50 protein-coding genes, 1 tRNA gene and 1 pseudogene (2 of these 52 cut by a window edge) are annotated in these 56467 nt (G+C 63.8%); 21 read left to right on the top strand and 31 right to left on the bottom strand.

The window, feature by feature from the left end:
* From gyrB to rpsT, 9 genes are all read right to left on the bottom strand, one after another.
* Positions 1–1950 carry the 5' portion of a DNA topoisomerase (ATP-hydrolyzing) subunit B gene (gene gyrB, locus Q0687_RS17185; RefSeq protein ID WP_298878861.1) on the bottom strand. It extends 486 nt beyond the left edge of the window, so only the first 1950 of its 2436 coding nucleotides appear in the window; the start codon lies at positions 1948–1950; its stop codon lies beyond the left edge, outside the window.
* 264 nt (positions 1951–2214) lie between these two features.
* Positions 2215–2907 carry a hypothetical protein gene (locus tag Q0687_RS17190; RefSeq protein WP_298878863.1) on the bottom strand — a complete coding sequence of 231 codons (693 nt, stop codon included), beginning with the start codon at positions 2905–2907 and terminating at the stop codon, positions 2215–2217.
* 140 nt (positions 2908–3047) lie between these two features.
* Positions 3048–5216, bottom strand: coding sequence for a hypothetical protein (locus tag Q0687_RS17195; RefSeq protein ID WP_298878865.1), 2169 nt, complete (start codon positions 5214–5216; stop codon positions 3048–3050).
* Positions 5217–5309: 93 nt separating this feature from the next.
* Positions 5310–6068 (bottom strand): hypothetical protein, encoded by a 759-nt coding sequence (locus Q0687_RS17200; protein ID WP_298878867.1) that lies wholly within the window; start codon positions 6066–6068, stop codon positions 5310–5312.
* A 118-nt stretch (positions 6069–6186) separates the two neighbouring features.
* Positions 6187–7323 (bottom strand): DNA replication/repair protein RecF, encoded by a 1137-nt coding sequence (gene recF, locus Q0687_RS17205; RefSeq protein WP_298878868.1) that lies wholly within the window; start codon positions 7321–7323, stop codon positions 6187–6189.
* Between the two features lie 89 nt (positions 7324–7412).
* Entirely contained in the window at positions 7413–7778 is a 366-nt protein-coding gene (locus Q0687_RS17210; RefSeq protein ID WP_298878870.1) for a DUF559 domain-containing protein, read from the bottom strand.
* Positions 7779–7895: 117 nt separating this feature from the next.
* Positions 7896–9014, bottom strand: a complete 1119-nt coding sequence (dnaN, locus tag Q0687_RS17215) for a DNA polymerase III subunit beta (protein ID WP_128963055.1) — start codon at positions 9012–9014, stop codon at positions 7896–7898.
* 270 nt (positions 9015–9284) lie between these two features.
* Positions 9285–10697 carry a chromosomal replication initiator protein DnaA gene (gene dnaA / locus Q0687_RS17220; RefSeq protein ID WP_298878949.1) on the bottom strand — a complete coding sequence of 471 codons (1413 nt, stop codon included), beginning with the start codon at positions 10695–10697 and terminating at the stop codon, positions 9285–9287.
* Between the two features lie 1336 nt (positions 10698–12033).
* Positions 12034–12300: a 30S ribosomal protein S20 gene (gene rpsT / locus Q0687_RS17225; protein WP_298878873.1), complete on the bottom strand. Its 267-nt coding sequence runs from the start codon at positions 12298–12300 to the stop codon at positions 12034–12036.
* 389 nt (positions 12301–12689) lie between these two features.
* On the opposite strand from rpsT, the gene Q0687_RS17230 reads away from it, so the two are divergent.
* From Q0687_RS17230 to Q0687_RS17240, 3 genes are all read left to right on the top strand, one after another.
* Positions 12690–13007, top strand: a complete 318-nt coding sequence (locus tag Q0687_RS17230) for a hypothetical protein (protein WP_298878875.1) — start codon at positions 12690–12692, stop codon at positions 13005–13007.
* A gap of 146 nt (positions 13008–13153) precedes the next feature.
* Positions 13154–13810, top strand: a complete 657-nt coding sequence (gene msrA / locus Q0687_RS17235; protein ID WP_298878877.1) for a peptide-methionine (S)-S-oxide reductase MsrA — start codon at positions 13154–13156, stop codon at positions 13808–13810.
* Between the two features lie 263 nt (positions 13811–14073).
* On the top strand, positions 14074–14826 hold the full coding sequence (locus Q0687_RS17240; protein WP_298878879.1) for a polysaccharide biosynthesis/export family protein: 753 nt from the start codon (positions 14074–14076) through the stop codon (positions 14824–14826).
* 111 nt (positions 14827–14937) lie between these two features.
* Here Q0687_RS17240 and Q0687_RS17245 read toward each other — a convergent pair whose 3' ends face one another.
* The 4 genes from Q0687_RS17245 to Q0687_RS17260 form a co-directional block, all read right to left on the bottom strand.
* Positions 14938–15420: a hypothetical protein gene (locus tag Q0687_RS17245; protein WP_298878881.1), complete on the bottom strand. Its 483-nt coding sequence runs from the start codon at positions 15418–15420 to the stop codon at positions 14938–14940.
* A gap of 84 nt (positions 15421–15504) precedes the next feature.
* Positions 15505–16176: a dienelactone hydrolase family protein gene (locus tag Q0687_RS17250; protein ID WP_298878883.1), complete on the bottom strand. Its 672-nt coding sequence runs from the start codon at positions 16174–16176 to the stop codon at positions 15505–15507.
* A 166-nt stretch (positions 16177–16342) separates the two neighbouring features.
* Positions 16343–16684 carry a hypothetical protein gene (locus Q0687_RS17255; RefSeq protein WP_298878885.1) on the bottom strand — a complete coding sequence of 114 codons (342 nt, stop codon included), beginning with the start codon at positions 16682–16684 and terminating at the stop codon, positions 16343–16345.
* 24 nt (positions 16685–16708) lie between these two features.
* On the bottom strand, positions 16709–17473 hold the full coding sequence (locus tag Q0687_RS17260) for an alpha/beta fold hydrolase (RefSeq protein WP_298878887.1): 765 nt from the start codon (positions 17471–17473) through the stop codon (positions 16709–16711).
* Positions 17474–17944: 471 nt separating this feature from the next.
* Here Q0687_RS17260 and Q0687_RS17265 point away from each other — a divergent pair, with 471 nt between their 5' ends.
* The 3 genes from Q0687_RS17265 (at position 17945) to Q0687_RS17275 (ending at position 22203) form a co-directional block, all read left to right on the top strand.
* On the top strand, positions 17945–18436 hold the full coding sequence (locus Q0687_RS17265; protein ID WP_057754010.1) for a (2Fe-2S)-binding protein: 492 nt from the start codon (positions 17945–17947) through the stop codon (positions 18434–18436).
* A complete protein-coding gene (locus tag Q0687_RS17270) occupies positions 18433–20718 on the top strand; it encodes a molybdopterin cofactor-binding domain-containing protein (protein WP_298878893.1) in 2286 nt (761 codons plus the stop codon). The genes Q0687_RS17265 and Q0687_RS17270 overlap by 4 nt, the downstream gene beginning before the upstream one ends.
* Positions 20719–21108: 390 nt before the next feature.
* Positions 21109–22203, top strand: coding sequence for an HD domain-containing phosphohydrolase (locus Q0687_RS17275; protein ID WP_298878895.1), 1095 nt, complete (start codon positions 21109–21111; stop codon positions 22201–22203).
* A gap of 94 nt (positions 22204–22297) precedes the next feature.
* On the opposite strand, the gene Q0687_RS17280 is transcribed toward Q0687_RS17275, so the two are convergent.
* Positions 22298–23878: an ATP-dependent acyl-CoA ligase gene (locus Q0687_RS17280; RefSeq protein WP_298878896.1), complete on the bottom strand. Its 1581-nt coding sequence runs from the start codon at positions 23876–23878 to the stop codon at positions 22298–22300.
* A gap of 108 nt (positions 23879–23986) precedes the next feature.
* Positions 23987–24397, bottom strand: a complete 411-nt coding sequence (locus Q0687_RS17285) for a VOC family protein (protein ID WP_298878898.1) — start codon at positions 24395–24397, stop codon at positions 23987–23989.
* A gap of 142 nt (positions 24398–24539) precedes the next feature.
* Between Q0687_RS17285 and Q0687_RS17290 the strand changes: the two genes are divergently transcribed.
* The 4 genes from Q0687_RS17290 to Q0687_RS17305 all read left to right on the top strand — a co-directional run bounded on the left by Q0687_RS17290 (position 24540) and on the right by Q0687_RS17305 (position 27165).
* The gene (locus Q0687_RS17290) at positions 24540–25514 is read left to right on the top strand and encodes a tripartite tricarboxylate transporter substrate binding protein (RefSeq protein WP_298878900.1); all 975 of its coding nucleotides are present in this window, start codon (positions 24540–24542) and stop codon (positions 25512–25514) included.
* A 98-nt stretch (positions 25515–25612) separates the two neighbouring features.
* Entirely contained in the window at positions 25613–26065 is a 453-nt protein-coding gene (locus tag Q0687_RS17295) for a metalloregulator ArsR/SmtB family transcription factor (RefSeq protein ID WP_298878902.1), read from the top strand.
* Entirely contained in the window at positions 26038–26409 is a 372-nt protein-coding gene (locus tag Q0687_RS17300) for an SRPBCC domain-containing protein (protein WP_298878951.1), read from the top strand. Before Q0687_RS17295 ends, Q0687_RS17300 begins: the two co-directional genes overlap by 28 nt.
* Before the next feature lie 21 nt (positions 26410–26430).
* Positions 26431–27165, top strand: coding sequence for a thioredoxin family protein (locus tag Q0687_RS17305; protein WP_298878903.1), 735 nt, complete (start codon positions 26431–26433; stop codon positions 27163–27165).
* A 205-nt stretch (positions 27166–27370) separates the two neighbouring features.
* Here Q0687_RS17305 and Q0687_RS17310 read toward each other — a convergent pair whose 3' ends face one another.
* Positions 27371–28621, bottom strand: coding sequence for a S1C family serine protease (locus tag Q0687_RS17310; RefSeq protein ID WP_298878905.1), 1251 nt, complete (start codon positions 28619–28621; stop codon positions 27371–27373).
* A gap of 199 nt (positions 28622–28820) precedes the next feature.
* Between Q0687_RS17310 and Q0687_RS17315 the strand changes: the two genes are divergently transcribed.
* The 6 genes from Q0687_RS17315 (at position 28821) to Q0687_RS17340 (ending at position 32615) form a co-directional block, all read left to right on the top strand.
* Complete coding sequence (locus Q0687_RS17315; RefSeq protein WP_298878906.1) at positions 28821–29438, top strand: hypothetical protein; 618 nt, start codon at positions 28821–28823, stop codon at positions 29436–29438.
* Positions 29425–29799: a transcriptional regulator gene (locus Q0687_RS17320; protein WP_298878908.1), complete on the top strand. Its 375-nt coding sequence runs from the start codon at positions 29425–29427 to the stop codon at positions 29797–29799. Before Q0687_RS17315 ends, Q0687_RS17320 begins: the two co-directional genes overlap by 14 nt.
* Positions 29800–29829: 30 nt before the next feature.
* The gene (locus Q0687_RS17325) at positions 29830–30570 is read left to right on the top strand and encodes a di-trans,poly-cis-decaprenylcistransferase (protein ID WP_298878910.1); all 741 of its coding nucleotides are present in this window, start codon (positions 29830–29832) and stop codon (positions 30568–30570) included.
* Positions 30571–30798: 228 nt separating this feature from the next.
* On the top strand, positions 30799–31329 hold the full coding sequence (locus Q0687_RS17330; RefSeq protein ID WP_298878912.1) for a GNAT family N-acetyltransferase: 531 nt from the start codon (positions 30799–30801) through the stop codon (positions 31327–31329).
* Between the two features lie 88 nt (positions 31330–31417).
* A complete protein-coding gene (locus Q0687_RS17335; protein ID WP_298878914.1) occupies positions 31418–32107 on the top strand; it encodes a DNA-3-methyladenine glycosylase I in 690 nt (229 codons plus the stop codon).
* A 214-nt stretch (positions 32108–32321) separates the two neighbouring features.
* A complete protein-coding gene (locus Q0687_RS17340) occupies positions 32322–32615 on the top strand; it encodes a hypothetical protein (protein ID WP_194465094.1) in 294 nt (97 codons plus the stop codon).
* 48 nt (positions 32616–32663) lie between these two features.
* Here the strand turns inward: Q0687_RS17340 and Q0687_RS17345 are convergent, their stop codons facing one another.
* From Q0687_RS17345 to Q0687_RS17385, 9 genes and pseudogenes are all read right to left on the bottom strand, one after another.
* Positions 32664–33257, bottom strand: coding sequence for a TadE/TadG family type IV pilus assembly protein (locus tag Q0687_RS17345; protein WP_298878920.1), 594 nt, complete (start codon positions 33255–33257; stop codon positions 32664–32666).
* Complete coding sequence (locus Q0687_RS17350) at positions 33254–33814, bottom strand: TadE/TadG family type IV pilus assembly protein (RefSeq protein ID WP_298878922.1); 561 nt, start codon at positions 33812–33814, stop codon at positions 33254–33256. Before Q0687_RS17350 ends, Q0687_RS17345 begins: the two co-directional genes overlap by 4 nt.
* Positions 33815–33823: 9 nt before the next feature.
* Complete coding sequence (locus Q0687_RS17355; RefSeq protein ID WP_298878953.1) at positions 33824–35212, bottom strand: TadE/TadG family type IV pilus assembly protein; 1389 nt, start codon at positions 35210–35212, stop codon at positions 33824–33826.
* A gap of 546 nt (positions 35213–35758) precedes the next feature.
* A tRNA-Arg gene (locus Q0687_RS17360) sits at positions 35759–35835 on the bottom strand.
* 109 nt (positions 35836–35944) lie between these two features.
* On the bottom strand, positions 35945–37012 hold the full coding sequence (locus Q0687_RS17365) for a diguanylate cyclase (protein ID WP_298878924.1): 1068 nt from the start codon (positions 37010–37012) through the stop codon (positions 35945–35947).
* A 1-nt stretch (position 37013) separates the two neighbouring features.
* Positions 37014–40103, bottom strand: a complete 3090-nt coding sequence (locus Q0687_RS17370) for an EAL domain-containing protein (RefSeq protein WP_298878955.1) — start codon at positions 40101–40103, stop codon at positions 37014–37016.
* A 201-nt stretch (positions 40104–40304) separates the two neighbouring features.
* A pseudogene (locus tag Q0687_RS17375) lies at positions 40305–40632 on the bottom strand (branched-chain amino acid ABC transporter permease); the annotation flags it as partial.
* A gap of 92 nt (positions 40633–40724) precedes the next feature.
* On the bottom strand, positions 40725–42461 hold the full coding sequence (locus tag Q0687_RS17380; protein ID WP_298878925.1) for an EAL domain-containing protein: 1737 nt from the start codon (positions 42459–42461) through the stop codon (positions 40725–40727).
* Between the two features lie 469 nt (positions 42462–42930).
* Entirely contained in the window at positions 42931–43896 is a 966-nt protein-coding gene (locus tag Q0687_RS17385; protein WP_298878927.1) for a sensor histidine kinase, read from the bottom strand.
* A 45-nt stretch (positions 43897–43941) separates the two neighbouring features.
* Between Q0687_RS17385 and Q0687_RS17390 the strand changes: the two genes are divergently transcribed.
* Positions 43942–44181, top strand: a complete 240-nt coding sequence (locus tag Q0687_RS17390; protein WP_298878959.1) for a hypothetical protein — start codon at positions 43942–43944, stop codon at positions 44179–44181.
* A gap of 155 nt (positions 44182–44336) precedes the next feature.
* Here the strand turns inward: Q0687_RS17390 and Q0687_RS17395 are convergent, their stop codons facing one another.
* Both Q0687_RS17395 and Q0687_RS17400 read right to left on the bottom strand, forming a co-directional pair.
* Positions 44337–45713, bottom strand: a complete 1377-nt coding sequence (locus Q0687_RS17395) for a cytochrome P450 (RefSeq protein WP_298878929.1) — start codon at positions 45711–45713, stop codon at positions 44337–44339.
* A gap of 94 nt (positions 45714–45807) precedes the next feature.
* Positions 45808–47043: an LLM class flavin-dependent oxidoreductase gene (locus Q0687_RS17400; RefSeq protein ID WP_298878931.1), complete on the bottom strand. Its 1236-nt coding sequence runs from the start codon at positions 47041–47043 to the stop codon at positions 45808–45810.
* A gap of 275 nt (positions 47044–47318) precedes the next feature.
* Between Q0687_RS17400 and Q0687_RS17405 the strand changes: the two genes are divergently transcribed.
* Positions 47319–48728 (top strand): MFS transporter, encoded by a 1410-nt coding sequence (locus Q0687_RS17405; protein WP_298878933.1) that lies wholly within the window; start codon positions 47319–47321, stop codon positions 48726–48728.
* Positions 48729–48868: 140 nt separating this feature from the next.
* Positions 48869–50050 (top strand): PHB depolymerase family esterase, encoded by a 1182-nt coding sequence (locus Q0687_RS17410; protein WP_298878934.1) that lies wholly within the window; start codon positions 48869–48871, stop codon positions 50048–50050.
* A gap of 10 nt (positions 50051–50060) precedes the next feature.
* On the opposite strand, the gene Q0687_RS17415 is transcribed toward Q0687_RS17410, so the two are convergent.
* Complete coding sequence (locus tag Q0687_RS17415; RefSeq protein WP_298878936.1) at positions 50061–50747, bottom strand: MBL fold metallo-hydrolase; 687 nt, start codon at positions 50745–50747, stop codon at positions 50061–50063.
* Positions 50748–50916: 169 nt separating this feature from the next.
* Between Q0687_RS17415 and Q0687_RS17420 the strand changes: the two genes are divergently transcribed.
* Complete coding sequence (locus Q0687_RS17420) at positions 50917–52518, top strand: alpha-amylase family glycosyl hydrolase (RefSeq protein WP_298878938.1); 1602 nt, start codon at positions 50917–50919, stop codon at positions 52516–52518.
* A gap of 172 nt (positions 52519–52690) precedes the next feature.
* Here Q0687_RS17420 and Q0687_RS17425 read toward each other — a convergent pair whose 3' ends face one another.
* Positions 52691–54388: an alpha-amylase family protein gene (locus Q0687_RS17425; RefSeq protein WP_298878940.1), complete on the bottom strand. Its 1698-nt coding sequence runs from the start codon at positions 54386–54388 to the stop codon at positions 52691–52693.
* A 274-nt stretch (positions 54389–54662) separates the two neighbouring features.
* On the opposite strand from Q0687_RS17425, the gene Q0687_RS17430 reads away from it, so the two are divergent.
* Complete coding sequence (locus tag Q0687_RS17430; protein ID WP_298878957.1) at positions 54663–55154, top strand: MmcB family DNA repair protein; 492 nt, start codon at positions 54663–54665, stop codon at positions 55152–55154.
* A gap of 139 nt (positions 55155–55293) precedes the next feature.
* Here Q0687_RS17430 and Q0687_RS17435 read toward each other — a convergent pair whose 3' ends face one another.
* Both Q0687_RS17435 and Q0687_RS17440 read right to left on the bottom strand, forming a co-directional pair.
* On the bottom strand, positions 55294–55848 hold the full coding sequence (locus tag Q0687_RS17435; protein ID WP_271607750.1) for an ActR/PrrA/RegA family redox response regulator transcription factor: 555 nt from the start codon (positions 55846–55848) through the stop codon (positions 55294–55296).
* A 103-nt stretch (positions 55849–55951) separates the two neighbouring features.
* Positions 55952–56467 carry the final stretch of an ActS/PrrB/RegB family redox-sensitive histidine kinase gene (locus Q0687_RS17440; protein ID WP_298878942.1) on the bottom strand. Its footprint extends 795 nt past the window's final position, so 516 of the gene's 1311 nt are visible here — the last part of the coding sequence; its start codon lies beyond the right edge, outside the window; the stop codon is at positions 55952–55954.

Raw genomic sequence — 56467 nt, forward strand, 5'->3', positions numbered from 1 at the left:
GTCCAGCCGGGTCGCGATGTACTGCGCCGCGGCCGCGGCGTTCTCGGGGTTGCCGTAGACCGACTTGTTCAGCACGCCGGTGATGGCTGCCTGCTCGACCACCTTGCGATTGTAGCGGCTGTGCAGGTTGCGCAGGATGCTGCGAACGACGCGGGCGTCGTCAACCAGCGCGCGCAGATCGCGGCCCGACCGGTCGCCGCCGGTGCCGGGGATATAGACGCAATCGTCCAGCCCGGCATCGATCAGATAATCTTCCAGCGCCCGCTCGTCCTTCAGATATTGCTCGGACTTGCCGCGTGAGACCTTATAGAGCGGCGGCTGGGCGATATAGAGATAGCCGCCGTCGATGATGTCGCGCATCTGGCGATAGAAGAAGGTCAGCAGCAGCGTACGAATGTGTGCGCCGTCGACGTCGGCGTCCGTCATCACGATAATCTTGTGATAGCGCAGCTTCTCGACCGAGAATTCGTCGCCGATGCTGGTGCCGAGCGCGGTGATCAGCGTGCCGATCTGCTCGCTGCCCAGCATCTTGTCGGGACGGACGCGCTCGACGTTGAGGATCTTGCCGCGCAGCGGCAGCACGGCCTGGAATTCGCGGTTGCGGCCCTGCTTGGCGCTGCCACCTGCCGAGTCACCCTCGACGATGAATAGTTCTGACTTGGCCGGATCCTTTTCCTGGCAGTCGGCGAGCTTGCCGGGCAGCGAGGACACCGAGAGCGGGCTCTTGCGCGTCAGCTCGCGCGCCTTTCGCGCGGCTTCGCGGGCGGCGGCAGCCTGGATCACCTTGCCGACGATCATCTTGGCTTCGCTCGGGTGCTCCTCGAACCAGGCCTGGAGCGCCTCGTTGAGGACGTTCTCGACCACGGGGCGCACTTCCGAGGACACCAGCTTGTCCTTGGTCTGCGACGAAAATTTTGGGTCCGGCACCTTCACCGACAGAACGGCGGTGAGGCCTTCGCGGCAGTCGTCGCCGGTGAGCGCGATCTTTTCTTTTTTCGCATTGGCCTCGGCATAGCCGTTGACCTGACGCGTCAACGCGCCGCGGAAGCCGGCGAGATGGGTGCCGCCGTCACGCTGCGGGATGTTGTTGGTGAAGCACAGCACGTTCTCGTGGTAGCTGTCGTTCCACCACAAGGCGGCCTCGACGCCGATGCCGTTGGCCTCCGCGCGCACCATGATCGGCGTCGGCACCAGGGCCTTCTTGTTGCGGTCGAGATATTTGACGAATTCCTCGACGCCGCCGGAATAATACATCTCCTCGCGCTTCTCGACCGCGTGGCGCATGTCTGACAGCGCGATGTTGACGCCGGAATTGAGAAAGGCGAGCTCGCGCAGGCGATGCTCGAGCGTCGCGAAATCATATTCGATGTTCTTGAAGGTCTCGCCCGACGCCAGGAACGTCACCTCGGTGCCGCGCCGGCCCGGCGCATCGCCGACGACCTTGAGCGGTGCGACCGCATCGCCATGGGCGAACTCGATGTAGTGTTCCTTGTCGTCGCGCCAGATGCGCAAGCCCAGCTTGCTCGACAGCGCGTTGACGACGGAGACGCCGACGCCGTGCAGACCGCCCGAAACCTTGTAGGAGTTTTGGTCGAACTTACCGCCGGCGTGCAGCTGGGTCATGATGACCTCGGCCGCCGAAATGCCTTCGCCCTTGTGGATGTCGACGGGAATGCCGCGGCCGTCGTCACGCACGGTGACGGAATTATCGGCATTGAGCACGACATCGACGCGCGTGGCGTGGCCCGCCAGCGCTTCGTCGATCGCGTTGTCGACGACTTCGTACACCATGTGATGCAGGCCCGAGCCGTCATCGGTGTCGCCGATATACATGCCTGGACGCTTGCGGACGGCATCGAGCCCCTTGAGCACGCGGATCGATTCCGCGCCGTATTCGCTCGCGGTGGAGGGCTCGTTTTCGGCAGCTTGCTGCCGAGCAGGTTCTGTCATGAGAGGCCTTCGAAATGTCGCCCGAATCAGCCGCGCAAAAGGCGCTGATTGGAAGCTATTTGTGCCATGAAAGCGGGATTGCGCCTAGCGCAAAGTGGTACCTCGCAACCCTCTGAGGAGATAGGGTTTTTGGGCCTGATTTCAAGGCGTGGGAAGGTCGATTCCGGGGCTTGCCAAAAGCCCGATTCGAGGCCCTGTTTTGGGGGCCTCAAAGGCGTGGATTTTGCGGGGTTGCGGAGGCCTGTTCCAAGCCGCTGTAGCGGCTCAGTAGATCTGGTCCGACTTTCGATCGTCATCGAATGTGAGGGACCATGCCTCGCCTGCGGCCACGGTGATCGTATCGGTGCGCAGCAGACGACCCGACACGCGCAGCTCGAAAGGATAGGTGCCGGGCGGCAGATCCAGCATTTGCGGGTGATTGATGCCGCCCGCGATCTCGATGGTTTGATCGTTGATGACAAGCGAAGCCACGTCCGGCCGCAGATAGCCGAAGATCAGTCGCGCTTGTCCTGATGTCGGCAGGACATTGGCCTTGGCCGCGGCCTCGGTATTTCGCTGCACCAGGTCGATTGTGGTCTCGTCCTTGACGCCGAGCCTCAGGGTGGCCGGTCCCTTCGGGGAGACGAAGGCGAGCTGGGCGTGATCGGCGGCAACCACCGTGTCATCAGGCTTTTCCCGCCAGCTGCGCTTTCCGAGCTCCACGCGGTAGAAGGCGAGCACGTCGCTGATGTCCGCCCGCACGGTGGTCTTGAGCTCGAGCCGGAGTGGGGCTTCGACACCGTTGATGGACTTGCTGATAAAGCTTCCCGCGTGGCTGGATCGCTTCGGAACGGGTAGGTCGGCGTGCGGATCTGCTGCGGTGAGCGGCTCCTGTGAGCAGCCAGCAAGAAGCGTGAGGCCGCATGCCAACAGCCGCAACCGTGCCAGGACCTTCGTCCCGCACTTTACCGTCGTCATACCCATTCTCCGGCAATGTTGCGCGCCGTGATCTTCGCGCGATGCAGCGGCTGCGACACCGTCGCGGCCGTCTCTCGACGACTAGTCGCCTCTCGGACCGGCCAGGTTCAACCTGGCCGCCTCCTGCAAGGGCTGCGCGATCAATACATTTGCAGCGGCAGCACCTCGCCGGTCGGCCCCACCATCAGGCCCCAGGCATCGCCCGCGGCGATGTCGATCGTGTCGTTGCGGGCGGGGCGGCCGGCCATTTTGAGCGAATATTGATACTTGCCGGGCGGCAGATCGAGCATCGGCCCTTTTGGCGATTGCGGCCCGCCGGCGCCCGCCGCAACCTTGACGGTCTGCTTGTTGATGGTGAGCACGGCTTCCTGGCTGCCCATATTGCCGAGCAGCAACTTGGCTTGGCCCGGCTTGGGCATGATGTCCGCCTTGGCCGCGGCCTCAGGATTCTTCTGCACCAAATTGACCGACGTCTCGCCACTGGCGCGGCCGAGCTTCAGCATGGCGGGCCCTTGCGGGGACGCGAAGGCGAGCTGCACGCGATCGGCTGATGTCACCGCGCCGTCAGGCTTCTCCTGCCAACCGAGCTTCGTCAGCTCACGACGATAGAACGCGAGCACATCGCTGAGCTCGGCCGGCACGCTAGCGTCGAGCTCGCGGCGGAACGGCACCTCGATGCCGGGCAGTTTGGCAGAGCCGAGCGACGTCGATGTGTGTTGCTTCGGCACGGGCAACGCCGAGTCCGGGTCCGCTTCCAGGGCGACGGACGTTTTGGCTTGCGGGCCGGCAAGGTCGTTGGTCGCCGGCGGGGGAGCGGCAGGCTTGGCGGCTGCCGTTCTCAGTCCGGATCCGTTGGCGCTGACGTTCACCTTCGGGCCCATCTGCATCAAGGTCATCGAGATCGACTTGCCGGCCTTGGAGAATTCCATCACCGCCATGTTGGGCTGGTTGATGACGGAAGGCTCCTCCTTCCAGCCGGCGGGCTTCAGCGAGGTGCGGTAGAAGGCGGCCAGCGCCTTCACGCTCGAGGTCGAGTTGAATTCAAGCCGGCCGTCGCCGGACTCGACCTCCTGCGCGTTCTCGGGCACCGGCAGCGGCGTGTTGCTGCCTGCGAGCGCCTGCAGCGGCGCGTCCGAGAGCGTGGCGGCCTGATCCTTGCGCCTGACAGCGTCCTCGGCGAGGACCTGCTTGGTCATCGCCTCCGCGTCCTTCATGAACTGGTCGTCAGCGTCCTTCTTCGCCTTGGCGCGGGCGGCGAGTACGCTTTCCTTCACCTGCGCGGTCAGATGGACCATGGTGAAATCGTATTTGCGACCGAGATGCAGCACGCCGTTCTCCTCCGGCGAGGAGAATTTCAGGGCGATCTCGTCGCCGGGGGCAAGAGGTGCACTTCCCTGTTCGATCCAGCCGCGCGCGGCAAATTCGCGATGGTAGAAGGCCTCTACAGCGGGAAGATCGGCAAGGGCTGCAACGATCAGCTCGCGCGTGGCGGTTCGGGCGTTGCCCCGGCCCGAGGATGATTTGAATGGCTTCGGCTCCGGCAGGCCGGCCGTATTGCCGGCCTCGAGATTGGTGGGCAGCGCGAACGGCGCGATCCTGATGTCGACATTGGTGCGCCCGTCGTCGCGACGCGTCAGTGTCAGCATCACCGGCTTCTGATAGTTGAACCCCGTCGATGCATCATCGGCATGGCCATAGAACGCGCGTATGCCGTTCGGCACTGATGCGGACAGGTCCGCATTCGGCCAGCTTGCCGCCGTTTCGGGCGTCAGCCTGCGCCAGCCGATCGCGGCCATTTCCTTTGCAAAGAAGTCCTGCGTGGCCTCGAGGCTCGCCGGCGCGATGCAGCCGAGATAGGGCCGCGTCTCGTCGAACACGAGGTCAACAGCGCCCTCGGGGAAGGGCACGTTCGAATAGATCCGGCTCGGCGAGTAGGTCACCGCGGATTGGTCGGGACGGCCGAGGCCCTGCGTGAACGAGACGGACAGTCCCTGCCGTCCCTTCTTGAAGGCGAGACTGGTGCTGGTCTCGTCGAGCGGGCGGACATAGGGCACCCAGCCCTCAGTGATGAGCATCTTCTTGACGGCAGCCGATGTCACCGCGACCACGGTCGGCACCGCGTACTGCCTCTGGGAGGAATCGGGGTGCGAGGTGTCCTCGATCGCGCCTGGCAGCATCGGCACTGTGCGAGGGTCGATATAGCCGGCATCGAATTGCGCCGCGCGTACGGCGCTCGCCATCAGCAGAAAGCCGCAGGCAAGCAGCAGCCCACGTGTCGGGACCTGCATCCCGCGCTTGATCATCGACATCGACAAGTCTCCTGGAATTCGCGAGGGCGGCCCAGTCAGCTAGTCGCTGATGGAACCTGACAGGTTCAATGGCGGTATCCGGCGGAGCCGAATTCAATAGAGCTGCAGCGGCGACCACAAATCGCCTTCGGGGCCGACCGTCACCTCCCAGGCATCGCCAGCCGCCAGCTCGATCGTCGTGTCGCGGTCCGCTCCGCTGTCGATCTTCAAAGCGTAGGCGTATTTGCCCGGCGGAACGTTGAAGAGCGGCGCCTCCGGGCGTTCCTTGCCGGCGCGGGGTGGAAGTGTGACGGTGTGGTTGTCGAGCGTGAGCACGGTTTCCTTGTCGGCAAGATTGGTGAACATCAGCGCCGCGCGGCCCGGCCGCGGCATCACATGCGCCATGGTCGCGGCCTGCTTGTTTCGTTGCACCAGATTGACCTGGGTGCTCGAGCCCCTGCGCTCGAGCTCCAGCGCCGCCGGCCCGATCGGGGTCGTGAACGCGAGCCGGACGTGATCGCTGGCGATGTCGGCGCCATCGTGCTGCTCCTGCCAGCCGCGCTTGCCGAGCTCGGTGCGGTAGAAGGCGAGCACGTCGCCCAGTTCTGCGGGGATGCGGGCCGTGAGCTTAGTGCGCAGCGGCGCGTCGATGCCGAGCATTTTCGTGGTGCCGATCTCGCGATAGCTGGTCCTTGTCGGCGCAGGCAGCACGGCGTCGGGATCCGTCGTGAGCGCGGACGAAAACAGCAGCGGCAGATATGGCGTCCATCCGGTCGCGCCTGCCGCGGCCACGCCGCTCGTGAGCAAAGCGAGGCCGCACACGAACAGCCGCCATCGTGCCGGGACTTTCGTCCCGCGCCTTACCGTCGTCATGGTGTTTCTCTCCAGGGATATCGCGCATGTCGATCGCGCGATGCAACGGCTGCGACACCGCCTGCGCGGCCTCACAAACCTAGTCGCGGCCCGAATAAGCCGGGTTCAACAAGTTGCGCTATCGCCGCGCGGAAACGCGTCCGCTCTCGACGTCAAAGACTTCGCCGCCCGCGCCGATCTCGGCAAACGCGGCCGGGTCCGCGCCGGTCAGCCAGACCTGCGCGCCGAGCTTGCGCAGCTCGTCGAACAGCGCGGCGCGCCTGTTGGGATCGAGATGGGCAACGACCTCGTCGAGCAGCAGCAGCGGCACGATGCCGGTCATCTCCGCGACCAGCGTCGCGTGTGCCAGCACCAGCCCGATCAGCAGCGCCTTCTGCTCGCCGGTGGAGGCATCGCGCGCCGGCATGCCTTTCGGGGCGTAGATCACCTGCAGATCGGTGAGATGCGGGCCGTCGGTGGTGCGGCCGGCGATGGCATCGCGCGGGCGGTTGTTGCGCAGGATCTGGCGATAGCGGTCCTCGACCGAGGTCGCGGTCTCCTCGAGCAGCGCGTTCTCCATCCAGCCGTCGAGCGCGATCTGGGCGGAGGGGAATGCGGATTGTTGCGCACGCGCGTTGAGCATGCCGGTCAGCCGCGCCGCGGTCTGGCCGCGCGTGGCGGCAACCGCGACGGCAAGCTCGGCGGTCTCGCGCTCGATCGCGTCACACCAATGGTCGTCGTAATTGCGCGTCTCGAGCAGCCGGTTGCGCGAGCGCAGTGACCGTTCCAGCGCGTTGATGCGGCTGGAGTGCTCGCTGTCGATCGCCAGCACCAGGCGGTCGAAGAAGCGGCGCCGCTCGGACGCGGCGCCCATGAACAGCCCGTCCATCGCCGGCGTCAGCCACACCATGCGGATGTGGTCGCCGAAGCTGGCGGCCGAATTCACCGGCTCGCGGTCGATGCGGCAGCGGCGGTTGACGGCCGCGTCCGCGCGCGGCGGCTCGATGCCGGTGCCGAGCGTGGCGAGGCCCAGCGCGCCCTCGACCTGGGCGGAGACCGCCCAGGAGCCGTCGCCCTGGTTGTCGGCGACATCCTCCAGCGTGGCGCGCCGCAGGCCCCGGCCCGGCGACAGGAACGAGATCGCCTCGATGCAATTGGTCTTGCCCGCCCCGTTCGGCCCGACCAGCGCCACCATGTCAGCCGCCGTCTCGAGCCCCGCCGCCCGGTAGTTCCGAAAATGCGTCAGCGTCAGGCGATGAATGCGGGAGGGGGTCATGTCAGCTCGTTAGTGCCGGCTTTGCTTCCCCTCCCCCCTTGTGGGGGAGGGTGGCGCCTCACGAAGTGAGGCGACGGGTGAGGGGTATCTTACCGCCCGGCAAGCTTTGCAAGGATGTCCTCCAATACAGAAGCGGATTGCTGCAACACATCGTTGTTCCAATAGCGCTCAACGGCGAAGCCTTCAGCGGAGAGGGCTGCATCGCGAACCGCATCGCGTTGTGACTCCGCATGCTGGCTTCCATCGATCTCGATCACAAGGCGCTTCTCGAAGCATACGAAATCGAGAATGTAGTTCTTGAATGGGACCTGCCGGCGAAACTTGAATGTGGAGAGGCGGCGGTCCCTCAGCAAGCGCCACATTGCGGCTTCGGCATCTGTCGGTTCGTGCCGCATATTCTTCGCAAACAGGCGGAGAGGTTTGGGGATCGGCCGATGGGACGGATCCTGCGTCACCAACCCCTCACCCGACCGAGTTTGTTTCCACCAGCGGAACTGCCCTCTCCCACAAGGGGAGAGGGCACAGCAACGTGCATCGCGCTTTCGTTGAGCGGAGAAGCCGCTGCCTCACCCTCACACCCGCATCGGCATCAGCACGTACAGGGCGCTCTTGTCGTCCTTGTCCTGCACCAGGGTCGGCGAGCCGGGGTCGGCGAGGCGGAGCACGGCGACGTCGCCTTCGATCTGGGCGGCGATGTCGAGCAGATAGCGGGAGTTGAAGCCGATATCGAGCGCGTCGGAGGCGTACTCGACCTCGAGCTCTTCGGTGGCGCTGCCGGAATCCGGATTGGTCACTGACAGCACCAGCTTGCCCGGCGACAACGACAGTTTCACCGCGCGGCCGCGTTCGCTCGAAATCGTCGAGACGCGATCGACCGCGTTCTCAAAATCCTTCTTGTCGACCACCAGCTCCTTGTCATTGCCCTGCGGAATGACGCGGCCGTAATCGGGGAAGGTGCCGTCGATCAGTTTCGAGGTCAGCACCACGTTGCCGATCGTAAAGCGGATCTTGGCCTGCGACAGCTCGATCGTCATCTCGGCTTCGGTGTCCTCGATCAGGCGCTGCACCTCGCCGACGGTCTTGCGCGGCACGATGACGCCCGGCATGCCCTCGGCGCCCTTGGGCTGCACCAGGTCGAGCTGGGCGAGGCGGTGGCCGTCGGTGGCAACGCCGCGCAACGTGGCGGCCTTCGCCGTGCCGGCGGCGTGCAGATAGATGCCGTTGAGGTAATAGCGCGTCTCCTCGGTCGAGATCGCGAACTGGGTGCGGTCGATCAGCCGCTTGACGTCCTTGGCGGCGAGATTGAACGAATGCGAGAGGTCGCCGGCGGCAAGGTCAGGGAAATCATTCTCCGGCAGGGTCTGCAGCGTGAAGCGCGAGCGGCCGGCGCGGATCGCCAGCACGGCGCGGTCGCCGTCGGCCTCCAGCACGATCTGCGAGCCGTCGGGCAGCTTGCGCACGATGTCGTAGAACATGTGCGCCGGCACCGTCGTCGAGCCGGCCGTTGCCGTTTCCGCAGGCAGCGTTTCCGTCACCTCGAGGTCGAGGTCGGTCGCCTTCAGCGACAATTTCGCGTTCTCGGCGCGCACCAACACGTTGCCCAGGATCGGAATCGTGTTGCGGCGCTCAACCACGCGATGGACATGGCCCAGCGATTTCAGGAGTTGCGCGCGTTCGACCGTAACCTTCATTGCACTACTCGCCCGATCCCCAAAGATGGAAAAAGCCGGGCGGAGGACAGCGCGCCGCGGCATCGAAAACCCCGGCAGGCCGGGTCATCGAGCCGATATGACCAAAGCCGTCAGGGTCGCGCAAGGTGGCTCGGATGGCCGGGGGATTCAAGGGATCGGGAGCCAGTTCCCCACGATTTACCCGCCCAAAGGAAAACCGCCGCCCGGGCAAGGTATCGCCGGGGCGGCGGGAGGCGGGGAGGAAGCCTTAGGCGTTTATTCCTTGGGCGCTTATTCCTGCAACTGCCGCTTGAGCGACTCGACCTCCTCGGACAGCGCATTGTCCTTGGACACCAGCGCCTCGATCTTGCGCACCGCGTGCAGCACCGTGGTGTGGTCGCGGCCACCGAACCTGCGGCCGATCTCGGGGAGGGAGCGCAGGGTCAGCGTCTTGGCGAGGTACATCGCCACCTGGCGCGGACGCACCACATTGGCGGTGCGGCGCGAGGACAACAGGTCGGAGCGGCTGACATTATACTGCCGCGCCACCACGCGCTGAATGTCCTCGATCTTGATCCGCTTCGGCTCCGAGGGGCGGATCAGGTCGCGCACCTCGTGCTCGGCCATCTCCAGCGTCACCGGCCGGTTGTTGAGCTTCGAATGCGCCAGCAGCCGGTTGATCGCGCCTTCGAGATCCCGGCCGTTATGGGTGATGGCGCGGGCCAGATAGATCAGCACCTCCTCCGGCACGTCGAAGGTCGCATGGTGGGTGCGGGCGGCTGTGACGCGCGACTTGAGAATGCCGTGGCGCAGCTCCTCGCCGAGCGAGCCCATCTCGACCACCAGGCCGCCGGCGAGGCGCGAGCGGACGCGATCGTCGAGGCTCTCCAGGTCGGACGGCGGACGGTCGGCCGCGATCACGACCTGACGGCCGGCATCGATCAGCGCATTCAGCGTGTGACAGAACTCGGCCTGGGTCGACTTGCCCTGCAGGAACTGGAGATCGTCGATCACGAGCACGTCGATGCCGCGCAGCGCCTCCTTGAAGGCCAGCGCCGTCTGAGTCTTCAGCGCGGCGACGAAGCCATACATGAACTTCTCGGCGGTGAGATAGAGCACCTTGCGCTCGTTGCCGGAATTGCCGGCCCACGTCACAGCCTGCAAGAGATGCGTCTTGCCGAGGCCGACGCCGGCATGGATGTAGAGCGGGTTGAACATCACGGGGTCGCCGCGGCGACCTTCGGCGACCTGACGCGCGGCCGCGTGGGCCAGCGTGTTGGAGCGGCCGACGACGAAGCTCGCAAAGGTCAGGCGGGGATCGAGCGGCGAGCCGCCGAGCGCGTCATGATTGGCGGAGACAGGCGCGGTCGCGGTCGAGCGCAGCTCGGGCGCAGGGGCGCGGCGCGCTTCGACCGGCGCGGGCGCTTCCTTCGGCTGCACCACGGGACGCACGGCGGAGCGAACGGTGAGATCGATGCGATGCACTTCCGGCATCTCGGCCTGCCAGCACGACAGCACGCGCTCGGCATAATGGGCCTGGATCCAGCTCTTCAGGAAGCGGGTTGGAACCGAGAGACGCACGCTCTCGTCCTGCACGCCTTCGAGGTCCATGCGCGCAAACCAGCTCGTATAGACGTCTTCGCCAACGTTCGTGCGCAGGCGATTCTTCACGCGTGACCAGCGATCCTGTTCCGATGTCGTCATCATTTGAAAACTTTTCTTGAGAGATAAGGTTGCGTGGTGGGCGGCATGCGAAGTTCCTGCCAGAACTTGCGATGACGCGACCTCAAGCGAGTTCATCTTCGGGCATAGCTCGACCGTTCGGCGGAAGCGCCGCGGGTCAGATCAGCGATGTCGGAGATGGAGGGTTCGCGAGGTCAGCGCGTACTCGACGCCTCGTCGAAAGGGGGCTGCGCACAGGACGGATTGGAAACGGCATCGTTGAACGATGAAGCTGAAGTCAATACCGCGTTGAATCCGTAGGACATGATACCTCCCCGTCCTGCCGTGATCGCTCACGGCAAGGTCCTGCGTAAAAGAACCTCCGCGCTGTACTCAGGTCGCGGATGTCCTGCCCGTCTGCTCGTGTCGTCCGCTCGGCTACGCCATCATGCGTGTCGGGGTCGCTCAAGATGTCTCTCACATGCGCTTTAAGCGAGCGGGATCGTTAAGATCTCGCTTGGAGACGTCAAGACAAAGAGCTACCCTTCCCATATTGCTATGGGTTTGGTCCGACTATCGCTTGTTGAAGCGTCGCCTACGTGCACACCGCCGCCGATTTGCACGCTCGCCTCGTTTCTAAAACCGCGCTGGTCTCAAGATCGTGGGCGCCGCGAACGACTTAAGGAATACACTAAGCGGAAAGACTCGCAACGAAATTGATTCACACTTGAGGCATCAAAAAACTTGACCAGCGTTAACGCCGCGCACGAGTTGTTCACAGCCTTGAGACCAAGTTTTTGGATTCGTGCACAGATTCGAAAATCGCGCGTGTCATGTGACAACGCCGCCGCCGCTGCCAAAAAATTTTTACAAAATCGTCATGCACGCGACGTGCGAGCGAATTTTCCAAATGCTTGTCGCTGCTATGTCGATAAGTGATTAGCGAGACATCGTTTTTTGAGTCTCGTTTCACAGGGTAACCCGACGCGGAAACCAGTTCCGGTGAATCTACGGTGTGCAGAACTTTGCTTCGCGCGAATTCAACTTAGGCCCGCGCCGCAGGGGTTTTTCGCACCGCACCGCAGCGCAATGAAAGTTTCAGCTGTTGCAAAAACAATGGCAGGTAAAACTACGGACTAAAAACTGCGGATTCATACGACGAACGCAGCATAGCGAAGACGAACGACACGCTTCCATTGGAAGATCGGCTGCTCAAAGACTGCAAGCGTGAAGACATTGCGAGCGTGAATTGTGACAGGCAACAAAAAGCCCGGCGTGAAAGCCGGGCTGATCGAGCTTTGCGATGTTCGCTTCAACCGATCGAATGATGCGATCGACCTCGCGCGCGAATTTACGTCGCGTACTTTACTTCCTGAACTTACTTAGCGAGCTTGGCGATCTGCGCGGTGAGGCGCGAGACTTTGCGGCTGGCGTTGTTCTTGTGAATGATGTTGCGCTGGGCGGCCTTCATCAGGGCCGGCTCGGCAGCGGCCAGCGCCTTGGCGGCGGCGGCGCGATCGCCGGTCTTGATGGCTTCCTCGACGTTACGCACGGCACCGCGCATCTGGGTGCGGCGCGACTTGTTGACGGCGGTGCGGCGGGCGATCTTGCGCGTCGCTTTCTTGGCGGAGGTAGTGTTGGCCATGGTCTCAATGTCCTTTGCGGGTACCGGTCGCGTCTTGGTCTGATAGCGCCGGCAGCTTGACCGCGGAATCGACGCTCGGATTTAGGGTGTTCGGTTGCAGGCCGTTCCCGGAACATGAGCGATGAGCCTTGCGGTCATCTCTGAGGCCCTAAAAGAGCCTGCAACTGCTCAAAGAACAGCGGCGGCAGGATTGCGCCCGCCGCCAGTTGGCGCCCTTATAGAGGGGGTCTTTGGCACCGTCAACGCTTTCGGGGGCTGGAAAAGCTGGGTCCTGGCGGCCAGGAGGTGGCCGTAACGCCCTGATGAGGTTGAATTTCTGCCGTCTCCCGGCTATTGGCTGACGGCGTTTCCTTGGGGTCGTCCGATCTGGTGACCATAATGGGTGGGGTATGATCCGCGGCTTTTTCCGACTGATTGGCTTGTTGCTGCTCGCCGGCGGGTTCTTCTTCATGGTCTATGACGGCGCCCGCTGGGTGGCCGACCAGACCCTGCGGTTCACCCGATTCGGGCAGTTCTGGAATGACATCAACCAGGCTAGCCAGTCCGCCTTCCGGACCTGGATCGAGGCCAAGGCGCCTTGGCTCTGGACCTCGGTGATCCGCTTGGTGCTGGATCAGCCGGTGTTTGCCGTGCTCGGCCTGCTCGGCATTTTGCTGATGATCCTGTTCCGCCCGCGGAAGCCCCTGATCGGTTACTCCCGGGATTGAATTGTTCCCGCGGCAAACCCGCGAGCAGGGGCGGCGTAACATCACTGCCGTTCCCTTCGTAAAGACCTATATTCCCACCTGATCGCGAGCACGCCGCCCGAGCCATTGGCTCAGGCGCGCGACAGCTCGTTTTGCGGAGATCCATCATGCTGTTCATGCGCAAGTCCACCGCCCTGCCGAGCGCCGCCGAAGCACTGCCCGGCCGTGCGCAGCCGATCCCGACTGCGAGCATCCATTTCGTCAACGGCGCAAAGTTGCAGCCGCCTTATCCTGATGGCCTCGAGCAGGCCGTGTTTGGGCTCGGCTGCTTCTGGGGCGCCGAGCGCAAATTCTGGGAGCTCGGCGACGGCATCTATTCCACTGCTGTCGGCTACGCCGGCGGCCACACGCCGAACCCGACCTATGAAGAGACCTGCTCGGGCCGCACCGGCCACACCGAAGTGGTACTGGTCGTGTTCGACCCGAAGAAGATCTCTTACGAGAAGCTCTTGAAGACGTTCTGGGAGAGCCACAACCCGACGCAGGGCATGCGCCAGGGCAACGATGTCGGCACGCAATATCGGAGTGCGATCTATGCCTACTCCGATGCGCAGAAGAAGGCTGCCGACGAGTCCAGGGCGCTCTATCAGAAGGCGCTCGGCGCAAAGGGTCTCGGCTCCATCACCACCGAGATCGCGCCGGCAGGGCCGTTCTATTTCGCCGAGGACTATCATCAGCAATACCTGGCGAAGAACCCCGCCGGCTATTGCGGCCTCGGCGGCACCGGCGTGTCGTGCCCGATCGGCGTCGGCGTGAGCGCGTAAGTATAAATCGTTGTGGAGCGGAGCGAGCGCCTCGTCCTTCGAGACGATCGCTCCGCGGTCTCCTCAGGATGAGGCTCAGCGGCAGCTTTCGCTATCGAAATTGCCGCCACACACTCCGTCCTCATTCTGAGGGCCCGCCGCAGGCGGGCGTCTCGAAGGATAGCCGCAGGTGAGCCTCGCGCCGCGCTCTGCTGGCCCCCTCAACCCTTTATTAACCATAACCGGTGCAAGACTTGAGCTGTCTCGTTTTCAGGGATGCTCCGGTGCCGGTTGCACGCGCGTTTCGATGGTCGATCCTGACAGTCTCCTTGGCAGCGTCCGCCGCGCTGACCCTGGGCGGCTGCATGCAGACCGTCGGTCCCGTCGCCTATGGGCAGCCCCGCCCCGATCTCGACACCATGGCCTATGGCCAGCCCTACAGCGCGCCGCAGCCGGTCGTTGTTGCCAATAATGGCGGCGGCGCCATCGATGCGCTCACCAATTCCTTTGCCTCGGGTCCTGCGCCCGTTCCGGTCGCCTATGCGGGGCCGGTGGTGGCTGCACCCGTCCGCTATGACGCCTCCTATCATCTCGATGCCGGCGACAAGCTGCGTGTCGTGGTCTACGGGCAGGAAGGTCTCACCAACAGCTACGCCATCGACGCCGGCGGCTCCATCACGATGCCGCTGATCGGATCGGTGCCGGCGCGTGGCCGCACCACGGCGGGACTTGCCGGCGAGATCGCCGCGCGCCTGCGCAACGGCTTTATCCGCGAACCGTCGGTCGCCGTCGAGATCGAGTCCTATCGCCCGTTCTTCATCCTCGGCGAAGTCGCAGCGCCCGGCCAATATCCTTACGTGCCCAACATGACGGTCGAGAGCGCCGTCGCGATCGCCGGCGGCTTCTCACCGCGCGCCAAGCGCGACGTGGTCACCGTCACCCACACCGAAGGCGGCGGCTCCATGCGCGCCGTGGTGCCGCTCGGCACCCCCGTCAGCCCCGGCGACACCGTGTTCGTCGGCGAGCGCTGGTTCTGACGAAGTACAACGTACTTCGTCATTCCGGGATGGTGCGCCAGCACCAGACCCGGAATCTCGAGATTCCGGACTCGACGCTAGCGCGTCGCCCCGGAATGACGACGAGAGAGCTCACCTCCGAAAATCCAGCCGCCCGTTCGGAAAGCATCCGTCAATCCTGTTGGCGTCCACCACGAGCCCGATCCAGGGCCGCATGATCGCGGGATTGGTCAGGTTGATATATTTCCCGATCAGGCCATTGCCGCTTTCCCGCACGGCATCGATTAGTCCGTGCCGTCGGCCATTGTCCCAATCGAACCGCAGATAGATCCGCTCGCGCACGACGCGGACCTCCGCGCGCCCCTGTTTCCAAAGCTCGGGCGTGTCATCTGGTATGGTCGGATCCGCGCCGCCGTTCCAGCGGCTCGCCCAGCTGCCGTCGATCGGATCGGAAGGTGCGGGAATGGGCGCCCATGGCGCCGCATTGTCGTCAGTGGCATCGCCGGCCAGGCGGGCGGCGATGGCATAATTCATGACTTCGGCATCGCCGGGCGCCGGCACGTCCATGGTGCCGAACGGGTTGCGGATGATGATGTTGGTGTTGATCTGCTGCATGACGCTCTCCCGGCGTGACCTGGCTTGATAAGCCAGCTCTATCGCCGCGCAGAGGGATGCAGCCACCCGATTTCCGCGCGCGCCCTATTTCAAATGTTTCGCAAAGAACGCCATGCTGCGCGGCCAGGCGATATCGGAACTCGCCTTGTCGTAGCTCGGCCGCTCGTCGCAATGGAAGCCGTGCTGGGCGCCGGGATAGACGAAGACCTCGACATCAGGCCGCTTCGCCTTGACGGTCTCGACATCGGTGAGGGGAATGCCGGCGTCCTTCTCGCCGAAGTGCAGCTGCGTCGGCACCTTCGGCTTCTCGTCGGCAAAGCGCACCACGGCGCCGCCGTAATAGCCGATCGCGGCCTTGAGGCCGGTCAGCCGCGTCGCCGCGACAAAGGCGACGCTGCCGCCGAGACAAAAGCCGATGATGCCGACCGGGCCGACATCCTTGACCGCATCGATCGCAGCCTGCGTGTCGCGCAGCATCGCCGCCCAATCCGGATTGGCGACTAACTTGCGCGCTTCCGCGATCTCGTCGGGCGTGTAGCCGGACTGGAAGCCCGGCGACGTCCGGTCGAAGATCTCAGGCGCGATCGCGACATAGCCTTCGCCGGCGAGGCGGTCGCAGACCGAGCGGATGTGATGATTGACGCCAAAAATCTCCTGGATCACCACCACCGCGCCCTTCGCCCTGCCTGAGGGATCAGCGCGATAGGCGCCAAGCTGGAAATTGTCCGATGCGGTCAGTTTGATGTCTTGTCCCACGCGGGTTGTCCTTCTTGGTTGGTGTTCCGAAAGTCGCTTTCATTCCTCATCCTGAGGAGCGCGCCCTTGCGCGCGTCTCGAAGGATGAAAGGCCGAGATGCAGCAGCGGGGCCTTCATCCTTCGAGACGCTTGCTGCGCAAGCTCCTCAGGATGAGGAGAGAGACCTCACTCCCACATCCAGTTGTCGCCGTAATCCTCTTTCCATCCGGCCAGCCGCCCATGACGGAATTGCAGGAACAGGCGGTGGCGGGATGGCACCAGTCCGCTGCCGCCCAGGTCGCGCAGGGCGAGATAGATCTCGTTGCCGGGACGGCCCCGGACATATTGCAGGGGCTGTCGGAGCGCGTGCGCGGTCTGATCCGCGTCCATCCCGAATGCCAGGGGCGTGTTGTTCGACAGGGTGTCGACGAAGGGACGGCGCAGCGGCACCGTGCCGAACGGCTCGGCCTGCACGGATGCCATCATCGAGAGCAGCGCTGCGCCCGCAACCAGGATTGTCCGCTTCATGGCCGTGAATCCCCGTCTCGCCGTCTATGCCGGCAAGTTCTTCAGGAAAGGCACCACGGCGTCAACAAAAGCCTTGGGCTGATCGATGTTGACGGCGTGTCCGGCCGCGGGGATCACAACCTTTTGTGCGCCGGGGATTTTTGCCGCCATGTAATCCGATGCCGCCAGGAACGGCGTGTCGTCGGCGCCGACCACGATCAATGACGGCACTTTGATGTTGGGCAGCAGCTCCATCACCGCGGCGTCGCGCTGGGTCAGCATGCCGCGCGCGGCCAGCGCCAGCCCCTTGGCATTGCGATGGCTGGCGGTGGCGCGCTCGCGTGTCGCCGCTTTCAGCACCTCGAGGCCTTCGCGATCGAGCTTGTCGGCGGTGGCGAGCGCCCGCGCATTCCAGGCCTCGCGCGGCTCGTCCTTCTTGAATCCGGGGCCGGTGTCGATGATCAGCAGCGCGCGCGTGCGTTCTGGATGGGCGCGATAGAACGCGAGCGACATGTAACCGCCGAGCGACAGCCCGCCGATGATGGCCCTGTTGGTGCCGACCGCATCGAGGATCGCCGCGATGTCGCCGACGGTCAGCGCTTCGCTGTAGGCTTTGGGATCGTCGGGGTAATCGGACTGGCCGTGGCCGCGCATGTCCCACAGGATGAGCTTGTGATCGCGCGCCAGCGCATCGACCTGGCCGTGCCACATCGCCGAGGTCGAGGAATAGCCGTGGGTCAGCAGCAGTGGCGGCCCGTTGCCGTGCACTTCGTAATAGATCCCGACGCCGTCTCGATTGATCTTCGGCATTGTTTCCGACCTTTCAATTCTTCTTCTCGTCGCGGAGACGGTGCACCCTCTCCCCTTGCGGGAGAGGGTGGATTCGCGAAGCGAAGCCGGGTGAGGGGTGTCTCTCCTCACGAACGCTTTTGCGAGTTGAGAGATACCCCTCATCCGGCACTTCGCGCCACCTTCTCCCACAAGGGGAGAAGGGACATCTACGTCCGCGCTTGCACCTTAGCCCGCCAAGTTACCTCGAAGAAACTAGCTGAATGCAATGACACTCATGTCCGATTCGCTTCGCTTGTTGTGTCCAGTCGCTAACGTCAGCGCCGTTGTCGCAACGCACAAACGAGATAGTCTCGACCGGTTCCAAATTGCATTTGCCTCCGCACGAGAACGCGATCATTCTTGCGCGCAAGGCGGAGGCCGGCCCGGTGGGCATCCGTCACTCAAGTTGCCGCCGTAAGCGGCTTCATGCACCGGCAGGGGAAGACGCCTATGCCAACGCTCACGATCAACGGGCGGAGCATGTCCGTGGATGCGGCAAACGACACGCCGCTCCTTTGGGCTATCCGCGAACAATTGCAAATGACCGGCACGAAATTCGGCTGCGGTGCCGGCCTGTGCGGCGCCTGCACCGTGCACGTCAACGGCGAAGCCGTGCGCTCGTGCCAGACCATGGTCGGCGATGTCGCCGGCAAGAAGATCACCACCATCGAAGGCCTCTCTGCCAAGGGCGATCACCCCCTGCAGAAGGCATGGATCGCCGAGCAGGTGCCGCAATGCGGCTACTGTCAGTCCGGGCAGATCATGCAGGCGGCTTCGCTGCTGGCGAAGAATTCCAATCCGACCAAGGAAGAGGTCGTGGCGCATATGGACGGCAATCTCTGCCGTTGCATGACCTATTCGCGGATCCAGAAAGCAATCATGCGCGCCGCCACCGAGATGCGCACCGCATCCGCCGCCGGCAACGAGCGGAGGCCCACATGAACCAGCACGTGAAGAACGTCACCCCTGAAGCGACTGATCTCAGCCGCCGCTCATTCCTGGTCGGCACAGCCGCGACCGGACTCGTGCTCGGCTATGCCGGCGTGCCCGGTATCGGTGAGGCGCTCGCTGCGGCGCCCGCCAATTTCGAGCCGAGCGTCTGGTACGCGATCGCGCCCGATGGCCTGGTCACCGTGACCTGCGGCAAGGCCGACATGGGCCAGCACATTGCCTCCACCATGGCGCAGATCGTCTGCGAAGAGTTGGGCGCGAAGTGGAGCGACATGCGGGTCAACCTCGCCTCCAACGATCCGAAGTTCAACGACCCCGTGCTCGGTGCGCAGATCACCGGCGGCAGCTGGTCGACCATGATGAACTTCGACGCGATGAGCCGGGCGGGTGCGGCCGGGCGCATGGCGCTGACCGAAGGCGCGGCAGCCTCCATGGGCGTGCCGGCTGGCGAGCTCACAGTGCGCGATTCCATGATCGTGCACGCAAAGTCGAAGAAGCAGATGTCGTTCGCCGATGTCGTCAAGAGCGGCAAGGCGACGAAAACCTTCACGGCGGACGAGCTGAAAGCGATCAAGCTTAAGACGCCGGATCAATACACCATGATCGGCGTGTCGGTGCCGCAGATCGACATCCCCTCCAAGACCAACGGCACGGCCAAATACGGCATGGACGTGATGATTCCGGGCATGGCCTATGGTGCGGTGGTGACGCCGCCGGTGCGTTACGGCGCCACGGTGAAATCGGTCGACTACAGCGATGCGAAGAAGGTGCCGGGCTTCATCAAGGCCGTCACCCTCGACGACAAGACCCAGACGACGACGGGCTGGGTGGTCGCGGTCGCCAACACCTATGCCAACGCCAAGAAGGCGGCGGCGGCGCTGAAGGTCAGCTATGACGGCGGGCCGAATGCGAAGCTGTCGAGCCAGTCGCTGCTCGATGAAGCCAAGCGGCTTCAGAAGCTCGACGATTCTGGCCAGTTCTTCGTCAAGGACGGCGATCCCGCGGCAGCCCTCGGCACCGCGGCCAAGGTGCTGGAGGCGGAATACACCACCAGCATCAATATCCACGCGCCGATGGAGCCGATGAACGCCACCGCGGAGTTCAAGGGCGACATCCTGCACATCTATTCCGGCAACCAGTTCGCGACGCGCTCCGGCGCGATTGCGGCGGGCGCTGCCGGGATCGATCCGAAGTTCGTGGTGATGCACCAGATGTGGCTCGGCGGCGGTTTCGGCCGCAGGCTCGACGCCGACATGATGGTGCCGGCGGTGCAGGCGGCGAAAGCCGTGGGCAAGCCGGTGAAGGTGATCTACACGCGCGAGAACGACATGACGATGGATTTCTCGCGTCCGCTCACCTACCAGAAAGTGAAGGCTGGCGTCGACGGCGACGGCAAGCTCGTCGCGCTCAGCCACGACGTGGTCTCGGCCTGGCCGACCCAGCGCTGGGGCATCCCCGACTTCCTGTCGCCTTCGGTCGACAAGAAGGGCCCGCTCGACGCGTTCACGGTGAACGGTTCGGACTTCTTCTACACCGTGCCGAACCACAATGTGCGCGCGATCAAGAACGAGATGGCGCACAACGCCACCCCGTCCGGTCAGCTCCGCTCGGTGGCGCCGGGTTGGACCTTCTGGGCGGTCGAGAGCATGATCGACGAGATCGCGGCGGCGACCGGCAAGGATCCGGCGCAATTCCGCATCTCGCTGCTCGACGGCGCCGGCAAGAACGACGGCGGCGCGCAGCGGCTGCGCAATACGTTGCTCGCCGCGATGGGCCTTGCCGGTTACGGCACCAAGAAGCTGCCGAAGGGTGAAGGCATGGGCGTTGCCTGCGTGTCGTCGCAGGAACGTGCGACCGCAAGCTGGACTGCTTGCGTCGCGCATGTCGCCGTGGCGCCGTCGGGCGAGGTGACCGTGAAGAAGCTCACGGTCGCAACCGACGTCGGCACGCAGGTGCATCCCGACAACATCCGCGCCCAGGTCGAGGGTGCGGCGCTGTGGGGCCTGTCGCTGGCGATGTACGAGAAGGCGACGCTGAAGGATGGTGGCATCGAGCAGACCAACTTCGATGGCTACAGGCCGTTGCGCATGAGCCAGATGCCGGAAGTCGCAGTCGCCGTGATCGCCAATGGCGAGAAGGCCACCGGCGTCGGTGAGCCCGCGGTGACGGTGGTGGCGCCCGCCATCGGCAACGCCATCTTCAACGCCAGCGGCGCCCGCGTCCGCGCGCTGCCGATCACGGCGGAAGCCGTGAAGGGGGCGATGAAGGCGTAAGCTGCGGAGTCATCCTCGCGAAAGCCGATCCGCCGGAGGGCTACCTCCGGCGGATTTTTCTTGGGGCACTCCGCGTCCCAGCACTCACTGTCATGCCCCGCGAAGGCGGGGCATCCAGTACGCCGCGGCCTCGCGATTCCAGCCGCGCCGCATCGGAGTACTGGATCGCCCGGTCAAGCCGGGCGATGACAATGGGAGGACGAAAACCCGAGTGTTTTCAATGGCCGTTCTACTGTGCATGGGGTTGTTTTCGCGCTCCGGCCGGAACCCTTCGATCCGTAAAATTGCGTGCAATTCCGGAAGGTCCCGTTGAGCATGCCTCTTAAGGGCCGGAGAACCTGATCCGGCTTAGGCTGACGCCCGAAGACACTCCCGTGCTTTGGGGAAGCCATGAACGCGCCAGTCAAATCCGCCAACAAACGCCGGCTTCTGCTGGCCTCCGACCGGAGCGATGCGAGCACCGAGCTCGCCGGCATCCTGAAGGCCGTCGGCGAGGTCTCGACGGTGACCACGCAGGAGATTCCCGAGCAGCCCTCGCGCGATCTGTCCGGCCTCGTCGTCGACATCAACCTGCGCTCGCCCGAAAGCGTGCAGCGCGTGCGCAACAAGCTGCGCGGCGATGCCTATCGTTCGATGCCGCGGCTGTTCGTGCTGGCCGATGCGCTGCATCACGGCACCATGCAGGCCTGGGCGCTCGGCGCCACCGACACCATCTCGCGCCCACTCCAGCCCGAGGCGATCCTGCAGCGCATCCGCGCCGCCTTCCCGGACACGGCCGTCTATGACGCGACCGATCGCGGCAAGACGCTCAACCGCGGCGTCGAGGCGGCGCATGCGGTGCTGAAGAAGATGTTCGAGAAGCTGCCGCTCGGCGTGCCCCTGACCTTCGACGACGTCATCGCCGCCGAGACCAAGATCCTGAAGGCGATCAAGCACTCCTCGCTGCGCGAATGGCTCACCACCGTCGGCTGCCATCATGTCGGCAGCTACAGGCACTGTCTGTTCGTCACCGGCTTTGCGGTGTCCTTCGCACAGCATCTCGGCATGCGCGAGGACGACCAGCGTCGCCTGACCCGCGCGGCGCTGCTGCACGACGTCGGCAAGGCTTTCGTCCCCTCCGTGCTGCTCGACAAGCCGGGCAAGCTCACCGACGAGGAGATGGCCGAGGTCCGCGAGCATCCCCGCCGCGGCTATGATGCGCTCGCAGCCCAGGGCGGCTTCCCGCCGGAGATGCTGGACGTCGTGCTGCATCATCATGAATTTCTCGACGGCAGCGGCTATCCCAACGGCCTGTCGTCGAACCAGATCAGCGACATCGTGCGCCTGACGACGATCGTCGACATCTACGCCGCGCTCGTCGAGAAGCGCGCCTATCGCATGCCCTTCACCCACTCCCGCGCGTTCACGATGATGGAAGGCATGGGCGGCAAGCTGGACCAGCAACTGCTGCAGGCCTTCCGCCCGGTGGCGCTGGGGTCGTTCTGAGAATCTAACCCGTCATTCCGGGGCGCGCGAAGCGCGAGCCCGGAATCTCGAGATTCCGGGTTCAACGCTGCGCGTTGCCCCGGAACGACGTTCCCTACTCCACCATCTTCCGCAGCTCCGCCTTCGCCACCTTCTCCAGGGTCGAGCGCGGCATGTCGTCGACGAGCCTGATCTCGCGCGGCACCTTGAAATCGGCAAGGCCCTTGCGACAGGCCGCCATCACGCGATCCTGCAAATCCGGCGCGGCGTCCGCAACGCCGCCATGCGGGATGATGAAGACGACAGGCACCTCATCCAGCATCGGATGCTTCTTCGCCACCACGGCGGCCTCGCGCACGCCGGGGACGATGGCGATGACCTGCTCGATCTCGGAGGCCGCGACGTTCTCGCCGCCGACCTTCAGCATGTCCTTGGTGCGATCGCCGAACCTGATGAAGCCGTTCTCAAGCCGCGTGACGCGATCGCCGGTGAGGAAGAAGCCGTGCTCGTCGAAGCTCTCGCGCGTCGCCTTTTCGTTGTGCAAATATTCGGCGAACAGCGACAGGCCGGGGATGCCCTTGATCGCGAGATTGCCGGTGTCGCCGACCTCGGTCGGCCGTCCGTCATCGTCGGCGATGCGGATCTGATATTCGGGCGCGGCGCGGCCGATCGACATTGGGATGTTGGGCTGGTCGACCTCGCCGATGATGCCGTGGGTGATGGTTTCCGTCATGCCCCACCAGCCGATGATCTTGACGCCGAATGCGGCAAAGGCCGGTGGCTCGTTCACCGCCGTGCCCCACAAGCGGAATTTATGGTCTTTCGGAATCTCCTGCTCGAGCAGCGCCTTCATGCAGAACGGAATGGTCGAGGTCCAGGTCGAGCCGTGCTCGCGAGCGACGTTCCAGAACCGGCTTGCGGAGAAGCGCGGCTGGATCACGCAGGAGCCACCGACCCACAGCGTCGCCAGCATGGAATAGGCCAGCGCGTTGGTGTGGAACAGCGGCAGATAGGTCTGGTGCACGTCGCCGGCGTGAAGATCCTCATGCGCCGCATTGATCTTGGCGCCCCACAGCGCATTGGCGTGGGTCCAGAGCACGGCCTTCGGCCGCGACGTCGTGCCTGAGGTGTATTGCACGCTGCACGGCGCAAGCGGATCGATCGCGCGCCTGGGACGATCGGCGCTGTCGGCGAACAGCTGCTCAAAACTCTCGCCGTGCGAGACCGCCTGTGCAGGCGCCGCACCCGCATCATGCGAGGTCACCGCCATCCAGCGGATGTTGCGGCAGTTCTGGGCGACGATCTCCGCATAGGCCGGCTGCGTGATCGCAGCGACCGCGCCACAGTGATCGGCGAAATACTCCATCTCCGCCGGCGCCGAGCGCGTGTTGGTGGTCACGGCAATGGCCCCAAGTTCGACGCAGGCAAACCAGGCCAGCAGCGCCTCGATGCAATTGTCCAGGTGAATGAGCACGTACTCGCCGGACTTCACGCCCCGCTTCGCCAGGCCCGCCGCAAGCGCGCCGACCCGCTCGTGAAACTCGCGGTAGCTCCAATGTTGCGCAGGTGCATCGAACGGCGCCCAGATCAGGAACGGATGCGCGCTGCGCGCCTCGGCGCGCATCTTCAGCAGCCAGGGCACGTCGAGCCCGTCGAACGGGCTCACGATACCGGCGGCGGTTCGTTGAATGGCCATGAGTCCTCCCGTGCAGCCTGCATCTTGATGGCAGCTGCCATTTGATGATTGCGTCTTCCTGCCATCACATGGCACGGCGCGCAAATCGGGGAGGGCGTTGCGTGCCGCTCAATACTCGTACGACGAAATCTCGATCAGGCTGCCATCCGGATCCCGGCAATAGACCGAGCGCAGCGTGCCGCGGGCGCCTTGCTTGGGAACCGGGCCTTCCTCGATCGCGACGCCATGTGCCTGCAGATGCGCTACCACCTCGTCGGGCGTCGAGGAGGTGAGGAAGCACAGATCTTCGCTGCCGGCGGTCTGGTGGTCGGCGGTGAACCACTCCACCTTGTCGGCGTCGCGCGGCCGGACGTTGATCTTCTGTTGACCAAATTGAAGCGAGGTCCGCGGCGCTTTGCCGCCACCGGGATCGAACACCTTGACTTCCATGCCGAGAATCTTGCGATACCACTCGGCGGTCACAGCGACGTCGGCGACGTTGATGACGAGATGATCGAGAGCCTGAACCTTCACCGCCATGCCTTATCCTTTCGTCACCATGGATCTTGCGTCCCTTTCCGCGCGTGGTGAGCTTTGTTACAACGCCACCGATGCCGTTTTCAAGGCAACCAGCCTTCAAGAACAACACTCATTCAAGAACAACACTGGGAGAACCCTCGAGATGATCACTCGCCGCACTGCGCTGGGCCTGCTCGCCGCCACGCCGCTTGTAGCCAGCCCGCTGTCGAAGGCATTTGCAGCGGATTATCCGTCCCGGCCGGTGAAGTTCGTGGTGGGTTATCCGCCGGGCGGTGCCACCGACATTCTGGCGCGGCTGATCGGCCAGCGGCTGTCGGAGCGGTTCGGCCAGCAATTCGTGATCGAGAACAAGCCGGGCGCCGGCAATAATATCGGTACCGAATCCGTCGTGAACGCCGAGCCCGACGGCTACACGGTGCTGCTGGTCAATCCGGCGAACTACATCAACACCACGCTCTACGCCAATCTCAAGTTCAACTTCCTTCGCGACATCGCGCCGATCGCCGCGTTCCAGCGCGTGCCGAACGTGATGACCGTCAACAAGGATGTGCCGGCCAAGACCGTCGCCGAGTTCATCGACTATGTGAAGGCCAATCCCGGCAAGGTGAACATGGCCTCGTCAGGCAACGGGACCTCGGTGCATCTGTCCGGCGAGATGTTCATGGCCATGACCGGCTGCAAGATGCAGCACGTGCCCTATCGTGGCGCGGCACCCGCGATCACCGACATGCTCGGTGGTCAGGTCCAGGTGATCTTCGACAACATGCCCTCGATCATCCAGCACATCCGTTCCGGAAGCTTGCGTGCGCTCGGCGTCACCACGGCGCAGCGCTCGCCGCAGCTGCCCGACGTACCAACCATCGGCGAGACCGTGAAGGATTACGAGGCGAGCGCGTTGTTCGGGATGGGTGCGCCGAAGAACATGCCGAAGGACCTGATCGCCAAGCTCAACAACGAGATCAACACGCTCATGAAGGAGCCCGAGATGACCAAGCGCCTGGTCGAGCTCGGCGGCGATCCGTTGATCGAGACGCCGGAGGCGTTCGGCCAGGACATCGAGGCCGAGACCGCCAAGTGGAAGAAGGTCGTCGAGTTCGCCGGCCTCAAGGTCGAATAGCGCTTCTGCGATTCACGGAGGAAGCCCCGCCTGAAGGCGGGGCTTTTTTGCGTGGGTTCCCGCTTGACGGGATCGGGCTTGCGCCTATATTAAACCTTATGGTTAAGTATCAGGACGAGACGCTCGATCGCACCTTTGCGGCGCTGTCCGATCCGACGCGGCGCGCGCTGCTGGCGCGTCTCGGCGAGAAGGACAGCCTGTCGGTGAGCGAGCTGGCGGCACCGTTCCCGATCTCGCTCCCGGCGATCATGAAGCATCTCGACGTGCTCACGGATGCGGGCCTGATCGTGCGCGAGAAGACCGGGCGCACCGTGTCCTGCCGGCTCACCGCGCAGCCGATGGAGCAGGCGATGAACTGGCTCAATCGCTACGCACAATTCTGGTCCGAGAGTTTCGACCGCCTTGCCGCCTTTGTGGAGGAGGAACCATGGTCAACGCAGTCGCCAACGCCGCCGAACGCGCAAATGAAAGGCCGAGCCTCACGCTCACGCGCCGGCTCCGGGCGCGGCCGGAAAAAGTCTTCATCGCCTGGACGCAGGCCGAACAACTAGTTCAATGGTTCGGGCCGCCGAACATGAAGCCGGCGACGCTGAACGCCGAGCTCGACGTTCGCGCCGGCGGCCGCTACCGCATCTCGTTCACCCGCGACGACGGTGAATATTTCGAGGCCGGCGGCACCTATCGCGAGGTCGTGCCGAACGAGCGGCTGGTCTTTACCTGGGCCTGGCACTCGACGCCGGAGCGCGAATCGCTGGTGACGATCACGTTGAAGCCCGACGGCGCCGGCACGTTGATGATCTTCCATCATGCGCAGTTCTTCGACGAGACCGCGCGCGACAACCACCAGCGTGGCTGGAGTTCGTTCTTCGACAAGCTCGATAGCTTCGTCGCCTGATCCCTGTCAGAGGAGGATACCATGCAGCAACATCAGATCGTCTCGCGCGAGGAGTGGGTCGCCGCTCGCAAGGCTCATCTGGCGCACGAGAAAGCGTTTTCGCAGGCCCGCGAGCGTCTGGCCGAAGAACGCCGCGCCTTGCCCTGGGTGAAGGTCGACAAGCGTTACGTGTTCGACGGGCCTGATGGCAAGGTGACGCTCGGCGATCTCTTCAAAGGGCGCCCGCAGCTCGTGGTCCAGCACGTGATGTTCGCGCCGGATTGGGAGGCCGCCTGCAAGAGCTGTTCGTTCTGGGCCGACGGCTTCGAGCGCATGGTGCCGCATCTGGCGGCGCGCGATACCACCATGGTCGCGATCTCGCTGGCACCGAGCGCAAAACTCGAGGCATTCAAGCAGCGCATGGGCTGGACGTTTGACTGGGTCTCCTCAGGCAATAACGAATTCAACTACAATTACGAGGTCTCGTTCACGCGCGAGCAGATCGACAAGGGCGTGCCGAAATACAATTTCGGCACCACGCCGTTCTATGGCCCGGAACTGCCGGGCATCAGCGTGTTCTATCGCAACGAGGCCGGCGAGATCTTTCACACCTATTCCTGTTTCGCCCGCGGCCTCGACATGATGAATGCCGCTTATCAATATCTCGACCTCACCCCGCTCGGCCGTCACGAGGACGGTCTGCCCTATCCGATGGATTGGGTTCGCCTGCGCGACCAGTACGAGCCGCAGGCGAAGGGTGCGTGCTGCCACGGGTGAGGGGCTATGCGCCTTACGTGCCACGCGTGCAAACTGTTATCGTCACCCTGAGGTGCCGGAGCCTCGCGGCGCAATTGCGCCGCTGGGCGGAGGCCTCGAAGGGCGACAGCCCAGCTGCATCCGGGCCGATTCATCCTTCGGTGCTCACACTGCTTTGCAGTGTGAGCACCTCAGGTTGACGGAATACACGAGTACGAATGCAACCCTACTTCTTCGCATCAGCCTCTTCCGTGCCTTTGCACGAGATCAGCATCGTATAGGCACGCGCGTTGCCGGCGATGTCGGCGGTCTTGAGCTCGCCCTTCGGCTCGGCCGTCTGGTACGGCACGACCGAATTGTCGAGGAAGTCGCGCAGTGCGCCGGTCTTGATGGCGAAGTTGATGTTCTCGGGAATATCGCCGGTTAGCGCGGCAATGCGCAATCCGGGGATCTTTCCGGTGACCACTCCCACGATCTGGCCGCTGGTGTCGAACAACGGGCCGCCGCTATTGCCGGGCTGCACGGGTGCGCTGATTTGCAGGAAGCGCGTATCGTTGCGCATGCCGCTCAGCGAGCTTACGATCCCGGTGGTCACGGTGAAGTCCGACGTCAGTAAGCCATGATAGGGAAAACCGATCGCTACGACGGAATCGCCGGAGTGGAACGAGCGATCGCGGATTCGGGCAAACTCCTTGAATGTCGCCGTCGAGGGCGCCTGCAACAACGCCAGATCGTTGTTTGGATCAGCAGACACGACCCGCAAGACCATCGCGGCTTCGCCCGTGAGATTGCCCTTGAGCTCGCTGCAACCGTCGATCACGTGGTTGTTGGTGACGATGTGCCCGGCCGCGCTGATCACGAAGCCGGTGCCGAAACCGCTCTTGGCTCCTTTGCCGGGCTTGCTCGCCGGCGGCGGGCCCTGCTTGTCACCCGCGGCTGCGGTCCTCGCCGCACCCTTGGTGAAATCGCCGGCCTTGTCGAGCCCGTCGGCTTTCACCCTGGTCACGCAATTGGCCAATGCGGCGATCACCGGCCCGGTCGACCTCAGGTCGAAGTTCAGGACGGCGTGGCCGGCCGTCGCCACCATCAGGTTCGCCTTCTGAAACGTGCGCACAACATTGAGCGGCAGGACGGCCGTGAGCATGTCGGACCGGTATGCCGTCGCGAACAGCCTGGCTTGCTCCTGTCCGTCAAAAGTCACGTCGATCGCGGCGTTCTCGCCCTTGTTGAAGTGATAGCTGGGACTCGCGAAGGCGAGCGACCATATGCCGGCGGCATTTTGGCTCACGACGAGGATGACGCCGTTCGCATAAGGCGCCGTCACCGCGCAATGGGAGAAGGCGCCCGTCTCGTCGTTGCTGAAGGCGCCGCCGGTCCAGCCGCCAACATTGACGGTACCAAACGGTCCCTTCGCATGGGCTGAGCCAACAAGACACACCTGCAGCAGAGCTGCAGCGACGAGCGACCTTAACCACATAATCTCCCCCCAGGGCATCTCGGCCGCATCTTATCTGGGCTGGCAGCCGAGACGCAACCGGCAGTTGTCCGGCCGGAGCGTTGTCCCCGCGGGCGACTTCGCGGCTTGCCTTTACTTTGTGGTGCTGTATACTTTGCGATACAAAGTGACTGGGCGAGCCGGTCCGTGAGCCGGGTGGAGCGGAGTTTTGGCGTTGCCGATGCGCGATCTCGACAAGGCACTGGCCGACATCGTGGCGATCCGCAGTCAGATTGCGGCCGGCACGGCGTTCCGCGGTTACGGCCCGGCCACGATGGCCGCGACCGGCGCGGTCGCGCTTCTGACCGCGATCGCGCAATTCTGGCTGCTCGGGGATCCCACCAGTGAGCCGCTCGGCTTCTTCCTCGGGTGGTTCGTCGCGGCGTCGCTGTCAGGCCTGATGATCTGGATCGAGATGCGTGCGCGTTCGCGCCGTCATCATTCCGGCCTTGCCGACGCGATGATTCATCAGGCGATCGAGCAGTTCCTGCCCGCGGGCGTCGCCGGTGTCCTGCTTGCGGTCGTGATGTGGAAGTTCGCGTCCGAGGCGCTTTGGCTGTTGCCGGGGCTGTGGCAGATCCTGGTGTCGCTCGGCATTTTCGCCTCCGTTCGCTCGCTGCCGCGTAGCGTGGCGTTCGCCGGGGCCTGGTACTTCATATCAGGCTTCGTCGTGGTGGTCCTGGCAAGCCGGACCCACACGCTGTCGCCATGGACGATGGGGCTGCCTTTCGTGATCGGCCAGTCGGTGATGGCGGCCATTCTGTATTTCGCGTCCGGAGACAATGATGTCGAAGACTGACAGCGCGCCTTTTTCTTATGAAGGGCTCGACCGTGTGATCCACGAGAAGGCGCGACTCGGATTGCTGACGTCGCTGATGGCTCACCCGAAGGGGCTCGCGTTCGCGGATCTGAAGCAGCTCTGCGGCCTGACCGACGGCAATCTCAGCCGGCATCTCGCCGTGCTCCAGGAGGCCGGCCTAGTCGAAGTGACCAAAGGTTATGAAGGCAATCGCCCGCACACGACCTGCCGTCTGACCAAGAGCGGTCGCCGACGCTTCCTCGACTATCTCGCAGTGCTCGAACGTCTCGTGCGCGACGCCGCCAAGGCCGCCGGGCGTGAGGCGCCGCCGTTCGGCCGTCTCGGTATTCTCCCGACCTGATCGCCCCCTTTTTTGACCGGAGACTTTGCGATGCAAAGTGACGTCACGTCCCACAACGAAAAGCTTCATGTCGGCATCATCATGGACGGCAACGGCCGATGGGCGACCCGGCGCGGATTGTCGCGTATCCGCGGCCACGAGGCGGGCGTCGAGACGATCCGCCGGATAGTCGAGGCGGCGCCGAAGCAGGGCATCGGCACGCTGACGCTCTACGCCTTCTCGACCGACAATTGGCGCAGGCCCAAGGCCGAGGTCGCGGCGTTGATGACGCTGCTGCGTTTCTATCTCGCCAATGAAGTGCAGAGCCTGGTGAAGAACGGCGTGCGGCTCAACGTGATCGGTCGGCGCGATCGCCTGCCGGACGGTATTGCCAGTGCCATCGCGCGCGCGGAGGAAGCCACCGCAGACGGCAGCACGCTGCACTTACGCATCGCCGTCGACTATTCCGCGCGCGATGCCATCCTCAATGCCGCTGCGAAGGCTGCTGCGCTGACCAGCCTGACCCGCGAAGCCTTCTCGCAACTCGTCACCGGCGAGGCCGGTTTGCGCGATGTCGATCTCATCATCCGCACCTCAGGCGAAAAACGGCTGTCGGACTTCCTGCTCTGGGAGGGTGCCTATGCCGAGCTGCACTTCACCGAGCGGATGTGGCCCGAATTCGACGCGAGCGATCTCGCGGCGGCGCTGGCCTCCTTCCACGGCCGCGAACGCCGCTTCGGCGGGCTGCAGGCCATCATGCCGGAGGAGGTGCCCTCGCTCTCGCGGGCGTGATGCGGAGGCGTTTTTGCTCGCCTACGATCCGGATCAGGTCCAGCTGCTCTACGTCACGCCGCATCGCTGGCCGCCGTACTTCCGCCTGGCCGCCGATCGCCGCGTGACGTCAGGCACAAGGCGTCCCGCTGTTCGCTTTCGGCCGCAAGATTGGCGGTGATGTCCAAGCGGCAAGCGCGCGGCTTCGGCTAGGTCTGCTATTCCAGCAACCTGTCGAGAGTCTCGCGCATGTCGCAGCTATCACCGGATGTCGTCGTCGCGCCGCTCCTGACCGAAGCGGCGGTCAGTATCAGGACCGCCGATGCATCCGACGTCGAGCGCCTCTCCCTCTATTTCACCAGCCTGTCCATCACGGCGCGCAACAAGCGCTTCATGGGCGCGCGTGCGGACGTCGCGTTGCTCGCGGCTGAATGCGTCGCCAAGGTCGGTCATCCCGGCCATTTCACCTTGCTCGCCGAATTCAGGCAGCAGGAGGGGCAGAGCACGATCATCGGCGAAATGCGCTACGCCTATGATGCGGCCGCGCGGTACGGTGATTTCGCCATCTCCGTTGCCGATGTGTTTCAGCGCAAAGGTGTCGGTCTGCGAATGATGAATGCGATGGAGCGGCGCGCGGGCGACCTCGGTCACGAGATGATCGCGGCCGAAACAGCGCGGACCAACGCCGAGATGCGCGGCCTTGCGAAGAAGGCGGGGTTTGCGGATACTGGCCTCGGAGACTGGCAGTCAGTTCATCTCGCAAAGCGTCTGTCACGATAGTCGCGGTTGGGCAAAGCTTGAGCGCGCTGGGGCTGGACCGGATCGCCGAATTCTGCTGTCGTGGCGCGCCTTCAACGCGGGTGATCGCATGCCCTCCTTCAAGACCATTCGTGCCCGCGCCGAGAAGCGCAAAGGTGGGCCCAAGGCGCTCGAAAAGCTGATGCCCGACAAGCCGGACTTGAAGGGGCTGGCAAAGCTCGGCGACGACCGCATCCTCGCCGAGATGACGAAGCGGGTGTTTTGCGCCGGGTTTGCCTGGAGCGTGATCGAGGCGAAGTGGGACGGTTTCGAAGACGCCTTTCTGCGCTTCCAGCCGGCCAAGCTCAGCTTCCAGCCGGAAGATTATTGGGAAGGCCTGCTGCGTGATGCGCGGATCGTGCGCAACGGCGCCAAGATCATGTCCGTGCGCGAGAACGCGGCCTTCGTGCAAGAGATCGCGAAAGAGCACGGCAGCTTCGGCAAGTTTCTGGCGAAGTGGCCGCCCTCCAACGAGGTCGGCCTGCTCGATCTCCTCGCCAAGCGCGGCTCTCGGCTCAGCGGCAACACCGGCCAGATGCTGCTGCGATTCGTCGGCTGGGACGGCTTTGTCACCTCGAAGGATGTCGTCGCCTGCCTGCGCGATGCAGGGCTCGACATTGCCGAGGAGGTCAAGTCCAAGGGCGATCTGGCCAAGGTGCAAGCGCAGTTCAACGCCTGGGCTGACGAGACGGGTCTGCCCTACACCTATCTGTCACGCATCTGCGCGCTTTCGGTTGGCGAGGACCGAAGCGGGGATTGAATCCGACGACCAGCGTCCCGGCGGCAATCGTGGACATCCTGTGGCGACCTCGCGCCATCGGCGCGGTAGAGGCCGCACGCGATCACGATATTCATTTCGCAGGAACATTTGTGCGCAGCACCCGTTCGGAAGTTTGAGCCAGGCAATCCGGCGCAGGGAACAGGCGCGCTCCGGCTCAATTCCACGAAACTCGAACGACAGAACGGAGCAGCTCATGAAGCTCACATCCGAACAGGTGAAGCAGACCGTCAACCAGCTCGGCGCCCAGGTGCTGCCCGATGAACACCCCGCCATGCCCCAGCTCAACAGCATGTTCGGCGAACACACCTTCTTCGTCGACGAGATGGGCTTGAAGGTGCTCGAGCCAACGCCGTCGCTCAGTGCGGAGCGACAGACCGGCGAAGTCGTCAGCCTCGCCGACTGGAGCGACGCGGATCTGACGCGCCTGATGGCGCACGAGCCTGAGCCGACCGGCGTGATCGTCGTGTTCGAGCATGTCAGGCACTGAATCTTGCGAGGACGGGGGGCGCATGCGGCCCCCGTCACTCCGGCGTCGTCACGACGTCGGACAGGACGTCGTCGGGACGGGCGGCGTCGACCCGCTCGTGATGGTCGGGACAAAGTTCGTCTGGCGCGGGTACAGGTAGTAGCTGTCGCGGAGCACGACCGTGCCGCTGATCGTGTAGCCCAGATTGGGCGTATAGGCATACGTCGTCTCGCCGAGGATGAGTCCGCTCGTGGTCGGCACCCCCGACAGGGATGTCGGCAAGGTGACCGTAGTTCCGGCGGTCCTTGCGGTGCCGTTGAGCGACTGGCTCCAGACCACCTTGGCCGTAATATTGTCGCCGGTCGGCTGCACCTCCGAGACGGTGACGACGGCCTTGGAGATGTCATAGGGCGAGAGGATTTTCGACGAGGCGCCGAGAATGCCGGTGACGTCGCTCGTGGTCACGCACTTATTCTGTGACAGGATGTCGGCGATGGTATGCACCGTCGCCGTGACCTTGACGTTGATCGAGAGTGCGTTGCCGAGCTCGACGCCACCCATGCAGAGCAGCAGCATGAACGGCAGCACGATGGCAAACTCGATCGCCGCCACCGCATCTTCATTGGCTCGGAATTGCCTCAGGCGCAGGGACGAGCGGGTCATTGATAGGGCTCATTCTGGAATGCGGCGGTCGCCGTGATCTGGCGGTTGCCGTTCGGCAGGTTCGCCAGGGTAAAGCCGAGCGGTCCCATGAAAACAGGCCATTGGTAGATGACTTCCAGGACAACCTTGTCGGTCGGGCCACCCGGACTGTAGGGCCAATTGTTGGAGACGGTACCGTCGGCATTGAAGGTCAATGTCGGTGCAGCCGCGCTCATCGCCGACCAGCTGCTACCGGACTGGACGCTGATCAGCAGATTATTGCAGTTGAAGATGATGCGGACCTGCGAGCAGACCAGGGTCTTAAACTGGGTCTGCGTCATCCCGGCCGCCTGCACCTGGCCGGTCATGACCTGCCGGGCGGATTGCTGCACGACCTGCTGCAGCAGCTGCTGAACGAAGAAGACCATGAAGATCTGGATGATTCCGACCAGCAGCGCGATGAAGATCGGCGCGACCAGGGCGAATTCGACCGCGTTCGCGCCATTCTCGTCGTTGCGGAACGCTGCGCACGTCTCGTGAAGGCGTCGCTTTCCGGATGCTGCTCGCAGCTGAGACATGACGTCAACTCAATTGGTCAGGTGAGGGGCCGTTTCCACGACCTTCAGGAACAACTGCTTGAGCGCGTCGGTAATGTCGCCGCCCGACTGCACGTCATAGAACAGGCCGGGCGATGCGCAGGATTGCAGGTTCTGTGCGATCTGTCCGGTCTTGGAATCAGGACTGTTGAATGGCGCGATATAGGAATTGTACCAGCCGGCGCTGGTGCCTGTGATCGGCAGGTATTCGGTATAGAGAACCGCGATGCGAATTCCCCGGTTCTTGATCGTCGTGCAGATCGCCGTGTTGAGGGGCTGCTGGCAGCGGTATTTGGAGCCGTTGGCAAGCGGCGTTCCGCTGCAGGACGAGCTCAGGGTCACCATCTTGTCTTCAACGCCGTCAGTGACGAGGAATATGACTTCCTGGGGCGTATCGCCGGTCTGGTTGGATCCCCCGCCGGGAAGTGGCATGAGCGCATTCACGCTCGAAAGGCCATTCACGATGTCGGTGCCGTAGTCGGTGCTGATGCTGCAGCCCGAGAGCACGCAGTTCTGATGGTCGACCTGGAGAAGCGAGATGTTGTTGGCGGCCTGGGTTGCCGCACTCGACAGGTCGGCGGACGGCAGCCCCGATGGCGCATAGACTGTGTTGAAGCCGTAGTCGAACGTGTAGATCGCGGCCTTGTAGGTGTTGTTCTGCGTCGCCTCGGTCTGTTGGGCCGTGCTCATCAAGCTCGCGGTCGCCTGGGCCACGAGGTCGATACGCAATGTGACGTTGTTGGTGCGTGCAATGCTGAGATTGTCCTTGGTCGAGGAGTTTGCGCCGGAGTCCTTCTCGGGATGCGACTCGTGGCAGGCGAACGCGCAGTTCCTCGAGCCGGAGGGCTGGCTCGCGGTCGCGGTCGTCATCTTGGTGATGTCGTTCGACGTCGCTGCGATAGCCATCGACGGCGAGTCGTCCAGCAGCAGAAAGAAGTTGATGTTCGGCGCGCCCGACGCGCTGGCCGTCGATGAGCCCTTGATCGGCCACGCGGGTTTGCCGAGCAAGCTCGGGAAGGCGTTGGTGGAGTTGGCCGTGTAGGTGACGGTCGCGGTACGCACTAGCCCGATATTGCCGACGGTGATCGTCACCGCGGGGCTCCCTGTCAGGCCACTAGCAATGGCGTTTGCCGTCGCGTTGAAGATATTCGTGGCGGTCGTCTGGGCGACGGTCGTGCTCTGGGCCATCATCGTCGGGGTCACGGCCGCGATCGCGGCGGCATCGGCGGCGGCGTCCAGCTGCGATTGCCGGCGCTGCGCCTGCGTGTAGTCGAGCGTCATGCCCAACAGGTAGACGGTCGGGAACAGCAGGATCGCGAATATGACGGCAACGTTGGCCTTGCGATCTCTGGCAAAACGACAAAGCGAGGCGCGCAGCATGATCTTCATCCTAATCGCCGTTAACCCCGGCACAGGCAATTCCCCGTCAATTCAGGTGTCGTGTGCCGGAAGAGGGCGGATCGAGCAGACTCCGCCTGTCCCAGGGCAGGGGAACTTTGAAGGCTGGCGTTTAAGTAATACTTACTTGCACTGCGTGAATCCGGAGTCCCGAAAGCCGCCAATGTCGGATTGAAGCGACGCAATTAACCGGCCGTAAAGACGTCACGATAAAACGGCGGTATCGCGCGCCCGAGCCCGCGGATTTACGTTGGATGCGCCAATGGCCGACGGGATCACACCGGCGTGGGCAAGCCCAATCGCACTGCGAGGTCGGGCGGTGGAAGCCCTTGCTGCAATAAGAGCAGATCGAGAGAGGGCGGCTCATGCTTCGTCAAGATCGAGAAGCATGCATGGATGTGGCCGCGATGGTAGGTCTGATAATTGAACAGATGAAGGAGGATGTCCGATTGAGCGCACGCAGCAGCCAGCGCGCGGCGTCCGTTACCGGAAGCTCAGGCGAGAGCCAAAATGCTTCGTGAGAGAAAATGGCGCGCCCGACACGATTCGAACGTGTGACCTTTGCCTTCGGAGGGCAACGCTCTATCCAGCTGAGCTACGGGCGCCAACGAGGCCTCATTTAGCCTAACGGCGGGGGACGGGCAACCGGTCTGGCCGCGGCAATCGTGCCCGATCCGCAAAAGATCGCCTCGAAACAACGTGATCCGGTCGCCCTCAGGCCGATTTGCGCGGGGCGAGGCCAGGAACTGACGCCATGTCCAGCCCGAGGCCTGCAAATTCGGCCAACATCCGTTCCGAGCAGATCACGCGGTTGCGGCCCAACCGCTTGGCGGCATAGAGCGCCTGGTCGGCCGCGCCCAGCAGGCCGTTGGGGGTGCCGTCGGCCTCGCCGGGAACGTGACTGGCGACGCCGACACTGAGGGTCACGTGGTCGCCGGCGCCGTCGGCGCCATGGGTGATCCGCAAGGCCATGACGGCGTGGCGGATCTCCTCGGCGATGGCGCAGGCATCGTCGCTACGCATCTCCGGCAGGATCAGCGCAAATTCCTCGCCGCCATAGCGGCTGGCAAGGTCGAGCGGACGCATAGCATGGCGGCTGACGACGCGCGCGATCGCGCGCAGGCACTCGTCGCCGCTCTGGTGGCCGTGCTTGTCATTGAACAGCTTGAAATGATCGACGTCGACGAACAGCAGCGCCAAGGGCTTCTGAGTCCGCTGCGCGCGGGCCCATTCGCTCATCAGCATCTGGTCGAACGAACGGCGGTTCGAGAGGCCAGTCAGGCCATCCTTGGTGGCGAGCTCCTTCAGCGCCATCTCCGCCCGCTTCTGGTCGGTGAGGTCGCGCAGCGTCTCCACCACGGCGATCAGATTGCCGGCCTCGTCATGGATGGGGCCGGCGTCGATCGCGAGATAGAGCTGGCTGCCGAGCTTCGGCATCACGCACCAGTTTTCCGCGGAAAAGCCGAGCCCGTTATGGCCACGCGCGGCATATTCCGGATAGAATTCCGGCAGCTGTTCGGGCTGGTCGAGCGCGACCAGGTCCGCGAGGCAAGGGCGCTTGGTCTCGTAGAAGGCCTGCCAATGCTTGGTAGTGCCGATCACCTCGGCGGCGGCAACGCCGGTCAGCCGTTCGCAGGCCTTGTTCCAGATCACGACGCGGCGCTTCGGATCGATCACGAAGGTCGGCACCACCAGATGCTGCATCAGCCGCACCGCATAGGAATCGGCGACGTCGACGGTCTTGGCTGGCGTCTTGGCGGGCGTCTTGACGAGCTTTGTCATCTCAGGCCACCGCCGCCACAGGCATGGCATCGCCAGGGCCGAACAGCTCGCGGACCTCGGCGGCCGGCTTCGGCCTGCTGAACAGATAGCCCTGCATTTCCGTGCAGCCGAGCGTGCGCAGCATCTCGCGCTGCGCTTCGGTCTCGACGCCTTCGGCAACCGTGGTCATGTTGCTGGCGGAAGCGATGTTCACCACCGCCTGCACGATCACGGGCGCGCCGTCGGAATCGGCGATGTCGGCGACGAAGCAGCGGTCGATCTTGATCTTGTCGAACGGGAAGCGCTTCAGATAGCTCAGCGAGGAATAGCCGGTGCCGAAATCGTCGAGCGCGATGCGCACGCCGATCGAGCGGAGCTGGTGCAGGATGGAGAGCGCCGCCTCGTCGTCGCGGATCAGCACGGCTTCGGTGATCTCGAGCTCGAGCCGCCGCGGCTCCAACCCGGAGGCGGCAAGCGCGCCGGCAATCCGCAGCGCCAGCGTGTCGCATTTGAGCTGCACCGGCGAGACGTTGACGGCGAGACGGACATGGGCCGGCCAGGTCGCGGCCTCGTTGCAGGCCGTGCGCAGCACCCAGTCGCCGAGCTCGTTGATCAGGCCGGTATCCTCGGCGATTGGAATGAACTCGGCCGGCGATACCATGCCGCGTTCGGGATGGCGCCAGCGCAGCAGCGCCTCGCAGCCGGAGACCACGCCCGAGTGCAAATTGACCAGCGGCTGGTAGTGGATCTCGAAGCCGCCATTGACCAGCGCCTGGCGCAGATCCTGCTCCAGCGAGAGGCGGGCCTTGGCGCTCGCATCCATTTCCGGCACGAAGAAGCGGTAGGTGCGCCGCCCTTCCGCCTTTGCGCCGTACATTGCAAGGTCGGCATTCTTGATGAGCTGGTCGAGATCGGCGCCGTCCTGTGGCGCCATCGCGATGCCGATGCTGGCGTCGGTGGACAGCTGGTGGCCGAGGCAGTGATAGGGGCGGCGGATCGCTTCGTGGATCTGCGTCACGAAGGCGAGCACGTCGGTGGACGATTCGATTCCGGTCTGGATCACGGCAAACTCGTCGCCGCCAAGCCGCGCGATCAGGTCGCCCGGCTTGAGGCAGGCGCGAATGCGGCCTGCGATCGCCTTCAGCAGCTCGTCGCCGACATGGTGGCCGAGCGAGTCGTTGATGCCCTTGAATTCGTCGACGTCGATATAGAGCAGCGCGAACTGGGCGCCGCCGGCGACCTTCTCCAGCTCGCGCTCGATCTGCTCGCGGAACAGGGCGCGGTTGGGCAGGTCGGTCAGCGTGTCGTAATGCGCCATATGCGCGATCTTTTCGGCGGTCTTGCGCTGCTCGGTGACGTCCTCGATGACGTTGATGATGTAGCGGGGATCACCGGCCTTGTCGCAGATGCCGATCCGCTTCGAGATGGTGTGGCGCTGGTCGTCAGTCGGGGTCTTCCAGCTCTGCTCTTTCTGCAGCAGCCGTTCCGGCGATTGCAGCACGCTGTCGTCGTCGCGCGTGACGACGTCGGCGTCCGCTTCGGGCAGGATATCGGCCGCCGTCTTGCCGACGATCGTCTTGCCGCCATCCCCGAAGAGCTCTTCGGCAATGCGGTTGACCAGCAAATAGCGCCGCGTGTGGACGTCCTTCACCGTGATCTGCGAGGGGATGTGGTCGATGATCTCGCGGAGGAACGTGTAGTTGCGGTCGCGCTCCTGTTCCAGACTGCGGCGCTCGGTGATCTCCTCGATCGTGGCGACCCATCCGCCCTGTGCGAGCGGGGTGTTGATGACCTGGAAGGCGCGCCCATTGGGCAGCTGATGCGTCATTGTCGCGACGTTGCCCTTGGCGACGCCCCGCATGACTTCAGCGCAAAACTCCTCGACATTGCCGCTGAACGCGTTGCGTTCCTTGCGATGGTACATCGCCTCGCGGATATGGCAGCCGGGCTTGATGACGTCGTGAGAGAGGCCGAACATGTCGGCATAGCGGCGATTGCAGGTGACGATGAATCCGTCGGCATCGTACAGGATCAGCCCTTGCGACATGTTGTTGAGGGCGGTGTCGAGCCGAAGCCGTTCCGCCTCCAGCCGCTGCTGGGCTTCGCGGTTCTGCCTGATGATCTGGCGGATGATCATGAAAAGGATCAGCGCGATCACCGCCGCCGACAGCGTCGCGGTGATGACCATGAAGCCGGTCTGCTGCCGCCAATCGGCCAGCGCGGCCGACGTGGTGTTGGTGGCGACGATCACCAGCGGAAAATGATTCAGCGATACGGCAGAGCCGAGTTTCTCCTCGCCATCAACCGGGCTCTTGACGCGAAGCGTGTGCTGACCGCCGAAGGTCAAGACCTTCTGCATCAGCGGTGCGTTCCTGTAATTTCTGCCGATCATCGATTCGACGTTCGGGTAACGCGCCAGCATCACGCCTTCGCGGTCGAACAACGAGATGGCGGCCCCCTCTGCCAGCGCGACGGAGGCGAAGTAGCGTTGATAGCTGTCAGGATCGATTCGCCGGACCATCGCGCCGACGAAGGTGCCGTCCGGCAGGCTCAGCCGGCGCGCCACGACCGTGGTCCATTTGCCGATCAGGAAGCTGCGCACGGATTCCAGCAGCACCGGCTCCGACATCGGATTGGTCTTGAAGGTCTGGAAATAGGCCCGCGAGGAAATGTTGATCTTGGGCAGCGGCTGGGCGCGTGACCAGGAGATGATCTCGCCGTCGGCGTCGTAGATCGCGATGTCGCCGAGATAGGAGACGGCACCGATCCTGCTCCGCAGCATCCGGTTGGCTTCGGGCCCCGACATACGCTCGCGGAACATCTGCGGCGAAGTGATTTCGGGCAGATGCATCTGGCCGATCAAATCGGCCGCGACGACGTCGGAATCTTCAAACTGCTGATCGAAGTGCCGCGCGATCAGCTGCACCGTGTTTTCCAGCTCGCGCGCGCGGTTGGCCAGCGTGCGCTCGCGAAACTCGCCGACGGCCATCGCGGTCACGCCGAAGATGCCGGCGACCAGCAACATGCCCGACAGGGTCAGCCACAGGACGGGGCCGCGCCGCATGGCGGCGTCCCAGCCGCCATTCGCGGCCCGGAACGTTGCAGCTGCCATCCCTGTAAAAAACTGGCGCATCCCACTCCCCTGGAGGATGAGAAATACTACCGACAGATGGCGCAATGCTTAGGAAAGCCGGTTACCCATGGCTTAAACCGTTTGCGGACTTCTACTGATATCCAGCAAAGCAGGAACCGGCGTTGCGTCGCGGTTGCGCAGCGCCCGCGAGGCACGCTGCGCCGCATCGTTACCAGAAGCCTAATGCGAGGCGCCCGCACTCTTGTCGCCACCGCCGTGACGCAGCCGTCCGGCCACGCCGGTCGGGAAGAATACACGCTGGCAATGAAGAGTAGCCCGAGCCAGAGCAGCCAGCGGTCGGGATGAAGCAGCCCCGGCAGCAACGGCAGGCCGCTTCGCTCGCGGCCTTGGAGGCGACGCCCATGAGGGATTGCAGATAGTTCTGGGCGAGGATGAAGATCGTGGCGCCGATGATCGCGCCGTAGATCGTGCCCATGCCGCCGATCACCACCATCAGGAGAATGTCAACCATGATGGAGAAACTGAGCGAGGTGTCCGGGCCGGCATAGGCACAAGCCTTCAGCCTTCGCCAATCTGCTCCCTGGGGTGATGGGTCCTGGCTTTCGCCGGGACGATGGCGATGATTTACGCCGTCGCTCCCTACCGCCGATACGCGCTCGCCCGCGAATAGCCCTGGCGGTTTTGCTGCGTCGGGCGGGCGGACACGCTGGCGCGGGATTCGCTGGAGGCGGGGCTGGCGAGCTTCAGCTCCTCCAGGAAGATGGGTCGCGCGAAATAATAGCCCTGAGCGTAGCGGATCTTGGTCGCGGCCTGGAGATAGGCCAGCTCCTCATAGGATTCGATGCCTTCGGCGATCACCGTCATGCCGAGCGCTTCGCTCAAGGATTCGATCGCCCGCAAAATGCCCTGGTTGCGCGGCCGCTTATGGATGTCGCTGATGAAGGAGCGGTCGATCTTGATCTCGTCGGCGGTGATGTCGGCCAGCGCCGACAGCGACGAATAGCCGGTGCCGAAATCGTCGATGGAGATGCCGACGCCGAGCTTGCGGAACATCGGCAGGATCTCGGCCTGGAAGTGGTTCTTGGCGACGAAGGCGTCTTCCGTCACCTCGATCATGAAGCGCCGGGGAAAGCCGGTGTCATCGAGGGCCTGGGCGAAATTGCGCATGAATTCGGGGTTGCCGGCCTGCTTGGCGGCCACATTGATGCTGATGGTCGCATCCCCGCCGAAGGTCTCGTTGATCAGGTCGATCGACTTGACGATCTCGGCGAGCACGAGATGGGTGAGCTCGTCGATCAGACCGAGCTCGCCCGCCAGATTGATGAACGAGCCCGGCGCCTGGATGACACCCTCGTCGTCGCGCAGGCGCACCAGGGCTTCGATGCCCTTCACCTCTTGCGTGCGGATGTCGACCTTGGACTGGAAGGCGCAGCAGAAGCGCTTCTCGAGGATCGCAAGCCGCAGCGACTGCTCGATCTTCATCCGCGCCAGCGCCTCGCGCTCCATGCCGGTATCGAAGAAGGCGCAGGATCCCTTGCCGTTGTTCTTGATGCGGTACATCGCGATGTCGGCATTCTGGCGCAACGTCTCGAAGCTGCTTCCGTGGTCGGGATACAGGCTGATGCCGACCGACGTTGAGGCGAACACTTCCGAATTGTCGATGAAGAAGGGCGCCGTCAGCCGCTCCAATGTCGCTGTCATGAATTCGGCGACTTCCTCCTGGCTCTGGATCGGAGAGAGCAGCAGCAGGAATTCGTCGCCGGAGATGCGCGACAGCATGTCGGACTCGCGCAGGTCTCGTCCGAGCCGTTTCGAAAGCTCGACCAGCAGTGCATCACCGACGGCGTGGCCATAATAGTCGTTGATGTGCTTGAAATTGTCGACGTCGAGAAAAGCCAATGCGAAGCGCTCGCCGCTGCGATCGCGGGCGAGCAGGCTGTTGGCGCGATGCTCGATCACGCGCCGCGAGGGCAGGCCGGTCAGCTCGTCGAAATAGGCCGAGCGAAACAGCTGGTCCTCGAAATTCTTCTGCTCGGTGATGTCGGCGGACGCCGAGATCAGGAGCTCGCGGCCGGCGAGCTGCACCGGTCGATGGGTCGTCAGCAACACCTGGCGTGCGGGACCGTCGTGATGCGCTTCTTCCGAGACGACAGCCTGTCCGGCCCTGAGCGCACGCTCGCAGGCCTCGCGGCGCTGCGCCAGATCCGGCGACGGACGGCTGCCGTCCATGCCGAGCTGGGAGGCGGCGACATCGTTAACCAGCAGAAGCTTGCCTTGCGCGTCCTGCACGGTGAGACCGGCAGGCAGCATTCTAACGATTTCCTTGAGAAATCCGAGTTCGGCTTCACTCGCGCCGTTATATGCGTTGTCGTTCATAGAAATCATGAATCTTCTTGTTCAGCGCGCCTTCGCAATGGGCGCGATCATGCGCGGTTCCCTCTTAGGTTTGGTTAAGGGGTCCGCAGAAATACGGGGGTGTTCTGGGAGAAACCTGTGGCATTGCGAGGCGCGCCGTCGATCGTCATTAACAGAAGGTCAACGCCGCTTGCGAAAGCGCAAGCGAAGCGCGCGGTTCGCTTTCGTTTGCAACGATGGAAATCGCGCGCCACGCCGTTCTCCTCGAGGTGAGGCCACGCATTTGAGGGCGTGTTCCCCGCGGCACATCCTTCGAGACGCCCGCCTCCGGCGGGCCCTCAGGATGAGGGCTGAGTGTGTGGCAGCTTTAGCGCGTACGGATGCCCGTTTAGCCTCATCCTGAGGAGACCGCGAAGCGATCGTCTCGAAGGATGAGGCGTGCACGCAGGTCGTTCAAGATTCCCACCAAACGTGTTGCTTTCACAGTCGGCTACTCGCTCTTGGGAATGCGGCACTGCATGGTGCAATGCAGCCCGGTCTTCAGATACGAGATCTCGGTCTTGCCGTCGAAGGCTGATAGCGCCGACTTCAAGAGCTTGGTCCCGAAGCCGGGCGAGGAGATTTCGCCAATAGTCGGCCCCTCGGTCTCGTCCCAGGTGATGTTCAGGCGATCGTCGGTGATCGTCCATGACACCTGCAACAATCCGCGCGGCGAGGAGAACGCGCCGTATTTGCCGGCATTGGTGGCGAGCTCGTGGAACATCAATGACAGTGTCACCGCGAGCTTGGGCGGCAGGAACAGCCGGTCGCCGTTGAGGCTGAAGCGGACATGGCCGTATGGGCCGAGCTCGGAGATCAGCAGATCCCGGATGTCGCACCCGCCCTTGTCGATCCGCGAGATCAGATCGTCGGTTGCGGCCAGCGAGCGCAGCCGCGGGTCGATCCGGGCCCACACCTCCGGCTGGTCGTGCAGCACCTGATGCAGCACGGCGTGCACCGTCGACAGCTTGTTCTTCAGCCGGTGCTGCAGTTCATCGACCAGCAGCTTGCGATACTTCTCCTCTTCGATCAGCCGTCTGGAGATTCGGCGCTGCTCCGCCAGCATCGTCCGATAATGCTCGACGCCCCAAATGGTCAGCGCGCAGACGCCCCAATAGAGCGTGAGCAGCACGAAGCGCGAACGATCGGCAAACGCATCGCCGAAATTCAGGACGACGCCGAGCACGCCGCCGACCAGCGCGGTCACGATGCCGACGCGAAATCCTCCGAAGGCGGCTGCAAAGAACACGGCGGGGAAGTACGGCGTGAAGTAGACGTCGGGGCGCACCTGCGCGAGCCCCCAGCGCGCCAGGGTCGACAGCAGCAGGCAGACCAGCGCGAACGCAAGGCTCAGGCCGAGCGATGGCGTCGCCACGCCCTGCCAGCCCTTGCGGAGCTCGTCGATCAACTTCCCCATGCGCAGCCCGGTTGCGAGTGACGTCCGGAAAACGACAGACGGGTCATGATGTTACGCATCCCGCATGCGCAAGCAAAGCCTCGTCGCGATCAGGCGAGACGATTGGACGTGGCGGCGACGATTGTCGCGGAAACGTCATCGACCGGTGTCTGCCATTTGGCGTCAAATCATTCAGCGGGATTGGATTATCGGACTGCGGAAGTCTTCGTTGCCGAAGGTGCCAAAATTGTGATCTCAGGCCGGCGACTACCGGAAGGCGAGGCGGCTCCGGAAGAGGTGCCGTAGGGTGGGCAAAGGCGCGCTCTTCGCGCCGTGCCCACCAGCCGTCTCCATGTGAAGAACGTGGGCACGGCGCTGCGCGCCTTTGCCCACCCTACGAAGCTGAAAGTGCCGCAGTTTCTGATCCCGGCTCGCGCTTCGCGCGTCCGGGACACGAGAAATCACAACGCCTTCAGCCGCACGTTCAACCCATCCCGCGGCTTGGGGATCGGCCACATCTGCCATTGCGGCTTGTAGCCGGGCTCCAGCGACACCTCGATGTTCTGCAGGAAGTGACGCGCAAAGCACTTCGCCTGCATGTAGGCGAAGTGCAGGCCGAGGCACATATGCGCGCCGCCGCCGAACGGAATCCAGGCGAAGCGATGGCGATTGCGCTGGGCGTCCTCGGTAAAGCGCAAGGGATCGAAGCGATCTGGCTCCGGCCAGATATCCTTCATGTGATGCGTGTAGAGCGGATTGACGCCGACCGCGGTGCCGGCGGGAATCGCATAGCCCTTGAAGCTGAAATCGCGCATCGCACGCCGCGGCATCGAGGGCACCGGCGGCTTGATCCGCAGTGCTTCCTTGAAGGCCATTTCCGTCAGCGGCATCTTTTCGAGATCGTCGAAGCTGCTGGGCGCGTCCGGCGCGAGGCCGAGCGCGAGAACCTCGGCGCGCAGCCGGCTCTGCCAGTCGGGATTGGCGGCGAGCTCGCCGATGAAGGACGTCAGCGACGAGGTCAGCGTGTCGTGCGCGGCCATCATCAGGAAGCTCATATGGTCGATGATGTCCTGGTCGGACAAGAGCGCACCATCCTCATGGGTGGCGCGGCAGAGATGCGAGAACAGATCATCGCCGCCGTGATTGCCGCGGCGCAGTGGAATCTGCTCGCGGAAATAGGCGATGATGCGTTTGCGTCCCCTCACGCCTGCCGCCATCTGCGTGCCGGGCAGGGGGCGGCGGATCGGGGCGACCGCAGCCGCCACCATGTCGACGAAGGCGCGGTTGATCTCGTCGACCTCGGGCCCGATGTCGGCACCGAGAAAGGACGTCGCGGCGAGATCCAGCGTGAGCTGCTTCATCGCCGGATAAAGCTGCATCTCTCCGGGCTTGGCCTTCCATTGTGCGACGCGCGCGGAGATTCCGCGATCGAGGTCGCTGAGATAGGACTTCATCGGCCCGGACTTGAACGCGACCGACAGCGCCTTGCGATGCAGCCTGTGCTCGTCGAAGTCGAGCAGCATCAGGCCGCGCGGAAACAACAGCCCGAGCACGTTGTTCCAGCCATGGGTCGACGAGAACAGCTTTTGCTGGTCGAACAGGACGAGCTCGTTGGCCTCCGGGCCGAGCAGCACGATGTTGGTCTCGCCGAAAATATGGGTGCGGTAGACCGGACCATATTTGGCGCCGTTTCGCTCGATATGCCCCTTGGGATCGGCGAGCACCTGAAACGTCTTGCCGATGATCGGCCAGCCTTCGTCGCCGGGGATATGCGTCAGCTCGTTGCGTTTGGGCGCAGTGTACTGAAGCGCTGACGAGGCCACATTCTGCATCGACATGACGATTGCTCCGGATGGCTGACCCCGACGATATAGCACAATCCTGATAACGATGGTGCGGCGGTGTCGCCACACATGCCATCGTCGTCCCGGCCTACCGCTTCGCCGCTTCCTTCTGCAGATCCGGCGCGTTGACGGCGGGAATGGCGACGCGGCCGGGGCCGGTCACCTTCAGCGCCTCGGCGGCCTTCTCGTTCTGCATGATCTTGGCCATCACGGCCTGGCCGGCCCGCTCGAAGATCGCGCGGTTCTCGATCACGAATTTTTGCGACTTGCGAAGTCCGTCGATGTAGCCGTTGATCTCAGGGACCACGTAGCGCGCCACCATATCCCAGCTTCGGCGCGTGGCTTCCGGATTGGCCCAGTCGTGCACGAATCCGATGATGGCGCCGACGCCGCCTGAGACTTCCATCACGTTCTTGATGGTTTTGACGAGATCGTCGGGCGTGCCGATGGTGGAGGCAGCGCCCTCGACGAAAGCAGTCTTGTCCACGGCCTCGTCGGGCGATGAGAACGCGGTGAGGCCCGGCCGTTGCAGCGTGCCGACATTATACTCGTTGTGCCAGCGCATCAGCCCGGCGCCGGCTTCTTTCCGTGCCTGCTCGCGGCTCTCGGCGATGTGGAAGGTCAACAGTACGCGCCAGTCGGCGCGATTGACCGTGGTGCCGTGCTTCTTGGCGGCATCCTCGGCGAACTGCCATTGCTGTTGCAACGACATCAGTCCCTGCGTCGTCATCGAGCCGAGCGAGATGATGCCGATGCCGTATTTGCCGGCCAGCGTCATGCCCGACGGCGAGATTTGCGAAGCCACGACGAACGGCATCTCCTCCTGCAACGGCAGGAGCTGGAGCGCGGCATCGTTCATGGTGAACCAGTCGCTCTTGGCCGTGACACGCTCGCCGTTGAAGAGACGGCGGATCACCTCGATCGCCTCGTCCTGGCGATCGCGCTGCGTCATCGGGTCGATGCCGAGCGTATGTGCGTCGGACGCCAGCGCGCCGGGACCGGAGCCGAAGATGGCGCGGCCGCCGGTCATGTGGTCGAGCTGCACCATGCGCTGGGCGACGTTGAAGGGGTGGTGATAGGGCAGCGAGATCACGCCGGTCCCGAGCTTGATCCGCTTGGTGCGCTCGCCGGCGGCAGCCAGGAACATCTCGGGCGAAGCGATCATCTCCCAGCCGGAGGAATGGTGCTCGCCGCACCAGAACTCGTCATAACCGAGCGCATCCAGTTGCTCGACCAGATCGAGATCGCGCCGGAACTGGAGCATCGGGTGCTCCCCGATCGGGTGATGCGGGGCAAGAAAGGCCCCAAACTTCAGGCGCGCCATGGCGTTCTCTCCAGTTGATTTTTTGCTTGTTGGGTAGGCGCAAGGCTACGTGCCCAATGCCACGAACGCAATCGCGCGATGTCCCGCGCGACGGAATGCAGGCATGCGCGGCCGCTGCCTCTTCTCCCTCTCCCCCGGAATTCAAACCGCGTTTGAATTCCGACCGCTCTCCCCCATGAGGCGAGGTGAAGCCCGCGAAACTTACCTACGAGGTAATCGCGACGACCTGCGTGGTCTGAAATCATCGGAGGTCCGAAATCCCGGAATGCCGACCGATGCATCAAATCGTCACAAAGCCCGTCGATTCGACCCGCCGCTGGTGGGTGCTGGCGATCGTCGTCGCCGCGCAGTTCATGTTCGGCGTCGATGCCTTCATCGTGAACGTCGCCATTCCCACCATCGCGGTCGACCTGCACGCGACGCCGGCACAGATCGAATCCGTCATCGCGATCTATCTGATCGCCTACGCGACGCTGGTCGTCACCGGCGGACGGCTCGGCGATATCTACGGCACCAAAAACGTGTTTCTCGCCGGCGTGGTCGGCTTCACCGTGACGTCGCTGTGGTGCGGCCTTGCTCATTCAGGCGTGGAGCTGATTATCGCCCGGCTGGCGCAGGGCGCCACCGCGGCGATGATGGTGCCGCAGGTGCTGGCGACGCTGCATCTGCTCTTCACCGATGGCCAGCGCAGCCGCGCCTTCGGCATCTATGGCATCGTGCTCGGGCTCGCGGGCGCTGCCGGCTTCCTGCTCGGCGGACTACTGGTCACGATCGACCTTGCCCACACCGGCTGGCGTTCGGTGTTCTTCGTCAACGTGCCCTGTGGTCTCGTGATCGCGGTTGCGGCGTGGCAAATCATGCCGAGCGTGCCGCGCCGGCCGGGCACAAGGCTCGACATCGCCGGCAGCGTGGTGCTGTTCGCAGGCCTGCTGTGCCTGATCGGCCCGCTGCTGTTCGGTCACGATGTCGCCTGGGCGCCATGGCTCTGGGCGGTGATGGCAGGCGGCGGCGTGATCCTGTTCGCATTCGTGAAGCTCGAGCACGCCGTCGCGCGTGCGGGCATGCCGCTGATCGATCTGACGCTGCTGGCGGATACGGCGTTCCTGCGCGGGCTCGGCGCCGCCTTGTTTTTCTTCGCCGCCAATCTCTCGTTCTATCTGATGATGACGTTGTTCATGCAGCGCGGCCTGAAAATCCCGCCGCTCGCGGCCGGCCTTGCCTTCATTCCGCTGGCGCTCGCCTTCGTCGTGGCCTCGCGCCACAGCGCCGCGCGGGCGAAACATCGCGGCACCAAGGTGCTGCTCGAAGGCTGCGCGTTGCAGGTCGCGGGCCTCGCCGCGCTCGCGCTTGTCGCAAGCTTCATCGATGCGCCAACGCCGATGGAACTCGCCCTCGTCATGCTGATCTTCGGCTACGGCCAGGGCATGGTGATGGCGCCGCTGTCGGGTGCCGTGCTCTCGACCGTCAAGCCCGTCGCCGCAGGCTCGGCGTCCGGCATGTACGGCACCATTGCGCAGATCGGAAATGCGGCCGGAGTGGCCGCGATCGGCGCGGTGTTCTTCGCAATCGAATCGTTGCAATCAGTGCGCGCAGGATTTCTCGTCTCGCTCGCGCTGTTTGTGACATTAATCATGATGTCAGCCGCATTCCTGACGTGGATGCGCCGCGCGTCTGCACGAAGTTGAGGCATTGCGGTTAATATTTGCGGATTTCCGCGGGATTTTGCGGGATTCCGCGGGATCGGCAGCCCACGGCCTTTTCATTTTGCACTGCAGCAACTATCTGGTCGGGTAAACGTTGAAAGCCGCCCCACCAGGAACTTGCCGTGTCGCTAGCCAGAAATGTCGATCTGTTGAGACGTCTTCCAAGGATGGACGGTCTGCGTCTGCCCGACTTCGGCGCAAGCGCTGACGCGTCCAGCCCGCTGCAGGAGATCACCGGCTTCGGCGACAATCCCGGCGCCTTGCGCATGTTCGCATTCGTGCCGGCGCAATTGCAGAAGCCTCGCGCGCTCGTCGTTGTGCTGCATGGCTGCGGCCAGACGGCAGCTGCTTACGATCTCGGCGCCGGCTGGTCGACGCTCGCGCGACACTACGGCTTTGCGCTCGTCATGCCCGAGCAGCAGCGCATCAACAACGGCAACACCTGCTTCAACTGGTTCAATCCTGATGACACCGCGCGCGACAGCGGCGAGGCGCGTTCGATCCGCGAGATGATCGCGCATATGGCGCAGACGCATCGCATCGATCCCGCGCGCATCTTCATCACGGGCCTTTCCGCCGGCGGCGGCATGACCTCGGTGATGCTCGCGACCTACCCTGAAGTGTTCGCGGCCGGCGCGATCATCGCAGGACTGCCTTACGGGATCGCGTCGAACCTGCGCGAAGCGCTCGACGGCATGTTCCATTCGCCCGAACGACCCGAGCGCGAGCTCGGCGATTTCGTGCGACGGGCGACCAACCATCGCGGGCCCTGGCCGAAAGTGTCGGTGTGGCACGGCAGCGCCGACCGCACCGTCAATCCCGGCAATGCCAACGAGATTGTCAAGCAGTGGCTCGATCTGCACGATTTGCCGGTGACGCCGATGGCCGAGACCGTCATCGACGGTTATCCGCGGCAGGCCTGGTGGAACAGCGACGGCGAGACGCTGGTCGAATCCTACGCCATCACGGGCATGGCGCACGGCACGCCGCTCGGGCTCGCCGACAACGATCAGCGCTACGGCACCGAAGGCGCGTTCCTGATCGAGGCCGGCATCTCCTCGTCCTATCACATCGCAAAATTCTTCGGCCTCACCGGCTGGATTCAGGAGGCGAAGAAGGCCGAAGCAAAGCCCGCCGCTCCGGCAAAGGCCGCCCCCGTGCGCTCGCCGGCGCCGCATCTTGCCCGCACGATTCGGGTGAAGGTCGCCGAGGAGAAGGCCGCGCCGAAGCGCGAGCAGGGCCGCGGCTTCGATCTCGGTCAGATCATCACACGGGCGCTGACCGCCGCAGGCTTGATGAAGTAGCGCGGCGCGCTCACATCTCGCCGGTGATGAACGGATTGGTCATCCGCTCTTGGCCGATGCTCGAGCCGGCGCCGTGGCCGCAGATGAAGCCGACGTCGTCGCCGAGCGGCAGCAGCTTTGTCATGATCGAGTTGATCAGCGTGGCGTGACTGCCGCCGGGAAGGTCGGTGCGTCCGACCGAGCCTGCGAACAAGACGTCGCCGACATGGGCAAAGCGCAGATCGTTGTTGAAGAACACCACGCTGCCGGGCGAATGGCCGGGGCAGTGCAGGATGTCGAAGCTCAAGCCCCCGATCGACACGGTGTCGCCTTCGTCGAGCCAGCGGTCCGGCGCGAAATTGCGCACATCAGTCATGCCGAAGCGCGCGCCGCTCTCGACCACGTTGTCGAGCAGAAACTTGTCCGCGACATGCGGGCCCTCGATCGGCACTTTCAGCGCATCGCGCAGATCCGCCGCGCCACCGACATGGTCGATATGGCCGTGGGTCAGCCAGATCTTCTCCACGGTGACGCCAGTTTGCTTGATCGCGTCGAGGATTTTCGGCACGTCCCCACCGGGATCGATCACCACCGCTTTCTTGGATGGCTCGTCCCAGATGATGGTGCAGTTCTGCTCGAACAGCGTCACGGGGACGATGATCGCGCCAGCCTTCGGCGCTTCAGGTTTGGCTTGTTGGGTGTCGGTTTGCTCGGTCATGGCGCCACAATGCCGATTTTTACTGCGCCGCCAAGCAAAATAGTCGTGGTGGACCTGCGGAACAGGCGCGCCCGCCGTCATACGGCCGTCCCAATTCGCGCTGCTGTTTGAACCGGGGCGTTGCTTCCGCGTTCTCTCGCGCGAGACACAGATTTGGGTGGGATTTCCGATGGCTCAGGGCAGCGAGAACTGGTGGCGCGATGGCATCTTCTATCAGATCTATCCGCGCTCCTTTCAGGACTCTGACGGTGACGGCGTCGGCGATCTCGCCGGCATCGTGCGGCGCCTGCCTTATGTGAAATCGCTCGGCGTCGACGCGATCTGGCTGTCGCCGATCTTCCCCTCGCCGATGGCCGATTTCGGCTACGACATCTCCGACTATACCGGCATCGATCCCCTGTTCGGCACCATGGCGGATTTCGATGCGCTGCTCGCCGCCGCACATGACAACGGATTGAAGCTGATCCTCGACCTCGTCCCGAACCACACCTCCGACCAGCATCCCTGGTTCATCGAGAGCCGCGCTTCGCGCGACAATCCCAGGCGCGACTGGTACATCTGGCGCGACCCGGCGCCCGACGGTGGTGTCCCGAACAACTGGCTGTCCGAATTTGGCGGCAGCGCGTGGGCCTTCGACGAGACCACGGGCCAGTACTACTACCACGCCTTTCTCGCCCAGCAGCCGGACCTCAACTGGCGCAATCCAGAAGTGCGCGCCGCGATCTACGACGTGATGCGGTTCTGGCTGGAGAAGGGCGTCGACGGCTTTCGCGTCGACGTGATCTGGCACTTGATCAAGGATTCTGAATTCCGCGACAACCCGCCGAACCCGCGCTATGTCGAGGGCCGGCCGCCGAACGAAAAGATCCTCACGCAATATTCCACCGACCAGCCTGAGGTCTTCGACGTAATTGCGCAGATGCGGCGCGTCACGGATGCTTATTCCGCGCGCGTCCTGATCGGCGAGGTCTATCTGCCGCTACACCGCCTGATGGCCTATTACGGCAACGATCTCGCCGGCGCGCAGATGCCGTTCAATTTCGCGCTGCTCTCGACCTTCTGGAGCGCGCGCTCGATCGAGAAGATCATCGAGGATTACGAGAAGGCGCTGCCGCGTGGCGCCTGGCCGAACTGGGTGCTCGGCAATCACGATCGTCCGCGCGTGGCGAGCCGAGTCGGGCCCGAGCAGGCCCGCATCGCCGCCATGCTGCTGCTGACCCTGCGCGGCACGCCGACGCTCTATTACGGCGACGAGATCGGCATGCATCAGCTCGCGATCGCGCCGGAGGACGTGTGCGATCCCTTCGAGAAGAACGTGCCCGGCATCGGGGTCGGCCGCGACGGCTGCCGCACGCCGATGCAGTGGGATTCCTCCGAGTTCTCCGGCTTCTCGGAGGTGAGGCCTTGGCTGCCGCTGCCGGAGGATCATATTCATGAGAACGTCGTCAATCTCGATGCGGATTCGCGCTCGATCCTCAGCCTCTACAAGCGCCTGATTGCGTTGCGCAAAAGCTCGCCTGCGCTGGTCGCCGGCGACTATCATCCGATCGCAGCGCAGGGCGATCTCCTGATCTATCGCCGCGAGGCCGAGGGCAAGGCGCTCATCGTCGTGCTCAATCTCGGCCCCGAGCCGATTGCAGTGACGACGAGCGCGATCCGCTTTGGCAGCGAGATCTTGATCTCGACGTTCCTCGATCGCGAGGGCGAGCAGCTGGAGGGTGTGCTGGATCTGCGCGGGAACGAGGGCGTGGTGGTGGTGCCGCCGGGCTGAATGGAAGGGTTAGCGCTAGCGCCAAATTCCGCCGTCGTCCTGGACAAGCGAAGCGCAGATCCAGGACCCATTACCCCAGGAGAAGTTTGGCGAGGAGTCGTGGTTGCCATCGGCGTGCGATCACGAGCTCTTGGGGCAATGGGTCCTGGCTTTCGCCAGGACGACGATGGGGCTACCCTCCGCGCCTCTTCTTCACCACCGTCCCATCCACATCACTCCGCTTCAACAGATAATCCAGCCCACCGACGCGGTACCAGCGATAGCCATAGGGCTCCAGCACGACGCGGTGCTGGCCGCGCTTGTCGGCGTGGCTGTGGTCCTCCGCCAGCAGGTTGATCAGATGCTTGCCGGCATCGCCGGGAAGTCCCGCGGAGAATGCGATCTCGCGCGGCTTCTCGTCGAGATTATGCACGAACAGCACGGAATTGTTGCGCCAGTCGTAGCGGATGATGAACACGGCGGGATCGCGGGTCGGGATCACAGCAAAGTTGCCCCAGCCGATCTCGGGTACTTCCTTGCGCATGCGGACGATGCGTTCGGTCCAGTTCAACATCGAATTCGGATCGCGCCGCTGCTTGGCGACGTTGACGTGGGGATAGCCGTAAGGGCCCTCGTCGATCACGGGGTTCGCCGGCCTGTCGTTCTTGGTGAAGCCGCCATGCGGCTCGGTCGACCATTGCATCGGCGTGCGCGCACAATTGCGTTCGGGCAGCGAGAGATCGTCGCCCATCGCGATCTCGTCGCCGTAACGGATCACCGGCGTTCCCGGCAGCGTGCACATCAGGCTGTAGGCGAGCTCGATCCGTCTCCGGTCGCCGCCCAGCATCGGCGCAAGCCGGCGCCTGATTCCGCGGTCGTAGAGCTGCATGTCCTTGTCGGGCCCGAACGCGTTGAAAACCGTGTCGCGCTGCGCCTTGGTCAGCCGCCCGAGGTCCAGCTCGTCATGATTGCGCAGGAACAGGCCCCATTGCGCCGAGGCCGGCCGCGGCTTGGTCGCCTTGAGTGCCTTCGCCAGCGGGCGCGAGTCGCTCGACGCCAGCGCATAGAACAGATGCTGGTTGACCTGGAAATTGAACATCATGTGCATGCGGTCGGCATCCCGGCCGAAATACTCCATGTCGGTATCGGGCAGCACATTGGCTTCGGCGAGGATGATGGCGTCGCCCTCGCGCCATTGCAGGAATTCGCGGAAGGTGCGCAGCATGTCGTATTGCTCGATCGGCTTCTTCACCTTGGCGCCCTTGGTGGAGATCACGAAGGGCACGGCGTCCATGCGAAAGCCTGACACCCCGAGCTGGATCCAGAAGCCCATGATCTTCAGGATCTCCGCCTGCACGTGCGGGTTCGACGTGTTGAGGTCGGGCTGGAAATCGTAGAAGCGATGGAAGTAATACGCACCGGCTTCCTTGTCGCGCGTCCAGGTCGATTTCTGCACGCCGGGAAATACCATGCCCTTGTTGGCGCCCGCTGGCTTCTTGTCCGACCAGACGTACCAGTCGCGATAGGGTGAGTTCTTGTCGCGCCGTGCCTCCTTGAACCAGTGATGCTGGTCGGAGGTGTGGTTGACGACGAGGTCGATGATGACGCGGATGCCGCGCTGCTTGCAGCCATGGGTGAATTCGACGAAATCGCCGAGGGTGCCGTAGCGGGAATCGACGCTGTAATAATCGGCGACGTCGTAGCCGTCGTCGCGGCCCGGCGAGGTCTGGAACGGCATCAGCCAGATCGTGGTGATGCCGAGCCCGTGCAGATAATCGAGCCGGCGGAGCAGCCCCTTGAAGTCGCCAATGCCATCGCCATTCGCATCCATATAGGTGCCGACGGACAGGCAATAGATGATGGCGTTCTTGTACCAGAGATCGTCGATCATGCGCGCAAGCCTCGGTGTTCCGCCGAGGGGTGCGGCGGCTGCGTGATAAGTGATTTGCGCAGACCTGGTTCCGCAATTCCCGCCGTCGTCCTGGACAAGCGAAGCGCAGATCCAGGACCCCCGCGCGAGCGCTCGCGCCCGTCGCGATGACCCCAGGAAGGAGTTTGGCGACGGGTCGTGGTCGGCTGTTCCGCGTGCCAACAAGCTCTTGGGGTGATGGGTTCTGGCTTTCGCCAGGACGACAGCGGAGTTGGAATCGGCTATCCTCGCCTCCATGGACAACCCCGCCCGCAACATCGCCCTCGTGCCTCCGCCTGACCGTCGTCAATCCGAGACGGCGCTCGCGATCGCGCGCGGCACGGCGCGGCTGTTACGCTCGCTCGGCTTCTCCTGCATCAGCGAATTGCCGCTGCCCTCGGGCCGGCGCGCCGATCTCGTGGCGCTGAACGAGCGCGGCGAGATCTGGATCGTCGAGATCAAGTCGTCGGTCGAGGATCTGCGCGCCGATCAGAAATGGCACGAATACCGTAGCCATTGCGACCGGCTGTTCTTCGCCTTCACGCAGGATCTGCCCTGCGAGATATTCCCCGAAGGCACCGGCCTCATCATCGCCGACGCCTACGGCGGGCACATGCATTGCGAGGCGCCCGAGCACAGAATCGCGGCGGCGACGCGCAAGCAGATGACGGTGCGGTTCGGCATGGCAGCAGCACTGCGCATCAACCGCCTGGTCGATCCGCAAGGCCACGCCGATTTTTGGGAATGACGGCGCCGCGAGCACGACTGCCGTAGGGTGGGCAAAGCGAAGGGTGCCCACCTAACCTATCGATGATCAACGGATGGAAATCGTGGGCACGTCGCTGCGCGCCTTTGCCCACCCTACGAGACGATTACCGCAGGGACCGTTACCTCGGTGCGCGCTTTGCCAGAATCCGCTGCAGCGTACGGCGGTGCATGTTGAGCCTGCGCGCGGTTTCCGAGACGTTGCGATTGCACATTTCGTAGATGCGCTGGATGTGCTCCCAGCGCACGCGGTCGGCCGACATCGGGTTCGCCGGCAGCTCGGATTTTTCGGCGCTGGTCGAGAGCAGCGCAGCCACGACGTCGTCGGCATCCGCGGGCTTCGAGAGATAATCGATCGCGCCCATCTTCACCGCAGTGACGGCGGTGGCGATGTTGCCATAGCCGGTCAGCACGATGGCGCGGGCTTCGGGGCGCTTCTTCTTCAGCGCGGAGACGACGTCGAGGCCGTTGCCGTCGCCGAGACGCAAATCAACCACGGCGAAGGCCGGGGCGGACTTGCCGATTTGCGCAAGACCATCCGAGACCGTGTCACATGACGTCACCGCAAAGCCGCGCGTCTCCATGGCGCGCGACAGGCGCTCCAGGAACGGCTTGTCGTCCTCCACAATGAGAAGCGAGCGGTCGGTCTGTTCGTTCAGTTCGGCGATGGCGTTCAAAGGTTTGTCCTCTCTCCTGCACATCTACATATGGCGTCGCAATCAGGCGGTGCCAAGGCCGCCAACGGTCGATCGGGCCTTACGTGCGACGCAAGGTCGCGGCCTATCCTATTGTTTCCTCTAAGGTCTCGATAGCCTCAAAACGCTCGCGGGGCCACGCAATCTGGACCACCGCGCCGTGTTCAGGGAAGGTCCTGTTGGTAAACGAGACCTTGGCGCCGGTGCGTTCGAGCAAGGTGCGGGCGATGAACACGCCAAGTCCGAGGCCGCCACCGGCATCCTGGGCGCGCCGCCGCGACAGATAGGGCTCGCCGATGCGGTTCATGAGATCGGGCGGAATGCCCGGGCCGTCGTCGGAGATCACGATCTCGATCGTCTCGTTGTTCCACCACGCATTCACTTCCACCGCGGAATTGGCGAAATCGACCGCGTTCTCGACGATGTTGCCGACGCCATAGAGCACCGCCGGATTGCGTGATCCGACCGGCTCGGCCGTTGCGGTCACGGCGATCCGCACCTTGATGTCGATGCCGAAATCGCGATGCGGCGCCACCACTTCCTCGATCAGCTCGGACAGTTTCATGCGATCGAACGGCGCGCCGGTGGACGAGAGCTGGGT

The sequence above is a fragment of the uncultured Bradyrhizobium sp. genome (assembly GCF_936928535.1).
Lineage (GTDB): Bacteria > Pseudomonadota > Alphaproteobacteria > Rhizobiales > Xanthobacteraceae > Bradyrhizobium.

Excerpts from the sequence above, each read along its gene's own strand:
- dnaA (WP_298878949.1), bottom strand. The coding sequence starts at position 10,697 with ATGACGACATCGGAACAGGATCGCTGGTCACGCGTGAAGAATCGCCTG.
- Q0687_RS17355 (WP_298878953.1), bottom strand. The coding sequence starts at position 35,212 with ATGCTGCGCGCCTCGCTTTGTCGTTTTGCCAGAGATCGCAAGGCCAAC.
- Q0687_RS17290 (WP_298878900.1), top strand. The coding sequence starts at position 24,540 with ATGATCACTCGCCGCACTGCGCTGGGCCTGCTCGCCGCCACGCCGCTT.
- Q0687_RS17255 (WP_298878885.1), bottom strand. The coding sequence starts at position 16,684 with ATGAAGCGGACAATCCTGGTTGCGGGCGCAGCGCTGCTCTCGATGATG.
- Q0687_RS17315 (WP_298878906.1), top strand. The coding sequence starts at position 28,821 with ATGCGCGATCTCGACAAGGCACTGGCCGACATCGTGGCGATCCGCAGT.
- Q0687_RS17365 (WP_298878924.1), bottom strand. The coding sequence starts at position 37,012 with ATGACAAAGCTCGTCAAGACGCCCGCCAAGACGCCAGCCAAGACCGTC.
- Q0687_RS17400 (WP_298878931.1), bottom strand. The coding sequence starts at position 47,043 with ATGGCGCGCCTGAAGTTTGGGGCCTTTCTTGCCCCGCATCACCCGATC.
- Q0687_RS17295 (WP_298878902.1), top strand. The coding sequence starts at position 25,613 with ATGGTTAAGTATCAGGACGAGACGCTCGATCGCACCTTTGCGGCGCTG.
- Q0687_RS17260 (WP_298878887.1), bottom strand. The coding sequence starts at position 17,473 with ATGCCGAAGATCAATCGAGACGGCGTCGGGATCTATTACGAAGTGCAC.
- Q0687_RS17415 (WP_298878936.1), bottom strand. The coding sequence starts at position 50,747 with ATGACCGAGCAAACCGACACCCAACAAGCCAAACCTGAAGCGCCGAAG.
- Q0687_RS17245 (WP_298878881.1), bottom strand. The coding sequence starts at position 15,420 with ATGCAGCAGATCAACACCAACATCATCATCCGCAACCCGTTCGGCACC.
- Q0687_RS17405 (WP_298878933.1), top strand. The coding sequence starts at position 47,319 with ATGCATCAAATCGTCACAAAGCCCGTCGATTCGACCCGCCGCTGGTGG.
- Q0687_RS17335 (WP_298878914.1), top strand. The coding sequence starts at position 31,418 with ATGCCCTCCTTCAAGACCATTCGTGCCCGCGCCGAGAAGCGCAAAGGT.
- Q0687_RS17350 (WP_298878922.1), bottom strand. The coding sequence starts at position 33,814 with ATGTCTCAGCTGCGAGCAGCATCCGGAAAGCGACGCCTTCACGAGACG.
- Q0687_RS17265 (WP_057754010.1), top strand. The coding sequence starts at position 17,945 with ATGCCAACGCTCACGATCAACGGGCGGAGCATGTCCGTGGATGCGGCA.
- rpsT (WP_298878873.1), bottom strand. The coding sequence starts at position 12,300 with ATGGCCAACACTACCTCCGCCAAGAAAGCGACGCGCAAGATCGCCCGC.
- Q0687_RS17380 (WP_298878925.1), bottom strand. The coding sequence starts at position 42,461 with ATGAACGACAACGCATATAACGGCGCGAGTGAAGCCGAACTCGGATTT.
- Q0687_RS17270 (WP_298878893.1), top strand. The coding sequence starts at position 18,433 with ATGAACCAGCACGTGAAGAACGTCACCCCTGAAGCGACTGATCTCAGC.
- Q0687_RS17320 (WP_298878908.1), top strand. The coding sequence starts at position 29,425 with ATGTCGAAGACTGACAGCGCGCCTTTTTCTTATGAAGGGCTCGACCGT.
- msrA (WP_298878877.1), top strand. The coding sequence starts at position 13,154 with ATGCTGTTCATGCGCAAGTCCACCGCCCTGCCGAGCGCCGCCGAAGCA.
- recF (WP_298878868.1), bottom strand. The coding sequence starts at position 7,323 with ATGACCCCCTCCCGCATTCATCGCCTGACGCTGACGCATTTTCGGAAC.
- Q0687_RS17340 (WP_194465094.1), top strand. The coding sequence starts at position 32,322 with ATGAAGCTCACATCCGAACAGGTGAAGCAGACCGTCAACCAGCTCGGC.
- Q0687_RS17395 (WP_298878929.1), bottom strand. The coding sequence starts at position 45,713 with ATGTCGATGCAGAATGTGGCCTCGTCAGCGCTTCAGTACACTGCGCCC.
- Q0687_RS17275 (WP_298878895.1), top strand. The coding sequence starts at position 21,109 with ATGAACGCGCCAGTCAAATCCGCCAACAAACGCCGGCTTCTGCTGGCC.
- Q0687_RS17390 (WP_298878959.1), top strand. The coding sequence starts at position 43,942 with ATGATGTTACGCATCCCGCATGCGCAAGCAAAGCCTCGTCGCGATCAG.
- Q0687_RS17430 (WP_298878957.1), top strand. The coding sequence starts at position 54,663 with ATGGACAACCCCGCCCGCAACATCGCCCTCGTGCCTCCGCCTGACCGT.
- Q0687_RS17195 (WP_298878865.1), bottom strand. The coding sequence starts at position 5,216 with ATGTCGATGATCAAGCGCGGGATGCAGGTCCCGACACGTGGGCTGCTG.
- Q0687_RS17425 (WP_298878940.1), bottom strand. The coding sequence starts at position 54,388 with ATGATCGACGATCTCTGGTACAAGAACGCCATCATCTATTGCCTGTCC.
- Q0687_RS17280 (WP_298878896.1), bottom strand. The coding sequence starts at position 23,878 with ATGGCCATTCAACGAACCGCCGCCGGTATCGTGAGCCCGTTCGACGGG.
- Q0687_RS17310 (WP_298878905.1), bottom strand. The coding sequence starts at position 28,621 with ATGTGGTTAAGGTCGCTCGTCGCTGCAGCTCTGCTGCAGGTGTGTCTT.
- Q0687_RS17230 (WP_298878875.1), top strand. The coding sequence starts at position 12,690 with ATGATCCGCGGCTTTTTCCGACTGATTGGCTTGTTGCTGCTCGCCGGC.
- Q0687_RS17370 (WP_298878955.1), bottom strand. The coding sequence starts at position 40,103 with ATGGCAGCTGCAACGTTCCGGGCCGCGAATGGCGGCTGGGACGCCGCC.
- dnaN (WP_128963055.1), bottom strand. The coding sequence starts at position 9,014 with ATGAAGGTTACGGTCGAACGCGCGCAACTCCTGAAATCGCTGGGCCAT.
- Q0687_RS17285 (WP_298878898.1), bottom strand. The coding sequence starts at position 24,397 with ATGGCGGTGAAGGTTCAGGCTCTCGATCATCTCGTCATCAACGTCGCC.
- Q0687_RS17330 (WP_298878912.1), top strand. The coding sequence starts at position 30,799 with ATGTCGCAGCTATCACCGGATGTCGTCGTCGCGCCGCTCCTGACCGAA.
- Q0687_RS17385 (WP_298878927.1), bottom strand. The coding sequence starts at position 43,896 with ATGGGGAAGTTGATCGACGAGCTCCGCAAGGGCTGGCAGGGCGTGGCG.
- Q0687_RS17190 (WP_298878863.1), bottom strand. The coding sequence starts at position 2,907 with ATGACGACGGTAAAGTGCGGGACGAAGGTCCTGGCACGGTTGCGGCTG.
- Q0687_RS17420 (WP_298878938.1), top strand. The coding sequence starts at position 50,917 with ATGGCTCAGGGCAGCGAGAACTGGTGGCGCGATGGCATCTTCTATCAG.
- Q0687_RS17325 (WP_298878910.1), top strand. The coding sequence starts at position 29,830 with ATGCAAAGTGACGTCACGTCCCACAACGAAAAGCTTCATGTCGGCATC.
- Q0687_RS17345 (WP_298878920.1), bottom strand. The coding sequence starts at position 33,257 with ATGACCCGCTCGTCCCTGCGCCTGAGGCAATTCCGAGCCAATGAAGAT.
- Q0687_RS17200 (WP_298878867.1), bottom strand. The coding sequence starts at position 6,068 with ATGACGACGGTAAGGCGCGGGACGAAAGTCCCGGCACGATGGCGGCTG.
- Q0687_RS17305 (WP_298878903.1), top strand. The coding sequence starts at position 26,431 with ATGCAGCAACATCAGATCGTCTCGCGCGAGGAGTGGGTCGCCGCTCGC.